Genomic DNA, 57,671 nt, shown 5'->3' with positions numbered 1-57,671 from the left:
CGACCTGTTCCGCGAGCACCACCTGCGCCCGCCGAAGGGCGTGCTGCTGTACGGCCCCCCCGGCTGCGGCAAGACCCTCATCGCCAAGGCGGTCGCCAACTCCCTGGCCAAGCAGGTCGCCGAGAAGACCGGGCAGTCCGGCAAGAGCTTCTTCCTCAACATCAAGGGCCCCGAGCTTCTCAACAAGTACGTCGGCGAGACCGAGCGGCACATCCGCCTGGTCTTCCAGCGGGCGCGCGAGAAGGCCTCCGAGGGCACGCCGGTGATCGTGTTCTTCGACGAGATGGACTCGATCTTCCGCACCCGGGGCTCGGGCGTCTCCTCCGACGTCGAGAACACCATCGTCCCCCAGCTGCTGTCGGAGATCGACGGCGTCGAGGGCCTGGAGAACGTCATCGTCATCGGCGCCTCCAACCGCGAGGACATGATCGACCCGGCGATCCTGCGGCCCGGCCGCCTGGACGTCAAGATCAAGATCGAGCGGCCGGACGCCGAGGCGGCCAAGGACATCTTCTCGAAGTACATCACCGCCGGGCTGCCCCTCCACGGCGATGACGTGACCGAGCACGGCGGCTCCCGTGAGGCCACCGTCGCGGGCATGATCCAGCGGGTCGTCGAGCGCATGTACACCGAGAGCGAGGAGAACCGCTTCCTCGAGGTGACGTACGCCAACGGCGACAAGGAGGTCCTGTACTTCAAGGACTTCAACTCCGGCGCGATGATCCAGAACATCGTCGACCGGGGCAAGAAGATGGCCATCAAGGCGTTCCTGGAGACCGGGCAGAAGGGCCTTCGCATCGCGCACCTGCTCGCCGCGTGCGTGGACGAGTTCAGCGAGAACGAGGACCTTCCCAACACGACCAACCCCGACGACTGGGCCCGCATCTCCGGGAAGAAGGGCGAGCGGATCGTCTACATCCGCACCCTCGTCTCCGGCAAGCAGGGCACGGAGGCCGGGCGGTCCATCGACACGGTCGCCAACACCGGCCAGTACCTCTGATCTGGTTGACAACCGGCATGCGACGGCGTGGTTCCTCAAGGGGCCGCGCCGTCGCCGTTTCCCCGAGGGGCGCGCGGGCGGCGGACCGGAGGGTCCCGCCGGCCGCGCGACGGTCTAGGCTCGTGATTACGGGCCACGCGACGGCGGTGGTCCGGGTGCGAGAGAGCACAGATGAAGGGCTGGGAGCGTGACGGTACGGCGGGTGATGGGCATCGAGACCGAGTACGGAATCTCCGTACCCGGGCAGCCGGGCGCGAACGCGATGGTGACCTCCTCACAGGTGGTCAACGCCTACCTGGCGGCCTCGGCCGCGCGGGCGCGCCGCGCCAGATGGGACTTCGAGGAGGAGAATCCACTTCGTGACGCCCGAGGCTTCGATCTGGCCCGCGAGATCGCCGACCCAACGCAGCTCACCGACGAGGATCTCGGGCTGGCCAACGTCATCCTGACCAACGGGGCGCGGCTGTACGTCGACCACGCCCACCCCGAGTACTCCACGCCCGAGTGCACCAACCCGCGCGCCGCGGTCATCTGGGACAAGGCGGGCGAGCGGGTCATGCACGACGCCGCGGTCCGCGCCTCGGCCATGCCGGGGAACGCTCCCATCCAGCTGTACAAGAACAACACCGACAACAAGGGCGCGTCCTACGGCTGCCACGAGAACTACCTCATGCGCCGGGCCACTCCCTTCGCCGACATCGTCCGCCACCTGACGCCGTTCTTCGTGTCGCGCCAGGTCGTCTGCGGCGCCGGCCGGGTCGGCATCGGGCAGGACTCCCGGGGCGAGGGCTTCCAGATCAGCCAGCGGGCCGACTTCTTCGAGGTCGAGGTAGGCCTGGAGACGACGCTCAAGCGGCCGATCATCAACACGCGCGACGAGCCGCACGCCGACCCCGAGAAGTACCGCCGCCTGCACGTCATCATCGGCGACGCCAACATGTCGGAGATCTCCACTTACCTCAAGCTGGGGTCCACCGCGCTGGTCCTCGCCATGATCGAGGACGGCTTCCTCACCGGCGACCTGTCGGTCGAGAGCCCCGTGGCGGCGCTGCGGGCGGTGTCCCACGACCCGACGTGCAGGTACGAGATCGCGCTGCGCGACGGCCGCAAGATGACCGCCGTGCAGCTCCAGATGGAGTACCTCGAGCAGGCCCGCAAGTACGTCGAGGACCGCTTCGGCTCCGCCGTGGACGACATGACCAAGGACGTCCTCAACCGGTGGGAGTCGGTGCTCACCCGCCTCGCCGAGGATCCGATGCAGCTCTCCCGGGAGCTCGACTGGGTGGCCAAGCTGGAGCTGCTGGAGGGCTACCGCACCCGCGACGGGCTGGCCTGGGCCCACCCGCGCCTCCAGCTCGTCGACCTGCAGTACTCCGACATCCGTCCCGACCGCGGCCTGTACAACCGGCTGGTGGCCCGCGACCGCATGCAGCGCCTGGTGACCGAGGAGGACGTCCAGCGGGCGATCGAGCTGCCGCCGAACGACACCCGCGCCTACTTCCGCGGCCGGTGCCTGCGGCAGTACAGCGAGTCGGTGGCCGCCGCGTCCTGGGACTCGGTGATCTTCGACATCCCCGGGCGCGAGTCGCTCCAGCGCGTGCCCACCTTGGAGCCGCTGCGCGGCACCAAGGCGCACGTCGGCGAGCTGCTCGACCGCTGCCGCACCGCCGCCGAGCTGGTGAGCGCCCTCACGGGCGAGAAGTAGGGTCCGGGGGCCCGCTCAGGGCCCCCGCGATCGTTTCCGTCCCGGCGTGTGTGATCTACATCGTAAAGGCGCCGGGCGGGAACAGGCCGCTGCCGGTCAGGCGCATCGGCGGGACGGCGATGCCCTCCTTGCGCAGGATCTCCGAGAGCAGCAGGGCGGCCTGGTCGCTGGTGAGCCGCTCCACGGGGTCGGCGCGCAGCAGCCCTTCCAGCAGCCCGCGGAGCGCTCCGGCGCGCCGCGAGGGCCGCGCCTCCTCGGGGGAGCGGTCGGCCAGGATGTCCCCGCCCGTGGCCGGTGGGTGACCCTCCACCGAGAAGTACAGCGTCGCCCCGAACGACCACAGGTCGGCCGCCTGGGTCGCCGGATGCCCGAGCAGCCGCTCGGGGGCGATGTAGCCGGGCGAGCCGACGATCGGCATGGGGTTGGTGTGGGTCGACGGCTCTCCCTGGAGCACGGCGATTCCGAAGTCGCTGAGCACCACGCGCTCGCCGGTGAGCAGGACGTTGCCGGGCTTGATGTCCCGGTGGAGCACGCCGGCGGCGTGGGCGTGCCGCAGGCCGCTCAGCAGGTGGAAGCCGATCCACGCCGTCCAGTGCACGGGCAGCCGGCCGAGGTGCCACGCGGTGGCCTGCAGGGTCAGCGCCTCGACCAGCTCCATGACGATCCAGAGCCGGCCGTCCTCCTCCAGCAGGTCGTGGACGGTGACGATCGCGGGGTGGCTGAGCCGCGCCGCCGACCGCGCCTCGCGCAGCGCGTGGCGGCGGGCCGTCCGGACGTCGAACTCCTCGTCGTGCCGGCCGGGCCGCAACTCCTTGATCGCGACGTCGCGCGCGAGCCTGCGGTCGTGCGCCCGCCAGACGATCCCCATTCCCCCTTGGCCCAGCGGCGAGATCAGCCGGTATCGATCTCCGAGCAGCTGCGCGTGGTCCGCTCTCATGTCACCCGTTCACAGTCCGCTTCCTGCCCTGCCCCCACAGCCGCTCTATTTTTCCGTCTCTAACGGCATATCTATGGGCGGATCACCGGAGAATGCCCAAAGGGTCAGGTAACGATCTGGTCTACACGAGCCCGACGCCCAAGGTGAGCGCGGCCGCCGCCAGGGAGACGCCGCCGAGGCCGGTGAGCCAGATCAGCTTGTTCGGCCGCGTGTCTGCCGGCCTGACCACCGACAGGAAGAACCCGAGGGGCATGAGGATCGGCGCGGCGACGAACAGCAGGCGCACGAGCGTCCTGAGCCCGTCGCTCAGGTCGGCCTGGTCGACGTAGAGCATCGCCAGGAGCGCGAACATCACCAGGACGCCCGCGTGGGCGTGCCCCGCCCGCCACAGGCCCCGGCGCACCGGGTTGTCCAGGTAGCCGGGCGTGCGCCGCCCGATGAAGGAGAGCAGGCTCGCGCCGCCGATCGCCACGGTGGGGACGGTGATCAGCAGGATGCCCGCGGTCCTCAGGGAGGCGGGGGACATGGCGGGCAGGGCGGACGACAACTGGACGGCCTCGGCTATTACGGACGCCGCGAAAGCTGCGGGCATGACTTCCTCCTCGTTGGACAGCGACCCTATCTAATCATTGGATAGGGCTACTGTCCAGTGAGGGTGAAATCAGTCCATTTCAGTTGATTTGCCATGGCCCGTACCGGGGAGGTTGTCTGTCAGAACGGCCTCCTCCAGCCGGTCTCGCGTAGATCGCAGGATGATCCGCGCGAATTGTCGTCCGGTTCGGGGAAGATATGAGTCAGATGCGTCCCCCAAGCGGAGGTACCACATGGCGACGAAGGACACCGGCGGTCAGAAGCACACCAGTCGGCAGGAGTCCGAGGTCGAGGAGACCGAGGCACAGGCGTCTTCGGACGTCCAGGAGCGTCAGGAGAAGCTCACCGACGACGTCGACGCGATCCTCGACGAGATCGACGAGGTCCTCGAGGAGAACGCCGAAGAGTTCGTCCGCAGCTACGTGCAGAAGGGCGGCCAGTAGGCGGCCGGTCCACGTCGGGTACGCGGCCGGCACGTGGCGAGCGGCCGGCGCCGCGCTCGGCGAACCGCTCCGCCCCGATGACGCGCGCGGGTCGGCGTACCCGGCCGGCGCGACCCAGGGGCGGAGCGGCAGGTGCCCGCGCCCGGCGGCGAGCCGTGGCGGGGCCTTGACGCATGAGCGGTGAATCGTGACCCACTGAAGTGACCCACTGAGGTACTGACAGAACCGGCGGCCGAACATGTCCGGCCGGACCCGGGTGGCTTGGAGCGCCCGCTCCGCACCGAGCCCGGAGCCTGGCGGACATGCCCCTATGTACCCCTGAATTCAGGGCCGCCACGACCCCGCCGGCGCGCGCCCGTCACCACAGGCGGCGCCCCGCGGCCACCCCCCACGGCCGCCCCCTGCGGCCCTCACGGCGACGCCTCCCGTCCGGAAGGGCGATCCTCCGCGGGCGCGCGCCCGGGGCCGGTCCTCCGCGCGGCGGATCGCCGGCGGACGTGGACCGTCTTCGTCCAGGACGGGTGTTCACGCCCGGTTCACGAGGGGCCTCCCCGATACTGGAGGCGTGGGTGTCGGCATGTCACGACAACCCGACAATCACACGCCCTGCCTGCGGGGTAAAGATTATTTTTGTGGAAGATGAGGCTTGATGGGCGAAAGCGGTTCGCGCTGAGCTGATCGTGGGAAGTGCAACCACGACAGCACCACGAGTAGGGTCGGCGTAGAAGCCTGAAGGTCCTTTGGAGGGAGTCGCGTGGCAGCACAGCCGGGCTGGATGAGCAACCTGTTCCTGGACACTGGGTCGACATCGTTCACCGAGTTCGTCGGGTCGTACGCTCCAGGGCTGCTCCCGGGGCGGCTTGAGGCGGCGGCCGGTGGTGGCGGTGGCGGCGTGGGCGATCGCATCCCGCACGCGACCACCATCGTGGCGGCCACGTTCGCGGGCGGCGTGGTGGTGGCCGGCGACCGGCGGGCCACCGCGGGCAACTACATCTCCCAGAAGGACATCGAGAAGGTCTTCCGCACCGACGACCACTCGTGCATGGGCATCGCGGGCACGGCGAGCATGGGCATCGAGCTGGCCCGGCTCTACTGCGTCGAGCTGGAGCACTACGAGAAGCGCGAGAGCCGCACGCTGTCGGTCGAGGGCAAGGCGAACCGGCTCGCCACCATGATCCGCGGCAACCTGCCGATGGCGATGCAGGGCATGGCGGTGGTGCCGCTGTTCGCCGCCTACGACGAAGACCGCGACGGCGGCCGCATCTTCAGCTACGACGTCGGCGGCGGCCCGTACGAGCAGCAGAGGTACGCCTCCATCGGCTCGGGCTCGCTGTTCGCGCGCGGCGCGCTGAAGAAGCTGTACCGCGAGGGCGCCACGGCCGACGAGACCATCCTCGCGTGCGTCCACGCCCTGTACGACGCCGCCGACGACGACTCGGCGACCGGCGGCCCCGACGTCACCCGCAAGATCTGGCCGCTGGTGGCCGTGATCGACGCCGACGGCTTCCGGCGCCTGCCGGACGAGGAGGTCGAGGGGTACGTCCGCCAGGTCCTCGACGGCCGCTTGGCCGACCCCGACGGTCCCACCGCCCCGCTGCGCTAGTCACAACCCACGGCCACGAGAGGATCACCACCGGTGTCCATGCCCTTTGGATATGTGTCCCCAGAACAGGAGATGCGGGACAAGGCCGATTTCGCGCGGAAGGGCATCGCGCGCGGCCGCAGCGTCGTGGTGCTGCAGTACGAGAACGGCATTCTGTTCGTCGCCCCCAACGCGTCCCGGGCGCTGCACAAGATCAGCGAGATCTACGACCGCATCGGCTTCGCCGCGGTCGGCAAGTACAACGAGTTCGAGGCGCTGCGCCTCGGCGGCATCCGCTACGCCGACATCAACGGCTACACCTACGACCGCGGCGACGTCACCGCCCGGGGGCTGGCGAACCTGTACGCCCAGTCGCTCGGCATGGTGTTCACCGAGTCGCGCAAGCCGTACGAGGTCGAGCTCGTCGTGGCGGAGGTCGGCGACACCCCGGAGGGCGACCAGATCTACCGCCTGACGTTCGACGGCTCGGTCACCGACGAGCACGGCTTCGTGGTCATGGGCGGCGTCGCCGACGCCGTGGCGGCCCGCCTGAAGGACCGCTTCCGCGAGGGCCTGCCGCTGACCGAGGCGCTGGACGCCGCCCTGTCGGCGCTGACCGAGCCGGGCGGCGAGCGCCCGCCGGTCTCCCAGCTCGAGGTCGCCGTGCTCGACCGCTCGCGCGACCACCGCAAGTTCCAGCGGCTGACGGGCCCGCGCCTGGAGCGGCTCCTCGGCGGCGCGCCCGCCGACGGCACCCCGCCGGCCGAGACGCCGAAGGCGGAGGGGGCCGACGACGGTCCCGCGACCGCCCCGGAGGGGGACATCGACACCGGGTCCGGTGGGTGACGCCGCCCTGACGGCCCACCCGTCCGGATTCGGCCGGCGCCGATCCTGACCGAAATTCGTCCCGGTCCCCGCCGCGAGAGGGGGCCGGGACGCGGTGTTTCCGGGGCGACGTTTCGGGAAGCGCGCGTTCTCGGTCGTCGACGCCCAGACCGAGACGGCCGTGCGGACCGAGGCCCTGCGTCACCGTCGAGTACCCGGACGGCGCCACCGAGGAGCACGCCCGCAGGCGCCACCCGCACGCGCTCCGGGGCGGGGCCCTCGGTCAACGGGACGGAGATCTATGCGCCCGAGGGGAGATCCAGTGCCGCCCGGTGGTGCTGGCACGGGGTCCTCACCCCGAAACCCCGGAAAGATCCCTCCCTTCCCGGGCTCGGAGAACATAGTGTGATGTGATGGATCGTCGCATCTTCGGCTTGGAGAACGAGTACGGCGTCACCTGCACGTTCAGGGGCCAGCGCAGGCTGTCCCCGGACGAGGTGGCGCGGTATCTCTTCCGCAGAGTCGTGTCCTGGGGCCGATCGAGCAACGTGTTCCTCCGAAACGGCGCCCGCCTCTACCTCGACGTCGGCAGCCATCCCGAGTACGCCACCCCCGAATGTGACAACGTCGTCGAGCTCGTCACCCACGACAAGGCCGGCGAGCGCATCCTCGAGGGCCTGCTCGTGGACGCCGAGAAGCGGCTTCGCGAGGAGGGCATCGCGGGGGACATCTACCTCTTCAAGAACAACACCGACTCGGCCGGCAACTCCTACGGTTGCCACGAGAACTATTTGGTGGGCCGGCACGGCGAGTTCGGCCGCCTCGCCGACGTCCTGATCCCCTTCCTGGTGACCCGGCAGATCATCTGTGGCGCGGGCAAGGTGCTCCAGACGCCGCGCGGCGCGGTGTACTGCGTCTCGCAGCGCGCCGAGCACATCTGGGAGGGGGTGTCGAGCGCGACCACCCGGTCCCGCCCGATCATCAACACCCGGGACGAGCCCCACGCCGACGCCGAGCGCTTTCGCCGGCTGCACGTCATCGTCGGCGACTCCAACATGAGCGAGACCACCATGCTGCTCAAGGTCGGCGCCACCGACCTGGTGCTGCGCATGGTCGAGGCCGGCACGGTCATGCGCGACCTCAGCCTGGAGAACCCCATCCGGGCGATCCGCGAGGTCTCCCACGACATGACCGGCCGCAGGCGCGTGCGCCTGGCCAACGGCCGCGAGGCGTCCTCGCTGGAGATCCAGCAGGAGTACCTGTCCAAGGCCCGCGACTTCGTCGAGCGGCGGGGTGGTGACGCGACCACGCGCAGGGTGCTGGAGCTGTGGGAGCGCACGCTGCGCGCCGTCGAGACCGGCGACCTGGACCTGGTGTCGCGCGAGATCGACTGGGTCACCAAGTACCAGCTCATCGAGCGCTACCGCAACAAGTACGACCTGCCGCTGTCCTCGCCCAGGGTGGCCCAGCTCGACCTCGCCTACCACGACGTGCACCGCAAGCGGGGGCTGTTCTACCTGCTGCAGCGGCGCGGCGCCGTGGAGCGGGTGGCCTCGGACCTGAAGATCTTCGAGGCCAAGTCGGTGCCGCCGCAGACCACGCGGGCGCGGCTGCGCGGCGAGTTCATCCGCAAGGCGCAGGAGAAGCGGCGCGACTTCACCGTCGACTGGGTGCACCTCAAGCTGAACGACCAGGCCCAGCGCACGGTCCTGTGCAAGGACCCGTTCCGCAGCGTGGACGAGAGGGTCGACAAGCTGATCGCCGGCATGTGAGCCGCACTGCGCCTCTCCCGCTCCGGCCCGCCCTCGCCCCGGCGTCGGCGGGCCGGCGGGGCCGGACGTGAAACTTTCACCCGGACGAAGGCTCGCGGGGCCTGTGCGCGTCCGCCGTCCCCGGCTTTACCCGGGCGTTCCCTGTGGCTGCCCCGCGTATGTCCTGCGTGTGTCCCGAGCGGCCGATGTGTCTCCGCGAGAAGGGTTTACGAAGGTAAGGTCACGCTTCGGCAAGATCGGGCCGTGTGATCCTCATGGTCGTGGCCGTCGGGTAGTGTTACGCGAACGTGACGCCTCTCCGAGGGATACCCATGCGCCGACTGGCCCTTCTCGCCGCCCTTCCGCTGCTGTTCGCCGCCGCCTGCGGCAACGGCGGCGACGTCACCGCCAAGACAGGGGGCTCATCCGGCGCGTCCTCGGGCGTCAAGGTCGCCGGTGAGTTCGGGAAGAAACCGCAGGTCACCTTCCCCTCGGGCAAGCCGCCCGCGACGTCCTCGTCCCAGACGATCACCGCCGGCCAGGGCGCGCAGCTCAAGGACGGCGACGCGGTCGTCGCCAACCTCACCGCCTACAGCTGGGACGGCAAGACCAACGCCCAGTCCGGCTCCACCTACGACGAGGGCGCGCCGCAGCTCATCACCGTCGACAACAAGCTGCCCTCGGTCGTGCACAAGGCGTTCCAGGACAGCAAGCCCGGCGGCCGCTTCCTCGCCGTCGTCGCCAAGGACAGCCTGACCGCCGAGCAGTTGGAGCAGGCCAAGTCGCAGGGCGCCGACACCTCCATCGCCAGCGTCTACATCGTGGACGTGTTGGGCGTCCCCACCGCCAAGGCCGCCCAGGGCACCGCCACCGACCCGGGGGTCAAGGGCGTCACCCTTCAGAACCCCGGCGGCGACCAGGCTCCCAAGCTGACCACCAAGACCGACGCCCCCGCGCCCAAGGAACTCGTCAGCAAGACGGTGATCAAGGGCACCGGGCCGGTGGTCAAGTCGGGGCAGACGATCCTCGTCCACTACACCGGCAAGATCTGGGGCACCGACACCGAGTTCGACAGCAGCTGGGGCCGCGGCCAGCCGATCATGTTCCCGATCGGCGTCGGCAAGGTCATCAAGGGCTGGGACCAGAGTCTGGTCGGCGTCCCGGTGGGCAGCCGCATGCTCGTCTCCATCCCGCCGGACCTCGGCTACGGCAAGGCCGGCCAGGGCGACAAGATCAAGGGCACCGACACCCTGGTCTTCGTGGTGGACGTGCTGGGAGCTTACTGACCCTCAGGGGCGCCGGCCCGCCCAGCGCGGGGGGTCGTGTCGATGGGCTCGTGGGTACGCACGCCTTCGAGCCCACGCATGGGCGAACGAACCAAGGGGAGCCGGCCCCGGTCGAGACAGGCGGCGTCGTGAACTTTCGCCGGCTCCCCGGCTAGGCGAATCCGCTCATGTGCGAAACGTCATGTGAGGTGTGCCAAGCTGCCGGTTCTCGCGTCCCGGGGACGTCTCCCGAGGCCGCCGGTCGCGAGGGTACGAGCTCATCGCGATCGGTGAATCACGGCGGTCAGGCGAGCAGGGAGGCGGTGTGGCGGCCGGCGGCGGCCGAGGCCAGGAAGCCCGCGAGGTCCTCGTCCAGACCGCGGCCCATCGTGGACAGCTTCACCGGGCTTCGCCGGAGCGCCTCCTCCAGGCCGTCCACCGGCACGCGGACCAGCTCGTGGCGGCCGGCCAGCACCGCGGCCTGCTCTCTCACCCGGTCCCCGAACCCGCCCGGAAGCTCCGGAACCACCACCTGCGCGGGCGCCAGCGCCACCCGGCCGTAGGCGGTCAGGGAGTGGTGGGAGACGCCGATGTGGCGCTCGCGCAGGTCGCCCTCGCTCACCCGCAGCGCCGCCACCGGGCGCCCGCCGAGGACGGCCGCCGCGTTGACGGCCTCGCCCGCCGAGACGCCCGAGAAGCCCCAGCGCGTGCCGGTGCCGAGGTTGCCCGGCCCCTGGGTGACGACGGCCACGTCGGCGCCGAGGACGTGCCGGGCCGCGAGCAGGCCGGTGTGGACGGTCACCGTCTCGACGTCCCCGCCGAAGGACTGGCCGGTCGTGACCACGCCGCACAGCCACCCGGCCTCGCGCAGCCGCGCGGCGGACATGGAGAACCAGCCCGGCAGCGCGCCGCCGTCCAGCATCACGTAGGCCACCTTCGGCGCCCCCGCCGGCGGAGAGGCGCCCTCGCCCCCCGGGGGCCGCGAACCGTACAGCCCGCACAGGATGGCGGGCAGGGCCGAGTGCAGGTCGGCCACGACCACCGGCATGCCGTCCACGGAGTCCGCGTCGCGCAGAACGTCGTGGAACGGGGAGTCCTGTTCGTCGGCGCCGAGCACCGTCGCCTGCAGCGGGGTGTACCGTGCCTTGACCAGGTGGCCCGGTCCTTGCGGATCTTCGGGCAAACGATCCGGTACGGCCACTACCATGGCATAGCCTCCAGTACCGAGGCCCATGGCGAGCGCGGTCGTGTTGAGCACCACCGTGTCGCCCGGCTCCGGGCGGCCCACCAGCCGCGGGTAGGCCAGCGCCCGGCATTCCCCCTCGGGAAGGCTCACCTGAAGTTCGATCGCCCCCGGCCACTCGCGCCGGACCGACAGTACCTCGCCCTTGCGCCACCTGATCACCCGGCAAGGGTAGCGTCACCATGAGAAGGGAGGCCCGATGTCCCGGCGGAAGACCGAGCGGCTGCTGAACCTCGTCATCTGCCTGCTCGCCACCCGGCGCCCGCTCAGCGCGGAGCAGATCCGCCATGCCGTGCCCGGTTACGACGCCGGCAACGACGAGGCCTTCCAGCGCATGTTCGAACGCGACAAGACCGAGCTGCGCGAGATCGGCATCCCCGTCCAGGTGCACAAGGACCCATGGGAGGACGAGCCCGGGTACCGCATCGAGCGCGAGGCGTACGAGCTGCCCGAGATCACGCTGGAGGCCGACGAGGCGGCCGTGCTCGGCCTGGCCGCCCAGGTCTGGCAGCGGGCGACCCTCGCCGGGGCCGCGAGCGGCGCGCTGCTCAAGCTCAGGGCCGGGGGAGTGCAGACCGACGAGTCCGCCGCCGGGCCGCTGGAGCTGCGCGTGGACACGCGCGACCCCGCCTTCCCGGCCCTGTGGGAGGCCGTGCGCGACCGCCGGGTCGTCCGCTTCGACTACCGCGCCGCCGGCAGCGAGGTCCTGCTCACCCGCACCGTCGAGCCCTGGGGCGTGGTGAGCCGCCGCGGCCGCTGGTACCTCGTCGGCCACGACCGCGAGCGCCGCGCCCCGCGCGTGTTCCGGCTCAGCAGGATCAGCGGCCCGGTCACGCCGGCCGGGCGCCCGGGCGCGGTCACGGTGCCGGACGACGTGGACATCCGCTCCATGGTCGGCCACCGCGACAGCCTGCTGCCCGAGCGGGCGGCAACCGTCCGCGTCCGCGCGGGCACCTGCCAGTGGCTGCGGCAGTCGGGCACCGTGCGGCCCGGTGACGACGGCTGGGACGTCGTGACGCTCGACTTCGCCGACCCCGAGTGGATCGCCGGGTCGATCGTCGGCTTCGCGTCCGACGTCGAGGTCCTCGACCCCCCGGACCTCCGGGAGGCGGTCATCCGCAGGCTGAAGGGAGCACTGGCGTGAGCAGCGCCGACCGGCTGCCGAGGCTCCTGGCCCTGGTGCCGTACCTCATGTCCCACCCGGGCGCGCAGGTCCCGGAGGTCGCCAAGCTGTTCGGCCTGACCGAGAAGCAGCTCATCGACGACCTGCAGCTCGTCTGGATGTGCGGGCTGCCCGGACACACCCCCGGCGACCTCATCGACGTCTCCTGGGACGGCGGCGAGATCCTCATCGACAACGCCGAGACCATCGCCCGTCCGCTGCGCCTCGGCGTCGACGAGGCCAGCGCGCTGCTGGTCGCGCTGCGCATGCTCGCCGAGCTGCCCGAGTTCGAGGACAGCGAGGCGCTGGCCCGCGTGGTCGCCAAGCTGGAGAGCGCGGCGGGCGAGGGCGCGGCGGCGGTCAGCAGCCAGGTCGCCTTCGAGCTGGACGCCGCCCCCGACGCCATGACCACGGCCACCGACGCCCTGCGCCGGCGGCGCCGGCTGTCCCTGCGCTACTACGTGCCGGGACGCGACGAGATCACGCCCCGCGAGGTCGACCCGACCCGGCTGGTGATGGTCGACGGGCGCTCCTACCTGGAGGGCTGGTGCTACCGCGCCGACGGCATGCGGCTGTTCCGGCTCGACCGCATGATCGGCGTCGAGGTACTGGACGTCCCCGCCGAGCCGCCCGCCGAGGCCGAGCCGATCGACGTCACCGACGGGGTGTTCCGGCCCTCGCCGACCGACGAACTGGTGGAGCTTGAACTGACCCCGGCCGGGCGCTGGGTCGCCGAGTACTACCCGTGCGAGGAGGTCACCGAGCTGGGGGAGGGACGGCTGCGGGTGACGCTGCGCGCCCGCGACCAGGGGCTGGTCGTGCGGCTGGCGCTGCGCCTCGGCGACGGCGGCCGGGTGATCGCGCCGGAGCCGCTGGCGCGGCGGGTGCGTGAGGAGGCGTCGGCGGCGCTGAAGCTGTACGAGTCGGCCCGCTGACGACCGTTCCGGTCCCGCGATGTGATCGAACCCCGATATTTCACCCCGGCCTTGGGTAAAGTGCGACCTCATGATGTGGATCTACGTCACGGTCGGCCTGGCCGTCGCCGGACTGGTCCCGCTCGGGGTCCTGACGGCCCGCGTGCTGGTGGCCGTGCGGGGTCTGACACGTGAAATCGAGCGGACGGCCGGCCGTCTCGAGACCGTCCATGCCGCCTCTACGGCCTCCGCGGGCGTATTGAAAGGCCAGGAGGGGTGAAGTAACCATCCCGCAGAGCGTACGATCGACCTGAGATTGCACGTCTCTCTGCTCTAAGGATGTGACATGGCCGGATTGGGTGTGCCCGAGCTGATCATCATCGGGCTGGTCCTGGTGCTGCTCTTCGGCGCCAAGAAGCTTCCCGACACCGCGCGTGCGCTGGGCCAGTCGCTGCGGTTGTTCAAGAAGGAGACCACCAAGCTCCACGAGGAGGACGACGCCAGGGAGGCCGCCGCGCAGGCCACGGCGCAGCCCATCGTGGTCCAGCCGCAGCCCCTCCAGCCCCCGGCGCCGTCCATCGAGGAACGGCTCCGCCTGCTGGAGGAGGAGAACGCCAAGCTGCGCACCACCTCCCAGGCGCGCGTCGGCGAGGCGACCGTCAGCGGCGCCTCCGCCGCCCAGGGCCCCAAGGACCAGGGCTCCGTCTGAGCGCGGGCCCCGCACGACCCGCATGACCTGACCGCCCGCGAAGACAGGGACGCCGGATGGCACTGCTGAAACGGTCGAGCCCGGCCGATAACGGCCAGGCTGCCGCCCCCGATTCCGAGGGGCGCATGTCGCTCATGGACCACCTCCGTGAGCTGCGCAACCGCCTGGTCAAGGCCATCCTCGGCCTGGCCGTGGGCACCGTGATCGGCTTTGTGTTCTTCGACCGGTTGTGGACGTTCATGACCGGTCCGTACTGTCGCCTGCCCGCCGCGCACAAGCTCAACGACGAGTGCACGCTGGTGATCCAGGGCGTCTTCGAGGGCTTCATGGTGAACCTTCAGGTCGCCCTGATGTTCGGCGCCGTGGTGGCCGCGCCGATCTGGCTGTACCAGGTCTGGGCCTTCGTCACCCCGGGGCTCTACCGCAACGAGCGCCGGTACTCGATCACGTTCCTGGCGCTGGCGGTCCCGCTGTTCGTGGCCGGCGCGGCGCTGGCGTACTTCACGATGGACAAGGGCCTGGCCCTGCTGCTGGGCTTCGCCCCCGGCAACGTGATCCCGCTCATCAGCATGGACCAGTACGTCGGGTTCATGATGGCGATGCTGGTCATCTTCGGGCTCTCGTTCGAACTGCCACTGCTGATGGTGTTCCTCAACCTCATCGGCGTGCTGCCGTTCAAGCTGGTCAGCAAGCACCAGCGCATGGTCATCTTCCTGATGTTCGTGTTCGCCGCCGTGGCGACGCCCAGCCAGGACCCGATCACCATGCTGGCGCTGGCGGTGCCGATGGTCGGCATGTTCCTGATCGCGGAGGTCTTCATGTACTTCAACGATCGCAAGAAGGAACAGCTCGAGGCCCAGCGTCAGCGCGAACTGGCCGAAGAACTGGACGGCCCCGTCGCCGGCCCGCCTCTGGACTAGCCGAACCGACCACCGGCCGGCCGAACCGACCACGCCGCCGCATGTTTCTCCCGTGCGGCGGCTTCGTCGTGTCCAACGGACCGCCTCCGTGAGCCGCGCAACCGCCCGGCGAAGGTCGACATGTTCTTGATGACCCGGGACAGCCGCCGTCACCGGACCGCGCAGCCCTCGAAGTCAGCGGTCGTCGAGCCAGAACTGGAGCTTGAACAGGACCGGACCCCCTACGGGCCGGGGAAAGCCCGTCCGCGGGTCGGTGTCGGGGTACCGTGCCAGTACGCGTGTGTGCCAGGTCGTCTCCTGGCGAGGCAGGACGAATTCGGTGCCGTCGCCACCCTCGTCGGGCGCCGACGCGGTGATCGCGACGATCCGCCCGGAGGCCAGGTAGAGGGGCCCTTCCCAGGTGTGGGTCCAGCCTTCTTCGGCGGGGGGCGGGCCGCTCCAGAGCTGGTACCTGACGTAGGAGAGGGATTCGGCGTCGGTGTCGAACGTGATGCCGTTCGGGCCGATGTCCATCCAGTCGCTACCGGCAGGGCGGCCGGTGTCCCAGATGGTCATGTCGCCGGGGTAGGCGCCCTCCTCCACACCCATGTCGCCGACTCCGAAGATCCGCGTGATTCCCTTGGGCTCGGAGAACTCCTTGACGACTTCCGCCATGCGCGATGCCTTTCCATAATGCGGAGCGTTAAGGTCCCCGAAGAGACGGTCCCGGTTCACCGGCCCGGCCCTGGGCCCGGAAAGCCGCATTTCGCGTGGTGTGCGGGTGAACTTCCTATTCTCAGCTTGTTGTCCCTGGCTTTGCCGGAACTATACCTATAGGTTCCGGCTGTGGCTGGTGAGTTGGTAGTCCTCGTGAACCCCGCGGCCCGTGGCGGCCGCACCCTGCGACTGCTCGACCCGGTCGTGCGCCGGCTGCGCGAGGGCGGTCGGCCGGTGTCGGTCATCGTGGGCTCCTCGGCCGACGACGCGCTCGAACGCGCGTGCACCGCCGTCGCCGAACAGCCGGAGGCGCTGGTCGCGTTCGGCGGCGACGGGCTCGTGCACCTGGCGCTCCAGGCCGTCGCCGGCAGCGACGTCCCGCTCGGCGTCATCCCGGCGGGCACGGGCAACGACATCGCCGCCGCCCTCGGCATCCCCCACAAGGACCCGCTGGCGGCAGCCGGCGTCGTCGCCGCGGGCAGGACGCGGGTGGTCGACGCGGCCAGGACCGGCGACGGCGAGTGGTTCGCCGGGGTGATGGCCTGCGGCTTCGACTCCAAGGTCAACGAGCGGGCCAACCGGCTCACCCGCCCGCCCGGCGCGGCCAAGTACCTGCTGGCGATGCTCCAGGAACTGCGGTCCTTCGCGCCCGTCCCCTTCACGCTCACCCTGGACGGCGAGACCGCCGAACGCGAGGCCATGCTGGTGGCCGTCGCCAACACCGGCTCCTACGGCGCGGGCATGCGGGTGTGCCCCCAGGCCGTCCCCGACGACGGCCTGCTCGACGTGCTCGTGGTCGGCCCGATGCCCACGGCGGCGTTCCTGCGGGTCTTCCCCCGCGTCTACCGGGGCACCCACCTCGGCCACCCCGCCATCACGACCCACCGTGCCCGGCAGGTGACGGTCCAGGCCCCGGACGTCGTCGCCTACGCCGACGGCGAGCGCCTCGGCCCCCTCCCACTCGCCTGCGAGATCGTCCCCGGCGCCCTGCGCGTCCTCGCCCCGGCCTCCTGACGTCCCATCCGACGGCCGGTCCCGCGTGGCTCCGGACCGGCAGGATCAGCAGGACCGGCTGGACGGCCTGAGGCGGTCGCCTCATGTCGCGAGGTCTTCACGTCGTGTTTCCCGGCCGGTACGGCGGCCGGGCGCGTACTCGCGCGGAGAGGATGCTGGTCGCCCGGCTTTCCGCGATGTAAGCGGCGCGTTTCGACGATGCCCCCTAATTCCTGTCGGCATCAACTGACATTTCGTCATATCCGCTATCTTGCGACCCTCCTTGCGGCTCATCTGGCCTTTCCATCCCCCTGACCAGACGCCCAAGAGAGGAATCCCGTGAGAACTTCGCGGTATCGGCTCACGACCGTGAGCCTGCTGTCGTGCGCGGTCGTCGCCTCGGCGGCGCTGCTCGCCACGCCCGCGGCGGCGGCCCCCACCACCATCCACGCGATCCAAGGCACCACGCGCAAGGCGGCGCTACAGAATGTGACCGTCACCGGCATCGTCACGGCGATCCGCTCCACCGGATCGAGCAAGGGCTTCTGGATCCAGGACCCTGCCCCCGACGCCGACCCCCGCACCAGCGAGGGCATCTTCGTCTACACCGGATCGTCGGCGCCCGCCACCGCGGTCGGCAACAAGCTCAGCGTGACCGGCACGGTCAGCGAGTACTACCCCGGCGGTTCCACGGCCGGAGGTCAGTCGCTCACCGAGCTGACCCAGCCATCGTGGTCGACGATCTCCACCGGAAACCCCCTGCCGGCGCCGGTCGTCCTCACCGACGCGCTGATCCCGGCCGCCTACGCCCCCTCGGGCAACCTCGAGACCCTCGCCCTCAACCCGTCCGCCTACGCGCTCGATCTGTTCGAGTCGCTGGAAGGCATGCGGGTGCAGATCGACGACGCGCGCGTGGTAGGCGCGACCAACGCGTACAACGAGATGTTCGTCACCGCCAAACCGGCGCAGAACCCCACCCCGCGCGGCGGTACCGTCTACGGCTCCTACAGCTCGCAGAACTCCGGTCGCGTCAAGGTGATGTCCCTGCTGTCCTCGCCGCTCCCGCAGGCCAACGTCGGCGACGTCCTCACCGGGCCCACCATCGGCCCCCTGGACTACGACCAGTTCGGCGGGTACCTGATCGCCGCCACCACCCTGGGCGCCCGCCGGAACGGCGGTCTCGCCGCCGAGGTCACCACCCCGCAGGCCGCCGACCAGCTCGCGATCGCCACGTACAACGTGGAGAACCTCGACCCGGGCGACCCGCAGGCCAAGTTCGACCGCCTCGCCGCCGGGATCGTCACGAATCTCCGCTCGCCGGACATCCTCGCCGTGGAGGAGATCCAGGACAACAACGGCCCCGTCAACGATTCCGTCGTCGCCGCCGACCAGACCTACGCCAAGCTCATCAACGCGATCACCGCGGCGGGCGGCCCGGCGTACGCCTTCCGGCAGATCAACCCCACGAATGGCGCCGACGGTGGCGAGCCCGGCGGCAACATCCGCGTCGGCTTCCTGTTCAACCCCGCCCGGGTCTCCTTCACCGACCGGCCCGGCGGCACCGCCACCGCCGCGGTCTCGGTGGTCGCGAACGGCGGCGCGGCGCAGCTGTCGTTCTCCCCGGGGCGGATCGACCCGCGCAACGCCAACTGGTCGGCGACCCGCAAGCCTCTGGCCGGCGAGTTCGTGTTCCAGGGCAAGACGGTCATCGTGATCGCCAACCACTTCAGCTCCAAGGGCGGCGACCAGTCGCTCCACGCGCGCACGCAGCCGCCGTCGCGGGGATCGGAGACCAAGCGCGGCCAGCAGGCCTCGATCGTCAACACGTTCGTCAAGCAGATCTTCGCCGTGCAGCCGACGGCCCGGGTCGTGGTCCTGGGCGACATCAACGACTTCGAGTTCTCCGCCACCATGTCCAACCTGCTCACCGGCACCACGATGACCGACCTGATCACCACCCTGCCGGCCGGCGAGCGCTACAGCTACGTGTACGAGGGCAACTCGCAGGTCCTCGACCACATCGTCACCAGCGCGGCCCTCGCCGACCGCGAATACGACGTGGTCCACGTCAACGCCGAGTTCGCCGACCGCGCCAGCGACCACGACCCCCAGGTCGTCCGCGTCCGCCCCTAACCCCCTCCAGGCCCGGGCCCGCGCGTTCACCGCACGGGCCTGGACCCCGATCCAGGCCCCGGACGTCGTCGCCGACGCCGACGGCGAGCGCCTCGGCCCCCTCCCTCGCGACTGAGAGATCGTCCTCGGCGCCCTGCGAATGATCGCCCCGCCGGCGGTCTGATCCGATCACCTCCGGCGCGCGCAGGTCGATGGCATGAGTTCGTCGCACAGCTGAGACATACGAGGTCGTGACGGCGAGGTGACGGCTGTCTTCGGCGCCGCTAACCTGAGCGGTCTGTGTTCGCGGCGGGACAGGGGAGAGCTCAGGGGCATGTACGAGCGCGGGATGCGGGTGCGGCTCCGGGACCGGCTGTGGGAGATCGAGGATGTCCGAGGTGCCGGAGAGGGCGCCTTTCTCGATCTGCGTCGCACCGACGACCGGCCTGGGCCTCGCCGGCTCAAGGTACTGGCCGGAGCCGAGCCGACGTTGGAGGCTCGGGCGGCGACGCGGTTGCGGTTCGAGCCCGGCAATCCCGTGGTGCTGGCCCAGCTCCATGACGCCCTCGCGCTCACCATGGCTCATGGGCGTGGTGACCTGCTGGCCGTCGAGCACGGTCGGATCGACGTCGAGCCGTACCAACTCGTTCCCGTCCTCGCCGGCATCCGGCAGCCGCGGGTCAGGCTGTTGATCGCCGACGATGTCGGTCTCGGCAAGACCATCGAGGCCGGGCTCGTCCTGATGGAGCTGGCGCGGCGCGGTCGCGCCGACCGTGTGCTCATCGCCTGCCCGGCGGGCCTGCAGGACCAGTGGGTCGAGGAGATGCGGTTCAGGTTCAACCTGGAGTTCGCCAAGGTCGACAGCAAGAAGTGGCTGGAGCTGCGCCGCGACAACCCGACCACGGTCAGCCCGTGGACCTCCGTTCCCTATGCGGTCTCCTCGGTCGACTACCTCAAGAACAACCTGTCAGCGATCACGGCGGCCCCTCAGTTCGACGTCGTCATCATCGACGAGGCCCACCATGTGGCACGGGCCTATGCCGGTGAGGGCCGTTCGTCCGGCACCGGCCGCAGCCGTCTGGCGCGCACCCTGGCCGACCACAGCCGTGAGCTGCTGCTGCTCTCCGCGACACCGCACAACGGGTACCAGGAGTCGTTCGCCAGCCTGCTCCAGCTCCTGTCACCGCACCTGGCGGCCGACGACGGCCGGCTCGACACCGAACTCGTCCGTCCCTATCTGGTTCGCCGGTTGAAGGACGACGTCGCCAAGGGAGATCCTCCGCAGCCCATCAGCCGCCGCCACCCTCCGCAGCCGATCGAGGTGTCGCCGACGACCCGGGAGAAGGAGATCCACCAGCGGCTTCGCGGTCACTCCAAGCGCGTGCTCAGGGCCCTGCGCGGCACCGACTCCTACCACGTCCAGGCGTTCGCGCTGGAGGTGCTGCGCAAGCGCGCCCTGTCCAGCCCGCACGCGCTGCTGAAGAGCCTGGAGCGCCGCGCCCAGAGTCTCGGGATGGCACCCGTCGACCATGCCGGACGCAGGCGGATGGACGCACTGCAGCAATACCGCGGGGACGTCGCCCTCCCGGAGGCCGAGTTGCTCACCGTCGAGGAATTGGCCCTGCAAGGGGTCGCGGCGCATCTGCCCGATGAGGACCTTCGCGAGGAGCGGCGCCTGGTCGGCGTGCTCACCGAGCAGGTCGCGGCGCTCGGCCCCGGCGACGACAGCAAGTTGACGCGACTGCGCGGATGGCTGGAAGGCTTTCGCGCCGGACGCCGAGGTGAGCGGATCATCATCTTCACCGAGTACCGCGACACGCTGGACTATCTGGAGGACAACCTCGGCCTCGGCCCCCTGTTCCGGGTCGACGGCTCCGTTCCGCTGGCGAAGCGGAAAACCGTCCTGGAAGGTTTCGCCGGCACACCGGGCGCGATTCTGCTCGCCACAGACGCGGCCGGGGAAGGGCTCAACCTCCAGGAGTCATCGCACGTCATCGTGCACTACGAGTTGCCATGGAACCCCAACCGGCTGGAACAGCGCAACGGCCGTGTCGACCGGTACGGGCAGCCGCACATCGTGGAGATCAGCTACCTCTACCTCGCCGACACCCGTGACGAGGAGATCCTCCAACGGCTCCGTGAGAAACTGGCGGTGATCGCCAGGCAGCTCGGTTCGAGCAGCGACGTGCTCGGCATGGCAGGGCAGAATGACGTGGTGGACGGGCTGCTGGAGGACGTCTCCGAACAGGAGCTGGAGGCCCGCCTGGAACGTGCCGTCCAGCAGGTGCGCGACTACCTCGAACGCACAGGGGCCCTCGTCCTCATGCAGGGCATGCGCGACGAGAAGCAGGCCGAAGCCGACACCGACTCCGCCCGCGAGCGGGCCCGCTGGCTGCTGCCCGACTTCGAGGAGTTCCGCCGCTTGGTGACGGGTGTCGTCATGCAGGGCTCCGGACGGGTGAAAGGCACTGGCGAGGTGATCGAGATCGACCCCGGCCCGTTCCTCGGCCGGTATCCTCAGGTGCCGCAAGAGCCGTTCCAGGCCACCTTCAGCCGGGCCGTCGCCCTCGACCCGTCCAACCGGGGCATCGCGTTCCTGACCCCCGCCCACCCCCTGGTACGGGCTGTGCTGCACCGGGTGCGCACCAGACTGTACGACGAGCAGATCACCGACCGGGTGGCGATACGCCCTGTCGCCGGCGCGCCGGAGGGCTACCTGTTCACCTTCCTGGGCCGGATCCTCTCCGACGACGGCCGGATCCTGGAGGAGCCGCTCATCCCGGTCTTCGTGCCACCAGGCGGACCGGCGAGCCAGGATGAGGACGCTGACCTCAGGCTGCTCCGGCAGCGTGGCACCGCCGGCACCGAGAGCACCGTCGAACGGGCCCGTGTTCGGCTGGCCGACGGATTCGACGATGCCGCCGGGCTCGCCGAACGTGAGGCGGTGCGCAGGCTCGCCGCACACGCGGACCGAGTACGGGACCACCTGGCCACCGAAGTCGAGCGGGTACGGCGCGACCTGGACCGCTGGCACGAGGTCGAACTGGCCGAGACCGAGCGCCGGTTCGCCTCCAGCGTGGGAGACCTCGTCCAGATGGGCCTGTTCGCCGACATGGGGCACGGCGCCTTCCACAGCCCCGAGGAGGCCAAAGCGGTGGTCGACGCCGAGTTCACCAAGCGACGGGACGCGCTGACCCGCGGCTTCGGGGTGGCCGAGGTGAGCGCGGCCGACCCAGTGGGCTGCGTCGTGTGCGTGGAGGCCTGAGCCGTGCTGAACATCACCGTCGCCGGAACCACGCTGTCTTCGTACTACCTGTCCGACCCGGCACTTTTCCTTCGCGAGCAGCGCGGACGGGCCGGAGCCGAGGACGCCGCCGAGGGCGTCAGAGTGGCGCGTCGCGAATTGCGCGCCCTGGTCGCCGACATAGACGAGACCAGCACGGCGGGCCAGACCCGCGGCCGGATGCTGAGCTGGCTGGGGTGCTTCGGCTGGCGGTTCCCCACGAGCCTTCCCGGCGTCGGCGAGGCCGTGTCCGCCCACCCGGCGGACGGCGCGGACGATCTGGTCTGGGTGCTGATCTCCCCGGCCGGGCAGCACTTGGACGCCGCGCCCAGCGGCCGGCGCGCGGGCAGGCTCCGGCCGCAACGCCAGGCGGAGGTCTGCGCCCGGGAGGGCACGTTGCCCGCCGTGCTGCTGAGCAACGGGTCCGAGCTGCGGGTGATCCGCCGCGACCCCGGGCTGGGCGGCGAGGCGAGTTACCTGACCGTGGACCTCGCCGGGCTGGCGGAGCTGGGCGACGATCACGAGTGGCGGGTGCTGTGGGCACTCCTGCGGCCCGAGGCGTTCACCCCCGACGCCGACGGCAAGTCCCTGTGGGACCGGGTCGAGGACGCGAGCACCGACGCCGCGACCGCCGTCAGCGAGAACCTGTCCGGCGGAGTGCGCAGGGCGCTCAGCGCCCTCGCCAACGGCGCGCTCGCCGGCTGGCGGCGGGTGGCAGAGCCGATCCCGGCGCCCCGGGACCTGTTCGCCGACGCACTCAAAATCGCCTATCGGCTGCTGTTCGTCTCCTATGCCGAGGACCGCGGCCTGCTGCCGGTCGGCACGCCCGCCTACGACCAGGGTTACTCGCTGCGCGGCCTGCGCAGGCAGATCGTCGACCCCGCCTCGGTGTGGACACCGGACGGCGGCTTCCTGTGGGCGTCCCTCCGGGCCCAATGGAGGATGCTCCGCGACGGCGTCGACGCCGGCGAGCTGCAGATCACCGCGTTCGACGGGGCACTGTTCGACCCGGACAAGTGTCCCCTCCTCGACGACGAGGATCTCACCATCGGGGACACCTTCGTCAGGGACGTCATCGACGCGCTCTCTTATACAGAGCCGGTCAGGAACGCGAAGGGCAAGGAGGTCGTCGGACGCCGTCCGGTCAACTACCGTGAACTCGGCGTTGAACAGCTCGGCAGCATCTACGAGGGGTTGCTGTCGTTCGAGCCGCAGATCGCCGACGTCCCCAAGGTGCTCGCCCGGGTCGGACGCGGGCAGTCGGCCGTGGTCCAGGTGCTCGACGCCGACCGCGTACCCGAGGGCGCCGAGGTGGTCGAACGGTACGACACCGGCGCGTTCTACCTGTTCGAGGCCACCGGTCAGCGCAAGGGGTCGGGGTCGTACTACACAGCCCGGCCGCTCGCGCACTTCGTCGTCGGGGAGACCCTGCGCCCGCTGACCGAAAACGCCACCTCCGAGCAGATCCTGAGCCTGCGCATCTGTGACCCGGCGATGGGCTCCGGCGCGTTCCTGGTCCCCGCCGTCCACCGGCTGACCGAGGCGTACGGCGAGGCGCTGGCGCGGGAAGGGGAGCTGCTCGACCACAAGCTCGACGACGCGCAGCGTGCCGCCTACCGCCGGCTCATCGTCGAGCGGTGCATCTACGGCGTCGACCTCAACCCGATGGCGGTCGAGCTGGCCAAGGTGTCCCTCTGGCTCGCCACGGCGGCGGCCGGGAAGCCGCTCTCGTTCCTGGACGCCCACCTGCGCTGCGGCAACGCGGTCATCGGCGCGAGCCTCGACAGCTGGCGGGGCGTCCCCGTGCCCGCGCAGAGCAGCAGGAGTGGCAACCGAGTGGCGGCGAAGCAGGACTCCCACCCCACGCTCTTCGAGATCGCGGAACCCGACCTGGCCAACGTCATTCGCGTACGGCAGGCCCTCATTGCCCAGCCGTCGGACGACCGCCTGCAGATCCGCGCCAAGGAGCAGCGGTTCGCCCGCCTGTTGGAGAGCAGCGACTTCACCGGCCTGCGGAAACTCGGCGACTGGTGGGTGGCGCCGTTCTTCCAGCCGGACAGATTCAAGGGCAACAGCGCCCAGTGGCTCAACGGCCGCCAGGACATCATCGAGCACGGCGACCCGATCCCGCCGCACCTTCACGGGGTTACCGACGAGATCCGGGAGCAGGTGCGGCCGTTCCACTGGGAGATCGAGTTCCCCGAGGTCTTCTTCGACGCCCGCGGCGCCCGCCGCCCCGACGCCGGCTTCGACGCCATGATCGGCAACCCGCCCTGGGAGGGCATCACCTTCAAGGCCGCCGAGTTCTACGGCCGCTTCGACCCGTCATACTCCCTGCTGAAGAAGAAGGACGAGAAGCTGGCCCGCCAGGCCGAATTGGACGAGCACCCAGAGGTGACGGCGGCGGCCGAGCGAGCCGACGCCCATCTGGCCGGAGTGAAGAGCTTCATCGGAAAGTCGGGCGTGTACCGGATGCTCTATTCGCACGGGACAACATTCAACTATTACCGAACATTCCTGGAGCGTGAGCTGGCGCTACTTTCCCCTAATGGGCGCATAGGCCTAGTGATCGACTCAGGCATCGTCTCGGACGCGGCTACCGTCGAGCACCGCCGTGAACTGCTTGAACGTTGCGCGGTCGATAAGTTTGTGCTCTGCGATAACGTGAATAAAATCTTCCCTATCGACAGTCGCGAGCAGTTTCTATTGCTTGTTGCTGGAGTTGGCGGCTCGACCGATCCGTTGCCGTTCACCAGCGATGTTTCTCGGCTTGAACATTTGCTAGATTTGGAACGTCGAACACTTCCTATACCACGCATAACGATCGAAGCCTTGGCCCCTGAGACGTTGGCCATTCCTGACACCCGGGATGCGGCTCTGCTGGAGCTCATGTCCGTGATCTACACGGACAAGCCCTACCTTCTGGATGAGATGTCGATCGGCGGCTGGCGGGTTGACTGGGGACGAGAATTCCATCTAGATGACGACAAGTCCCTGTTCGCATCTGATGGAACTGGCGTCCCAATGCGCGAAGGCAAGCACATACACCAATATGTTCACGACTTTGCCATTCCTGTCTATCACTTGAAGGAAGATGTTGGGGATAAGGCTCTTTTGAACAGGGCCAGAAAACGGTCTAAGAGAAAAAACGTGCGCGGGCTTCGCCGAGAGCGGGGGGAAAGGTTTCTCTCCTCTGTGGAGCTCCGGCAAGGTACCCTAGAATTGCCGGTTGATCAGTTTCGCCCATGCTTCCGTGAGACTGCGCGAGGCCGCGATGAACGGACCTTGATCGCCGCCGTGCTACCTCCGGGAACTGCAGTGGCGCATACTGTCCACTACTTCTATCGGTCAAGCTTCGATCTAGCGCACGATGGGTATCGCACAGTGCTGTCGGCTGAGGCGATGGTGTATGTGGTGGCACTAATTAATAGTCTTGTATGGGACTTCCTGGTTCGCCGTAAGGCCAGCCTCCATGTAACAAAGTCCATCATGGCGACGCTGCCGATTGCCGACGTCTCGCTAAAGGTTGCTCCTGGTGTCCAGATCGTGGCGCTTTCTGCAAGGTTGACATGCCGTGCTGTGGAGTTCGATGAACTGGCTGAAGTCCTTGGTGTTGAGTGTGAGCCGTTACCCAAAGACGTGGAGTACGACTTGCGGGCTGAGTTGGATGCTCGGGTTGCCCACCTGTACGGGTTGTCGAAGGATCATCTTGAGCTGATCCTTGCGGACTTCAGACAGAGCGCGGACGCTGAAGGGAGTCCTGTGCGGCCAAACGAGGAATACAAGCAGCTCGTTCGGGATCACTTTGCGCGACTGAGTGACACGTCTAATTAGGTCAGATGGTCCGTCAGTGCTTGAGCAGTCTCTCGGGCGGTGGGGGAGTCGACTGAGGCCAGTGCGTCGCGTACTTCGACCGCACGGCGGCGCACTCGACCGGATGAGACCTCACGGAGTTTGCCGATGGCGGTGACAGCCAGGGCTGCGCCCTCGTCGACTTCGCCCGCTTGAACGAGGCTGCGGGCCAGAGCAAATTGTCTGCCCGCGACATTGCGTCCGTACGATGCTCCGGTGTGGGCAACAGATGCCTGGAAGTACGGGATCGCAGCTTTGTGCTTGCCGGCCTCGGTGAACAGATGGGCTTGAATCACCTCGGCTTCTGATTTGTCATAGAACGCTGTCCAACCCGGAGATGGCCGGCCGGTTCGCGGTCGCTCCATGAGCCGCTGGGACCGGGTCAGGGCGGCGCGGGCGCCAGCGTGATCGCCCAGGAGCGAGAGGGCGTTTGCCTCACGGCTGGCGATGATCGAGAGGAGGACCGGGGATCCGAGGGGCTGGGCGTGATGACCTGCAGCAGCCAGCAGATCGAGAGCATGCTTGGGATGCCTCTCGTAGTTGGCCTGGAGGCCGAGCATCGCCAGTGCCTGGACTTTAAGCTCGGTGTCGTCAATGGTGGTGCCGATGGTCAGGCCCTCGTGCCAGTAGTGGCGGGCCTCGTCCTGATCGCAGGCGTCGAAGTGGAGGTAGGCGCAGCTGTTCGCGGTCTCGCCTGCCAGGAGGCGGAGTTGGCGGCCGATCGAGTCGGAGTAGGTGCTCGTCTCGATGATGCGGCGGATGCGGTTCAGGTGGCGGACGGCCAGGGCGCGGACCTCAGTGCCGCCGTGGGCGTCGCCGAGTGTGCGGAGGGCGCGCAGGCCCGCGCGCAGCTCCTGGACGTGCGGCGTGCCGACCGCCTCGGGAGGGGTGAAGGCGCCGAGGGCGGCACCGGCCGTGGTTCCCATTGCAGCCGTCACGAATGTACGACGGTTCACGTCCGTTTCCTCTGTTTGGTCTGTTATTAGAAACGTACATGGGTTTATTTCACCGTACGGCGCGGGCGGGAAACCCAGGTCGGCCGGGTTGACCCCGAACATGGCGTGCAGCACCCGCCAGGCCTTCTGGCGCGGCCGGGGCGGGTTGGGCAGGCACCAGCGGCGGAACTGGCGGTCGGTCAACTCGACCGGCTCGCCGACCATGTACGCCGCCTGCGCGAACGCGGCCAGGAACGCGGCCGGCCGGTCCCACCCCCGATCGGCGCACGCCTGCTCGAACAGCGTCCCCTGCCGTCCCATGTCCACCTCCGTGTGATCGTCTCAATGCGGAGGGTAATCGAAAGTCCGGGGAAGGAAAGCCCGTTGGCAAAGAAAAGTCGTCCCGTATGACGGGCGGAAGATCGCCGGCGTCCCGCACGTGGCCGGTTGTCTTGAGGGCAGGATTCCCCCTGGAGAAGGACACCCGGACGAATGAGAATCTATTCCTACGATGGGCAGCAGGAAAGCGCCGTTTTCCCCGGCAACGAGGCATCTGTCGGGGAGGCCCGGCGGTGGCTGGGGAAGATCCTCGGCGACCATCCGCGCCGTGACGACGCCGTGCTTTTGCTCTCGGAGATCTTCACCAACGCCGTGGCGTACACGCGGTCGCCGGAGATCCCGGTGACCGTCCTCATCGAGTGGGACAGAACCGTCCAGGTCAAGGTCACCGACCAGGGAGGTTCGACGGTCCCGTGCGTCTGCCGCGCCCCCGCGGACGACCTGGCCGAGCGCGGACGCGGCATCCGCCTGGTCCGGAGCCTGTCCAGGCGCTGGGGCTTCATCAAGGACGCGAGCGGCTGCACGGTCTGGTTCGTCCTCGACCCCCGGGACCCCCTGTATGACGATGAGCCGCCCATGTCACCGGCCAATCGCCGATCGACCTACCAGGAGGTCCATGACGGGTGAGCATGAGGATGCGGCCATGGCGTCCATCGGCAAGTCCGCCGTCTACGGGCGGGGCGGCCCGGGGTCAACCTTCATGACGTTCCGGACTCGCCGCCGGCTTGTCCGGCTCTGGCCATGTCGGCGATCACCGGTCCGAACACCTTGACCGTCCCGCCTCGCCAGGCGGAGCGTTGATCCCGCAAGTCCGTGCACACCTGGACACAAGAGGAGGGCCCCATGGGGCTACGGTTCATCGGAAAGGACCCGGAAAGTGACAGTGACCACTCGCCGACGGTGTGGGTCGATGAGGCGACCGGCGATCTTATCCTGCAAGGCTGGAGGATCACCGACGCCGAGACGCAGGCGGAGATCGGCACTGTCCCCGAGAATGAGACGATCATACGATTCCCCTCGCGGATGATCCCGTTCGTACTGGAGGCAAACGGTGGAGACGGCTCCGGTTCCGTCGTTCGGTGAGCTGATCTCCGGTGCCAGGCGGTCGGCGGTGCATCTGGAGATGCGCGACGTCTACGATCCCGGCTCACGCCGGTTCGCCACGTGGCGGGCCGGCCACCGTGAGAATCCGGCGGACCGAGAGGAGTGGTGGAGCCCCTTCCATCAGGTCGTCGCCGACTCGGTCACCCGGGGCGTCCAGGTGCGCCGCGCTCGGGTCGTGTCCGAACCGCTCAGCGAGTATGTCCGGTTCGAGTACGACGTTACCTTCTCCAACATCGCTGCCGGTGAACAGGTGCGGTGGCTGGCCCGGCGTCGCGCTTCGGACCTGGCACTTCCGGTCAACGACTTCTGGGTGTTCGACGACCGCCTGGTCCGGCTCAGTCATTTCGCGGGCGACGGGACGTTCGTCGAGGACGAGTTGACCGACGACCCGGCGATCGTGAAGTTGTGCCTCGAAGCGTTCGAGCAGGTGTGGGAACGCGCCCTCGACCACCACGACTTCCACCCCGCCTGACCGGCTCGCTGCTCAACAAAGCACACACATCGATGCCCTCGTCGCCGTCGTCCAGCGTCCAGCAGGCCCGGGAGGCACTGGCGGGCCGCCTGCGTGAGATCCGCCTCGATGCGGGGCTGTCGGCCCGGGCGCTGGCCGCGGCCGCCGGGTGGCACGAATCGAAGACCTCGCGGATCGAGAACGCCAAGACTCCGCCGTCCGACGCGGACATCAAGGTCTGGTGCGCGGTGTGCGAGGCCGCCGACCAGGTGGGCGATCTGATCGCCTCTTCGCGGGCCGTCGCCTCGATGTACGTGGAATGGCGGCGAGTCCAGCGCACGGGTCTCGAACGCCTCCAGAAGTCCTCTATCCCGTTGTACGAGCGGACACGACGCTTCCGCTTCTACCACTCGCTCCTGATCCCCGGCCTGTTCCAGACCGCCGGCTACGCGGGCGCGCTCATGGCTGCCATCAGCACGTTCCGCGAGATCCCGGACGACATCGAGCAGGCGGTCGCGGTCCGGATGGAGCGTCAGAAGGTCCTCCACTCTGGCGCACGGTTCGCCGTCCTGGTTGAGCAGTCCGTGCTGTACTACCAGGTCGGTGACGCCGAGGTGATGGCCGGGCAGCTTGATCATCTGATCTCCATGGCCGCTCTGCCCTCGGTAAGCCTGGGCGTCGTCCCGTTCGCCACCGGAGGGCGACCCGTGTGGCCACTGGAGGGCTTCAGCGTCTTCGACGACCATCAGGTGAACGTCGAACTGCTCTCGGCCATGGTGACCGTCACGCAGCCTCGGGAGATCGCTCTGTACGTCAAGGCGTTCGGCCGGCTCGCCGACATGGCCGTGTACGGAGCGGCCGCCCGATCGTTGATCGCAGCGGCGATCGACGATCTCCGGTAGGAACTCGGCCGCAAGTTCGTAGAAGTTCGTAGGCGCAGGGAAGCCCGGCTACCTACCGTCATGGTCTGCGCACACCTGTTCTGAGCCGTCGCGCCCGCCTTGTGAAGCTCCGGCGGCGTCGTGACGCGCGTCCCCGCGCCTTTCAGGAGACCTCATGCGAAGTCTTGACCTTCTCCGGTTCGCCTGGTGGGAGATCACCGGCAAGTGCCAGCTGACGTGCGGCCACTGCTATGCATCCTCAGGCCCGTATGCGACACATGGCACCATGACCACCGCCGACTGGCGGCGTGTCATCACTCAGACCCACCAGGTCGGCGCGAAGATGGGGCAGTTCATCGGGGGTGAGCCGACCCTGCACCCTGATCTCCCCGAGCTCATCTCTCACGCGCTCGGCACCGGCATGGAGGTCGAGGTTTACACCAACCTGGTCCACGTTTCAGCGGCCATGTGGCAGGCCTTCCAGCTCCCGGGCGTGCGGTTGGCCACCTCCTACTACTCCGACCACGCCCAGGAACACCGATCGATCACCGGCCGCCCGACACTCAAGAACACGACGAAGAACATCGCCCGCGCGATGGAACTGGGAATCCCGCTGCGTGCCGGGGTGATCGGGGTCCTGGACCGGCAGCGCACCGGACAGGGCATCGCCGCCTTGGAACGTCTCGGTGTGCGGGAGATCGGCTATGACGACCTCCGGGAGGTCGGCCGTGGCGAACGGGACAAGGGGCCCGGCGTCGATCAGCTGTGCGGCAACTGCGGGGATGGGCAGGTGGCCATCGCACCCACGGGCGAGGTGTGGCCGTGCGTCTTCTCGCGGTGGCTGCCCGCTGGGAACGTCCTGGAGTCGTCTCTCGCGGATATCCTCAGCGGTGAGAAATTCCTTCAGATCTCAGGTCGCCTACGGGATGAGTTCGCCGACCGAGGTCTGGCCAAGCCGTGCAAGCCCGATCCGTGTAGTCCGGACTGCAGCCCGTCGTGCAGGCCGCAGAACAACTGCCGTCCATCGAACAACTGCGCACCGAACTACTCGTGCGGGCCATGCGCCCCAAAGGATCAGAACTGCGACCCGGTAAGGAACTGTGAGCCGAACAAGTGCCGCCCCACCAAGAAAGGCTGACGTGACCAGTCGGCACCGGCGCCTTGAGTCCGGGCAGCGCGCCTTTCTGCGCCGTGTCTTGTCGGACGGCGCGACCCGGCTTGGTGTGTCTCTGATCGGGCAATCGGTGTTCGGCTGGCACGATCGCACCATCGGGTCGGCCGCTCTCCGCGCTGGGGGCGGCCGGTTCTGGTTGCGTGCGACTGCCGAGCATCGCGACTTCGCCGATGGCGACACCTGGACCGGCAACCATGACGCCAACCGGATAACCGGTGTGCCAAGGCCAGAGGTCATGGCCCGCGCCGAATGGGACGAACCGCCGGTCGTCATGTATGCCGAGCTGATGACCTATGTGCCCGATGCCCCTTGCTCATCCACCCCTGAACTCACCGAATGGCTCACGCTTCCCAGCACGTGGTGGATCGAGCTGCGCCAGGCGCTCGACACGCTGGCCGTGCAGCCGACCAGCCGGGGCTGCCACGATCCGCGGTCGTTCGTCCGCCGCGTCGAGGACTACTACGGTCGGCGGCTGGGCCCGCACACGCCCACGTTGCAGACGGAGCACACTGACCTGCACTGGGCCAACCTCACCAAGCCTGGCCTGTGGCTGCTCGATTGGGAGTATTGGGGAGCCGCCCCCGCCGGGTACGGCGCGGCGCTCCTGTACTGTCACAGCCTGCTTGTCCCCGGCATGGCGGCCCGTGTGCACGAGGTGTTCGCCGACCTCCTCGACACACCCACCGGTTTTGTGGCGCAGCTGTCCGCCGCCGCGCACATCCTTGATCGCGCTGAGCGCCTTGGCGACTATCGCGATCTGCGGATCCCGGCCCAGGAGCACGCCCTGCGGCTCCTTTCCGCGGGAGGGGGTGAGCCATGCTGATCAGCCGGCTCGCCGTACCCGCTCGCCTGGCGGCGAAGTGGCCGTTCACCCTTCCCGCCGTCAAGGGGCTTAGCTCTGGGGTCGAGCTGACCACCCCCGTGACCTTCCTCGTCGGAGAGAACGGCTCGGGGAAGTCCACGATCGTTGAGGCGATCGCGGATGCGTGCGGCATCAACTCCGAAGGCGGCAAGGCCGGGACCCGGTACGCCAGCACCGGTCCCGCCACCCCCCTCGGGGAAGTCCTCGAAGCCGAATTGACCGTCGATGGGCTGCGGCTGGTCCGCGGTCCCCGGCTCAAACGGCGGGCGTTCTTCTTCCGTGCCGAGACGCTGTTCAACCTCGGACGGAGCGTGTCCGGCCGGTACGGCTTCTGGGAGGAGGACCTCACCGAGCAGTCCCATGGGGAAGGGTTCTTCACCGTGCTGGACCGGATGGTGTCCGGCCCTGGCCTGTACTTGATGGACGAGCCCGAAGCCGCTCTGTCATTTCACTCGTGCCTGCGCTTGGTCGGGCTTATGGACCGCGTCGCGGGTCAAGGCGGGCAGATCATCTGCGCGACCCATTCGCCGATTCTCGTCGGCCTGCCGGGGGCGCGGATCCTGGAACTCGGTGACCACGGCATTCGCCCCACCGAGTGGGACCGGCTCGAACTGGTCGACCACTGGCGGCGCTTCCTCGTCAAACCGAACTTCTATCTGCATCACGTCCTGGATGAGACATCACCGGGCTCGATTGACTGAGGCTCCCTGCTCCGTTCCTGCAGATCGGTCAGGGAGGCGCGGATGTTCCCACCCCTCTCGTCCCTGCCGGCGACGGCAGGACAGCCCCGGGCCTGCGCTGCCAACGCACCTTCAGGCTTCAGGACAGAGCGACATGACCTTGAGGTTGATGTCGCTTAGCCAGACCGGCGGTTCGGTCGTCGCCTCGCGAGCGGCGAGACGGTAGGTTTTCGGGTTCTTGCCTTCCATACCCCTGCCGTCGGCAATGATCCGCATGATCCGCGAGCTGATCCTCTGTGGCATCTGTTGGACCGGCTCCCGGCCGCCTCACCACGTCGCCGGCTCCTGGAACTTCGATGTTGGAGCGTGACCTGGATAGGCGCTGTCAATACCTGATCCGGAGATATTTTTCATCGTGCCGAGCAAAGCCGGGGTTGCATGTCGGCCCATCCGGGCAGGTCACAGCGTTCAGGATTGAAAAGAGCCTGAGAATAATCAATATGCATGGGAATCATTGTCCGATCGGAACGCCGGGCATACCTAGACTCGTGACTGCCGATACACCCTACTTGCGGCCTCTTCGAGGACCTGTGATCAAGGAGATGAGATGACAACACACGAGTGGACGCCCCGGTACAGCCCGTTCGGCTCAGTTCACAGGGATGGACCTAACGGAGAGCGACGGCGGGATCGACGCGCTGCAATTCGGTACGCCCGTCCTGCTCCCACGGATTCCAACCTGGCCGGTGGCTGGGTCGCGGATCCTGTCGAGCGCTGGATCTTGGATCAGAGGGACAAGTTTCTAGGGGAAGTGCACTACGCTGCTGAGAATTTCGAGGGGAGCGTCGCAGATAATGTGGCGCTGGCTAGATTTGTCAGCCGCGCTCAGCTGGGTATGCCGGGTGGGGTAATCATAGATAATCGCCGGATGCTAGGTGATGAGTTGGCTCAGGCTGTCGTCTTATTTCTATTGCATTTTTACCGCTGTGAGATATTCGAGCGCGTTAATCGGAAGTTCCATCGTGTGGAACGGCGCGAAGTGGATATGCTCAAGAATCGGGCTGGCGATACATTCTACACCGAGGGTGCACGCTTCGCGCGTGCATGCGTGAAAGAGAATGCGCAATATCGTAAAAATGTTCCAGACTGTTCTGTCACTTCGGGAATGCTTGGATCGGGCCCTCTAAGGGATGCGCACCTGGCCCGAACCGTAGCGCAAGCCTTGATGGAGAATCATTGGCCAGCCGTTCGAATTCGTGACTACCTGGAGTTGTATGGGTATATTAACCTGAGTGGTAACGTTGGCCGATGGAACCATGATCAATATACGCGACTGGGACTAGGTGTGGAGAAAGCGGCTCAACGCTGAGAATTTCTTAGTCGGTGAATCGGTGCCGCTGCCAGTGATTCGGGCCTGCGTACTCCGAGGATTGAGACTGGCTTCAGTTCGGCGTCTGTCCGAGATGGTGAGGAACGTCTTGATCTGTTGGATCATGGCGGAAGCCGACGACCTACAGACGGATCCTCTGCCTGATCGGCTTCCGGGCGCGGCGCGGATTGTCGGTGGTGTCCGTTAGGTTGAGCGCTGCATGCGCGTGATAGGCGGGGGCTTTGCCGCGCGCATGGAGAAGACGGCGACGGAAGCGAGGAGTCCGGATGAACCCGTTAGAGCTGGCCGAGCGGCTTCGGGATGACTACCGGCGGTTCACCTGGACCACTTACCCCATCGCCAACGAGGGCCTTCGCGCACAACTGGAACGTATGGTCGACGACGAGGCGTTGCTCTGGCGCGGGCCGTATCTCTCGGTGCAGCCGAGGTTCCGGCTGGATGCCACGCTCGCCGAGCTCGCCTCGCGGATCGGGCTGCCTCCGGAGATCGTGAAGGCGTTCCCGCGGGTCGAACGCCTCTTCACCCACCAGGTCGCCGCCATCACCCGCATCAACGAGGGCCGGAGCACCCTCGTCGCCACCGGTACCGGCTCCGGCAAGACCGAGGCGTTCCTCATCCCCGTCGTCGCGCATGCCTACCGCAATAGGCACCGGCCGGGCGTGAAGGCGATCGCGCTGTATCCGATGAACGCCTTGGTCAACGACCAGCATGACCGGGTGAAGACCGCGTGCGAGGCGCTCGGACTCACCTACGGCGTCTACACGGGCGCGACGGCGCAGAGTGAACGCGCCCGGATGCAGGAGAACCCTCCCGACATCCTGCTCACGAATTACTCCATGCTCGAATACATCTTGACCCGGCGTGACGATCGCCAGCTCTTCGGTTCCGGGGTGCTGCGACATCTCATCCTCGACGAGGTCCACACCTATCAGGGCGCGCTCGGCACGGAGATCGCCGGTCTCATCCGGAGGCTGCGCGGCCACGTCGACGCCGACGGTCTGGTCTGCGTCGGCCTGTCGGCGACCGTGAGCGCTGGCGGCGATCACCAGGCGGATCTGCGGCGCACCGCCGCGTTCGCCGGTCGGCTTTTCGCCTCTGACTTCGATGTGGACGCGATCGTCGAGGAGACCGCGGTTCCCGTGCCGCAGCCGGACATCACCGCCATCGGGTCGGCTCCGGACGGGAACGCCCTGCGTCAGGCGCTCACGGATGGCGGTGAACCCGCCCGGCTGCGCGCCGTACTGGGAGATCCAGAGGCCAGTGCGGTCCTGGACATGTTCCGCACGCACCTGGCGGAGCCGCGTACGATCGACGATCTGGTCGACAGACTCGCGGAGGTACCCCAGCGGGCCGGGGCGGACCGCGAGGCCCTTCACGACGAGGTCGTGGGCTGGCTGCTGCTCGGCGCGGGCACCCACACGGCCGCCGGTCCGCCGGTGCTGGAGGCAAAGGTTCACCTCTTCCTGCGAGGTCTGCCGAGTCCGGTGCGGTGTGCCGCCGAGGCCGGGCATCTTCTCCTCGACGGGGCGACCACCTGTGGCGTCGACGGCTGCGCGGCCGAGTCGACGACCGCCCTGGGGGTCTGCCTGGGCTGCGGTCAGGACTATGACCTGGAGTACGACGAGCCCGGCGGCCCGGTGACACGCTACGTCGTGCGCGACCTGATCGCCGAGCCGCTGGAGGAGCCAAGAGCCCGGGACCGCCAGTGGTACCCGGCCGGCAGATGCGCCGTCTGCGGTAAGGACGTCCACGGGGGCACGTGCCTCGGGTGTGACGCTCCCGCACGGGAGGTCGTCGTCGCCGTCCCGGACCCCGGCAAGCCGCTGACGCGGTGCAAGGTCTGCGGGTACCTGCGTTCCCGTGGGGGAGCGGTGCAGGAATTCACCGCTCGTACGGCAGCCGCCGTGACCGCCGCGGCCTTCAGCCTGCACAGCGGGCTGGCCGAGCAGAGCGACGACGAGATGTTGCGCCGTCTGCTGATCTTCGCCGACTCGCGCCAGGACACCGCCTTCCAGGCGGGTTACCTGAGGGACCGGTCCCGCGCCGTTCAGGTGCGCCGCCTGATCGTGGACAGCGTGAGAGCACGTGCCACCGCCGATGAACCGCCGGCCAGTTTCAACGGCCTGGTGGCGGACGTGTTCCAGCGTGGACAGCGGACAAGGCTGTACGACGACCCGGCGGGCACCGACGCCCGGCAGCGCGCACTGAGGGTCTGCGAGTGGGACGTGCTCGGGGAGATCGCCAGCGACGAACGGCGGCCTCCCACGCTCGAACGGCTCGGCGTCGTGACCGTCGGATATCCAGGCCTCGACGCGTTGAGCGACGAGGATCTCAGACCTCTTCTCTCGCACGTGGGCGGAGAAGTCGCCGCGGCGCGCTGGCTGCTGGCCCGGATCCTCGACCTGGCCAGGACGCGCGGCGCGGTGGGCCATGAGCTGATGCGTGCCCGGCTGGGCGCGAAGGTCGAGCTTGAGCTGGCGGCGGCCGGGGCCACCCTGAGCGGGGGCCAGACGGTGACGGGCATCGGTGACACCACGATCAAGGTCGCCGGAGCGTCCGCGCTCAGCATGGGGGCCAAGGGCTCGATCGCCCGTCTGCTGAAGCTCGCCTTCCCGCTGGTCACCGACAGCGACGCCGTGGAGCGGGGCACGAGGGCCGCCGTCGAACTGCTCTCGAGTCATGGCCTGCTCATCGATACTCAAGTGGGCACCGGCCGGGCGCGGGTGCTGCTGCGCCAGGTGGCACCCCAGGAGATGGAGATCCGTCCGGTCACCGGGCCGTTGCACCGCTGCCGTGCTTGCCGCGCCGTCCAGCCCGAGCGATCGCCCCGCGATCGGTGTGCGACGTTCAACTGCTTCGGCCGCCTCGAACCCTGGAACGGCGACCCGGACGATCACGAGCGGCTGCTGGTGAGCGGTGAGTCGCCCCTGGTCGTTAAGGCGGAGGAGCACTCCGGGCAGATACCGCTGGAAGACAGGGAGAAGATCGAGGACAGGTTCAAGACCGCCGATCTGAACCTGCTCGTCTGCACGATGACGCTGGAGCTGGGCGTTGATCTCGGCCAGCTCCTCGCGGTCATGCTGCGCAACGTGCCGCCGCGTCCCAGCAACTACGCCCAGCGTGCCGGGCGGGCCGGTCGGCGCGAGGAGCGGGTGGCGCTCATCGTCACCTTCGCGGGCGGCATGCCGCACGACAGCTACTACTACGCCCGTCCCGTGGAGATGATCCGCGGGGCGATCCGCCCGCCCGCCTTCTTACTCGACAACGAGCGTGTCATCAAGCGCCACGCCCGCGCCATGGCGCTGGAGCTGTGCGGCCACGATCTTCCCCTGTGGATGCGCGACCTCGTGACGGCCGACCAGGCCGGCACACTCCAGGGCATCGAAGACGTGCAGGTCGCGCTGGCCGAGGACGCCGAGCGGATCGCCGCCCGGATCCACCAGGCGTTCAGACTGGGCTTAGGCACCTCCGACCTGCCCTGGCTCGACGAGATATGGGCCCGCTCGGTGGTCGACGCCTTCATCGCCGATCTCGACGAGGCGGTCGAGACCTATCGCCTCAAGCAGAAGACCCTTCTGGAGGAGTGGCAGCGGGCGGGGGCCGGTCCGCCCAGCGCGGAGTCGGTTCGCGCGGTCAGCAGCATCGTTGCGAGCCTGAGCGCGATGAGCCGTGGTGACCGCAACCGCGCCTACGTGCTGTCCTACTTGGGCAATGTCGGTTTCCTGCCCTCCTATGCCTTCCCGACCGACACCACCGCGCTCACGCTCGAGCGCGAACCGACCGAGCTCTCCCAGGACTCCGTCCAGGCGATCAAGGATTACGCCCCGGGCCAGCTCGTGTACGCGCGAGGAGCCAAGTGGCTGGTCGATCAGGTCGACTACCGCAGGGCCAATCTGATCAACGCCGCTGGGGTCGGGGCGCTGCCGACGGTGAACATCTGCCTTCGATGCGACACCGTCAACCAGCCCACCGACGCGCACTGCGCGTCCTGCAACAGCGACGAGCTGGCCCCGCAGCTCAGCGTTCCCATGCGAGCGATGCTGGCGACGCGGCGCCAGCGCATCGCGGCCGACGAGGAGCACCGTGCCCGCACCCCGTTCGACGTCACCCACCACCTCGGCGCTCCCAACACCGCGGAGACGTGGCTGTTCGAGCGGCCCGGTCTCGTGCTCCACTGGGAGCGCGGGGCGGACCTGACCGTTCTCAACCGGGGCCGCGTCGCGAAGGATCACCGTGATAGCGAGCGGTTCATCGTTTGCACCGGCTGTGGCCTGTGGTTCGACGCGATTCCCGGGCTTAAGCCGACCCAGGCCCAGAAGAACCGGGAGAAGCTTCACGATGCCATATGCAACGACCAACGGCTCGAACCAAGCGTTCTCCAGGTCGACCGCCGGGTCGACTGTCTTCAGATCATGCCCGATCTGGAGGAGCCCGGCATCACACCGGACCATCTCCAGGAGTTCCTCGCCAGCATCCGCGCCGCGCTCGACCTGGGCTGCCGGGTCGTGCTCCAGGCAGGGGAGGACGAGGTCGCGGGGTTCGACTGGCCTCGCCCCGATCCGGAGGGAGAGGACGCCGCACTGCGGCTGGCGGTGCTGTACGAGCAGGTCCCGGGCGGTGCGGGATATCTGAGGCAACTCGCGGAGCGCTTCGGGGAGGTCGCGGCGACCCTGGTTCCTGTACTCGACGGGTGCGCCTGCGAGCGTTCCTGCTACGCCTGCCTTCGGTCCTACGGCAACCAGCTCGAAGAAGATCTGCTCGATCGCCGGATGGCCGCGGATTTCCTGCGCCGCTTCGCCGGCGCGCCGGACGTGGAGGGTCGGCGCGTCCCCACCTATGCCGATGGCTTCGTAGGCCGTCCCCGCTCTGCGATCGAGCGGCGGCTGGCGATCGCGCTTGTGGCTCTTGGGGCGCCGCGCGGTCACGCGCAGTTCCCCTGGGGGGACCGCGGCTCCTCCGACGGCACTCCCCGGCCGGTCACGATCGCCGACTTCGCCTGGCCGGAGCGGAAGGTCGCCGTTTTCTGCGACGGATGGAGACACCACCACACCCCGGAGCGCCAGGCCTCCGATCAGGTCAAGCGCGCCGCGATGCGAGACGCCGGCTGGACGGTGCTCACCTTCTGGGGAGGTGAGATCGTCCGGGACGCTCATGGGTGCGCGGCCAGGATCGCGGCCCTTCTCACGCAGGGGTGATCAAAGCGCCTGGGGAGGCTCGACAGCCCCCGGGCGTGGTCGCCAACAACGACCGCGCCAGCGACCACAACCCGCAGGTCGTGCGCGTGCGCCCCTGACCCCGGCCGTTCGCGGGCCCGCGCTTACTTTGCGCGGACCCGGACCCGGGGGACCTGCGGTGATCGCCTGCACGCCTGGGGGAGAGGCCCGGAGGCGACGGGACCGGAAAGCCGGTATCGGTAGGCTGAAGTGCATGACGACGCCTGCGGAACGCTATGCCGCCTTCCGTGACAAGCATGCCGGCAGCGGGCCCGCCCTCACCTCCTTCCGCGGCCTGTACGACTTCGAGCTGGACGAGTTCCAGCTCGACGCCTGCCGGGCGCTGGAGGCGGGCGACGGCGTGCTGGTGGCGGCCCCCACGGGGTCGGGTAAGACCGTGGTGGGCGAGTTCGCCGTCCACCTCGCCCTGGAGCAGGGCAGCAAGTGCTTCTACACCACGCCGATCAAGGCGCTGTCCAACCAGAAGTACAACGACCTGGTCCGCCGCTACGGGGCGTCCAAGGTCGGGCTGCTCACCGGCGACAACAGCGTGAACGGCGACGCCCCGATCGTGGTCATGACCACCGAGGTTCTGCGCAACATGCTCTACGCGGGCTCCACCACGCTCGCCGGGCTCAGCCATGTGGTCATGGACGAGGTGCACTACCTCGCCGACCGCTTTCGCGGCGCCGTATGGGAAGAGGTGATCATCCACCTTCCCGAGTCGGTGCGGGTGGTGGCGCTGTCGGCGACCGTCAGCAACGCCGAGGAGTTCGGCGAGTGGCTCGGCGAGGTGCGCGGCGACACCACGGTGATCGTGGACGAGCACCGTCCCGTGCCGCTCTGGCAGCACATGCTGGTCGGCGACCGCCTGTACGACCTGTTCGTGGACGAGGACAACCGGCCGCGCATCAACCCCAGCCTCATGCGCATCTCCCGTGACGAGCAGCGCCTGGCCCAGGCGCGCGGCCGCCGCGGCTACAGCCGGCCGCGCCGCTCGGCCAACGGCGTCAGCCGGTCCGACGCGATCGAGAAGCTCGACTCCGAGGGCCTGCTGCCCGCGATCACGTTCATCTTCAGCCGCGCCGGGTGCGACGCCGCCGTCCTGCAGTGCCTGCACGCCGGAATCCGGCTCACCACCGAGCGCGAGCGCCACGAGATCCGCCAGATCGTGGACGAGCGCACCGCCCACCTGCCCGACGAGGACCTGTCGGTGCTCGGGTACCTGGAGTGGCGCGACTGCCTGGAGCGGGGCCTCGCCGCCCACCACGCCGGAATGCTCCCCGCCTTCAAGGAGGTCGTCGAGGAGCTGTTCACCCGCGGCCTGGTCAAGGCGGTGTTCGCCACCGAGACCCTGGCCCTCGGCATCAACATGCCGGCCCGCTCGGTGGTGATCGAGAAGCTCGACAAGTGGAACGGCGAGACGCACGCCGACCTGACACCCGGGGAGTACACGCAGCTCACCGGGCGGGCCGGGCGGCGGGGCATCGACGTCGAGGGGCACGCGGTGGTGGCCTGGCAGCCGGGCACCGACCCGGTGGCCGTCGCCGGCCTGGCCAGCACCCGCACCTACCCGCTGCGTTCCAGCTTCCGCCCGTCGTACAACATGGCGGTCAACCTGGTCGGCCAGGTCGGCAGGGAGCGCGCCCGCACCCTGCTGGAGGCGTCCTTCGCCCAGTTCCAGGCCGATCGCGCGGTCGTCGGCATCGCCAAGCAGCTCCGGCGGGCCGAGGAGGCCCTCGACGGCTACGCCGAGGCGATGACCTGCCACCTCGGCGACTTCCAGGAGTACGCCGGGATGCGCAGGGAGCTGTCGGACCGCGAGTCCGACCTGTCGCGTCAGCGCGGCACGGCCCGGCGCGCGCAGGCGGTGCGGTCGCTGGAGGCATTGAAGCCCGGCGACGTGATCCGCGTCCCCGGTGGGCGCCGGGCGGGTCTCGCCGTCATCCTCGACCCCGGCCTCACCATGCGCACCGAGGGCCCTTCGCCGCTCGTGCTGACCATCGGCAAGCAGGTCAAGCGGCTGTCGGCGGCCGACTTCCCGGTGCCGGTCGAGCCGGTCGAGCGGCTGCGCATCCCCAAGGGCTTCAACCCGCGCGCGCCGAAGGACCGTGCCAACCTCGTCGCCACCCTGCACGCCAAGATCGGCGACCGTGACCTCGGCCGTCCGGTCCGGGCCCGCGACCACGACGCCGACCCGACCCGCGGCTCCACCCCCGGCAGCCCCGAGTGGGAGATCGCCGAGCTGCGCCGCAAGCTGCGCGCCCACCCATGCCATGGGTGCGACGAGCGTGAGGACCACGCCCGCTGGGCCGAGCGCTACCACAAGCTGCTGCGCGAGACCGATGGCCTGCGCCGGCGGGTCGAGAGCAGGTCGCACGTCATCGCGCGCACCTTCGACCGGGTGTGCGGGGTGCTCGACCAGCTCGGCTACCTGGACGGCGAGACGGTCACGCCCGAGGGCCGCCGCCTGTCCCAGCTCTACACCGAGCTGGACCTGCTCACCTCCGAGTGCCTGCGCGCGGGCATCTGGGAGAACCTCGACGCGGCCGAGCTGGCCGCGTGCGTGTCCTCGCTGGTGTTCGAGTCGCGGCAGGCCGACGACGCCCGCCCGCCGAAGATCCCCGCGGGGGCCGCGAAGGAGTCGCTGGCCGCCATGGTGCGCATCTTCGCCGAGCTGGAGGACATCGAGCGCGACCACGGCCTGTCGTTCATCCGCGAGCCGGACTTCGGGTTCGCCTGGGCCGCGTTCCGCTGGGCCAAGGGTCACAGCCTGGACGCGGTGCTCACCGACGGCGACCTGGCGGCGGGCGACTTCGTCCGCTGGGTCAAGCAGCTGCTCGACCTGCTCGACCAGATCGGCAAGGCGGCTCCGCGCGGCGGGAAGGTGAAGCAGAACGCCGCCAAGGCCCTCGAAGCCCTACGCCGCGGCGTCGTCGCCTACTCCTCCGTCGCCTGACGCCTGCCCTGGCCCCGCCCGCCCGCTCAGGGTGGGCGGGATCAGGCGACGGTGAAGCGGACCTCGCGGGTGAGGAGGTCGGCGCGGGTGAGGCGCACGTCGGTCTTCTCGCCGAGGCGCAGCCCGTCGCCGTCGCAGCGGGCGACCACGGCGGGCTCGGCGATCTGCACGAGCCCGCCGGGCCTGCCGTCCTCGGTGTCGATCACGACGGCGCCGAACGTCTGCCCGACCCGGTCGCGCAGCACGAACGCCTCCACCAGGTCGACGCAGGCGCGGTCGACGGCGGCGGCGCGGCGCCCGCCGCCCGCCATGAGCGCGGGCAGCCCGGCCAGCGCCTCCTGGACGGGCTCGGGCACCGGCACGCCCTCGGCCACCGCCAGGCACACCTCCCCGGCGTAGCGGTCCACGAGGCGGCGCAGCGGCGCGGTCACGTGGGCGTACGGCGCGGCGACGGCGGCGTGCCCGGCGTCCCGGGGCGGCTCGCCGTTGAACGCGGTGTACCCGGCGCCGCGCAGCAGCGCCGTGGCCTCGTGCAGGAAGGCCGCGTTGCCCGGAACGGACGGGTCCAGCGTGTGCACGACCTTCCCGAAGGGCGTGCCGGCGGGCCAGGGGACGCCCAGGGCGGCCGCGATCCGGCGCACCCGCTCGACGGTGTCCGGCGCGGCGGGCGGCAGCGTCCGCAGCACGCCCATCTCGGCGTCGAGCATCATCGCCGCGGCCGCCATGCCCGTCATGAGGGATATCTGCGCGTTCCACCCCTCGGCGGGCAGCGGGGTGCGGAACTCCACGCGGTAGCCGTCCCCGTGCGGCACGATCTCCTGCTCGGGCGTCGGCAGCGTCACCCCGCCGCGCGCCCGCTCCAGTTCCTGGCGCAGGGCGCCGACGACGGGCAGCAGGCGCAGCGTGCCGTCGGCGGTGCCGGTGTCGACCGCGGCCTGCACGTAGTCGTAGTCGAGCCGCTCGCGGCTGCGCACCAGCGCGCGGGTGACGTCGGCCCCGACGGTGACGCCGTCGGAGTCCAGGTCCAGGCACCACAGGGCGGCGGGCCGGACCACGCCCGGCAGCAGGCTCGCCGCGCCCTCCGACAGCACGGCCGGGTGCAGGGGGACGCGTCCGTCCGGCATGTACACGGTCTCGCCGCGCTTCCTGGCCTCGGTGTCGATCGCGCCGCCCGGGCGGACGAACGCGGCGACGTCGGCGATGGCGTACCACACGCGGTAGCCCCGGGCGCGCTGCTCGATGCACAGCGCCTGGTCCAGGTCCATCGACCCCTGCGGGTCGACGGTCAGCAGCGGCAGGTCGGTGCGGTCCGGCAGGGAGGGCAGGCCGGTCAGGCCGGGCAGCGCGGACGGATCGGACGCCGCCGTCTCCGCGACGCGGCGGGCCTCCTCCAGCACGGGCTCGGGGAACGCGTCCGGGAGCTCCAGCTCGCCGCGGATGCGGTCGAAGCCCTCGGCGAGCTTCGGCGCGCCGGACACGTGGATCGCTTTGGGAAGCACAACCCGGATCTTAGGGGTGATACGCCCGATACGCCCGTTCAGCCGGCCAGCGTGGCGAGCAGGCGGTTGAGCGGGCCGTCCAGGTCGTAACGGTCGGCGAGGGCGACCAGCGCCTCCGGGTCGCGCGGCTTGACCGGCCGGGCCATGTCGAGATCGGGGAGGGGCGCGTCGTGGGCGACCCTGACCACGGCGGGGGCGACCGCGAGGTAGTCGCGGGCCTTGATGATCTTCGTGCGGCTGCCGGCGGGGAAGCCGTCCGTGACGCCCTCGTCCAGCGCCGCCAGCATGGCCTCCAGCGAGCCGAACCGCGTGATCAGCGCCGCCGCCGTCTTGTCCCCGACGCCGGGCACGCCGGGCAGCCCGTCGCTCGGGTCGCCGCGCAGGGTGGCGTAGTCGGCGTACGCGCGGCCGGGGATACCGTACTTGGCGGTGACCTCGGCCTCGTCGATCGTCTGCAGGTTGCGGATGCCCTTCACCGTGTACAGCACCCGGCACGGCCGCGCGTCGTCCACGAGCTGGAACAGGTCGCGGTCGCCGGTGACGATGTCGACCGCCCCCGTGGCCCGGGCCGCGCACGTGCCGATGACGTCGTCGGCCTCGTACCCGGGCACGCCGACGCGGGCGACTCCGACGGCGTCCAGCACCGCCTCGATCACCGGGACCTGCGGCACCAGGGTGTCCGGCACCTGCTCCTGGTCGCCCTCCGCGACCCGGTGCGCCTTGTAGGACGGGATGGCCGCGACCCGGAACGCGGGCCGCCAGTCGGCGTCCATGCAGGCCACGAGCTCGTCGGGGGCGTGGCCGCGCACGAGCGTGCCGATCATGTCGATCAGCCCGCGCACGGCGTTGACCGGCATCCCGTCCGGAGCGGTCATCGACTCGGGGATCCCGTAGAACGCCCGGAAGTACAACGAAGGGGTGTCGAGAAGCATCAGCCCTGGCATGCCCCCATCCTGGCAGCCCCGGCGCCCGTCCGGGACGTCGTGCCGCACCCGCGCGCCCGGGCGGCCGACACACGCGCCGACCTTCCTGGGGCGGTCGGCGGCTTCCGGGAGGGAATCGCGGGCCCGTCCGCGCCGATCCCGCTGGGGGTGACAAATGGGACAAGATGCTCGGAGGCTCGTGATCGGGGGGCGGCAGGTGGGCAGACGGGGGGAATCGGGGTGGAATACATTGGGCGATGTGACAACGACGTCGTCTGATCTTTACCCCGTGACCCGCGTCGCGGCCGTGCGCGAGGCCGCCGCAGCCGTGGGCATCGACGCCCTGCTGCTGACGCCCGGCCCCGACCTGCGCTACGTCAGCGGGTACGACGCGCTGGCCACGGAACGGCTCACCTGCCTGGTGGTGCCCGCCGAGGGCGAGGCGTTCCTGGTCGTGCCCAGGCTGGAGCTGCCCGCCGCCGAGCACTCCCCGGCCGCGCGGCTCGGGCTGGAGTTCGTCGCCTGGGACGAGACCGACGACCCGTACGCCCTGGTCGCCTCGAGGATCGGCTCCCCGGCCACCGTCGGGCTGGCCGACCGCATGTGGGCGATGCAGTCGCTGCGCTTCCGCTCCGCGCTGCCCGGCGCCGAGCAGGTGCTCGCCGGGTCGGTCCTCGGTGGGCTGCGCATGCGCAAGAGCCCGGCGGAGGTCGCGGCGCTGCGCGAGGCGGGCGCGGCCATCGACGCCGTCCACGCCCAGGTCCCCGGACTGCTGAAGGCCGGCCGCACCGAGCGCGAGGTGGGCAGGGACATCGCCGAGGCGATCCTCGCCGCCGGGCACGTCACGGTCGACTTCGTGATCGTGGCCTCGGGCCCCAACGGCGCAAGCCCGCACCACGACCTGTCCGACCGCGTCATCCAGGCCGGTGAGCCCGTCGTCGTCGACATCGGCGGCCAGATGCCGAGCGGGTACTGCTCGGACTCCACCCGCGTCTACAGCGTCGGCGAGCCGCCGGCCGACTTCGCCGCCTACTACGAGGTGCTGCGCCAGGCCCAGGAGGCCGCGTGCGCCGCCGTGCGCCCCGGGGTCTCGTGCGAGTCGATCGACGCCGCCGCCCGGCGGATCATCGCCGACGCCGGCCACGGCGACCTGTTCATCCACCGCACCGGCCACGGCATCGGCCTGGAGACCCACGAGGAGCCCTACATCGTCTCGGGGAACGCCGAGCCACTGGCGCCGGGCTTCGCCTTCTCCGTCGAGCCGGGCATCTACCTGCCGGGCCGGCACGGCGCCCGCATCGAGGACATCGTCGTGTGCACCGAGACCGGCGCCGAGCGCCTCAACGACCGGCCCCGCGACCTGATCGTCGTGTGATCTCCGGCCGTGACGACCCGATCCCCGTCACGGCCGCTCGGGCCGGCCACCCGGCCCCGCCCGCGATCATCCGGACGTGCGTCCGTCACGGGGTGAGGAGCTTCTCCAGACGGCGCACGACCGGGCTCCAGGTCGGGGGCAGGGTGTATCGGACGACGCTCCTGCCCTGGTAGGTGAGGGTGTACTTGTACATGTCCGCGCCGGGCGGCTCGGGCTGTGAGCGTCCCAGGCGCAGCCGCCCGAGGTCGCCGCGCAGCGCGCGGATGTCGCGCGCGGACAGGCACGGCTCGCTCGCCGGCCCGGTGCGGTGCTTCACGACGGCGCACCCGTCGGTGTAGAGCGTCACGCGGTCGTCGGCGCCCACGAAGCCGCCCTGACGGCGCAATTTGACCAGGGAAGTCCTTTTCTTTTGGACGGCCGGTCGCTGTCCCGCGGCCTCCAGGACGACCGCCCGCGTGACCGGCGGCGCCTGCCTCGCCTGGGGGGACGTGGCCTGGGCGGTGGGCGGCGCGCAGCCGGTGACCAGTGCGGGCACGAGCGCGGTGAGTAACGCGGTACGCCAGGTCCTCATGTCCTTTAGACGTACCCGGCGCCCGGGCGGCTCACCGGCCCGCGCTCATATGGCCGGCTCCAGGCTGAGAACCTCCCGGCTGAGAACGGTGAAATAACCCGCACGGCCCGCCGTGTTCCAGCCCAAGCAGACGCATACGGCGAAGACCAGCTGAGGAGAGATGACGATGGCGGACAAGCCGGTGCTGACCCCGGGACCCGATCACCCCATCACGGTCGAACGCAACTCCGCCCGCGTGGTGGTCACCGCCGGTGGGCGGGTGATCGCCGACACCACGGACGCGCTGACGCTGCGCGAGGCGAACTACCCGCCCGTCCAGTACGTCCCGCGCAAGGACGTCGACATGGCGCGACTGGAACGCACCGAGCACGCGACGTACTGCCCCTACAAGGGTGACGCGTCCTACTACAGCATCCCGGACGGCGGCGGGCGGTCGGTCAACGCGATCTGGACCTACGAGACGCCCTACGCCGCGGTCGCCGAGATCGAGGGTCACCTGGCCTTCTACCCCGACCGCGTCGACGCGATCGAGGAGCGCCCCGCCCAGGGCTGAGCGGACGGCGTCACGCCCGGGCGAGCCCGGGGTAGAGCGCGTCCACCTCGCCCGACAGCTTCGCCTTGACGCCACGGCTGACCTCGTCGGCGAGGATCTCCGGCCTGCCCTCCTCGACCCCGTCCAGAGCCCGGGCCGAGACGTTCGGAACGGAATCGTTGATCCTTACCGGACACTCTCCAGGATGGTCGCGTTGGCGAGGCCCCCCGCCTCGCACATGGTCTGCAGGCCGTACCGCGCGCCGCGGCGGCCCATGGCGTGGACCAGAGTGGTCATGATGCGGGCGCCGCTCGCCCCGAGCGGATGCCCGAGCGCGATGGCGCCCCCGTCGGCATTGACCTTCGCGGGGTCGGCGCCGGTTTCCTGGAGCCAGGCGAGCACGACCGAGGCGAAGGCCTCGTTCACTTCGAACAGGTCGATGTCGGCGAGCGTCAGCCCGGACCGGCGCAGCACCTTCTCGGTGGCCGGGATCACGCCGGTGAGCATGAGCAGCGGGTCCGAGCCCGTGACGGCGAAGGAGTGCAGCCTCGCCAGGGGACGCAGCCCGAGCCGGGCGGCCGTCTCACTGGTCGTGATGAGCAGCGCGGCGGCGCCGTCGTTGATCGGGCTGCTGTTGCCCGCGGTGACCGACCAGTCGATCTGCGGGAACCGCTCGGCGTAGGCCGGGTCGGCGAACGCGGGCCTGAGCCCGGCGAGGGCCTCCATGCTGGTGCGCGGGCGCACGGACTCGTCCGCGCCGGTCCCGCCGATCGGCGCGATCTCCGCCTCGAACGCCCCGGCGGCGTGCGCGGCGGCGGCCCTGTGGTGGGACGTGAGCGCGAACTCGTCCATCCGCTCGCGGCCCAGCGACCATTTCGCGGCGATCAGCTCGGCGCTGATGCCCTGCGGCACCAGCCCCTCGGGGAAGCGGGCGGCCACGCCGGGGCCGAACGGGTCGGCGCCCGGCGGGACGTTCGACCACATCGGGACCCGGCTCATGGACTCCACCCCGCAGGCCACGACCAGGTCGTAGGCGCCCGCGATCACGCCCTGCGCGGCGAAGTGGACGGCCTGCTGGGAGGACCCGCACTGCCGGTCGACGGTGACCGCCGGGACGGTGTCGGGGAAGCCGGCCGACAGCCAGGCGTACCGGGTGGTGTTCATGGCCTGCTCGCCGACCTGGTCGACGCAGCCGCCGATCACGTCGTCGACCAGCGCGGGGTCCACGCCGGCACGGTCGATCAGGGCTTTGAGCGTGTGCGCGAGCAGCTCCACCGGGTGGATCGAGGCGAGCGCGCCTCCGGGCTTCCCCTTGCCGATGGGAGTACGCACGGCCTGCACGATCACGGCGTCACGCATGACGTCCTCCAGTGGGTTGGAAAACTGGATTTACTCTAGCCGCAGTCAGTTGGATAATCCAACGCAGCCTCTAAAATGTGACCATGTCCACGCCGCCCGCACCATCCACGCCGCCGACACAACCGCCGCCGCCGGCACAGGGGGCGTTCACAGAGACACACCCGGAACCGGCTGAAACCCGCGCGCCCCGGCCGGAACGGGACCGGACCCGTGCGTCGGCGGAACCGGACGCGGCGAAGCCCACCCGATCGGAAGCGGGGCCCGCTCGCGCGGGTTCCCGGCCGGCCGCGCGCCCCTGCTCCGTCGCCGACGCCCTCAGCGTGATCGGCGAGAAGTACTCCCTGCTCGTGCTGCGCGAGATCTTCCTCGGCGTGCGCCGCTTCGACGCCATCGCCCGCAACACCGGCGCCCCGCGCGACATCCTGGCCGCCCGCCTGCGGCGCCTCACCGAGGGCGGCGTCCTGGAGAAGACCCTCTACAGCACCCGCCCGGCCCGCCACGAGTACCGCCTGACCGACGCCGGCCGCGAGTTGGAGCCCGTCCTGCACCTGCTGCGCCAGTGGGGCGACCGCCACCTCACCGATCGCCCGCCGATCGTCGTGGAACACTCCTGCGGCACCGACCTCGACCCGGTGCTGGTGTGCCGCACCTGCGGCGAACCCGTCACCGGCGGCTCCTGCCGCGTCCACTTCCAAATCCCCGGCTGGACCCACACCGGCGCCGTCCCCGTCCAGGACTCCCCGGACGACCGGCCTGCGGAGGCGTAACCCTCTGACCCACGCGTCCGATCCCGTGAGGAGACCTCGGCGAGGCCGCTGCCGGGGGACATGCCGACCGGGGCGAGCGCGGTCGGCGGTAAGCCCGAATTGGGCTGTTAGTTCATGGTGCGTCCCGCCCCCGAGGCCGTTACCCTGGCGATGGACGATCGGGCGGAACCCATGGCCGCCGGACAGGACGCATAGTGTCGGCGCAGCAGGGTTCCGCTGCACGCCCGCCGCCGGAACCAGGAGGCGAACGTGCGGGACGAAGCCGACGCCGGAAGCGGCAAGCCGGTCCACCCGCCGCACGCGGGGAAGAGACGGGGAAGGCTCCTGGTGGTGGCCGCGGTCGTGGTGGCGCTGGCCCTAGGCGGCGGCGCCGCGTACCGGCTCTGGCCCAAGCCCGCCCTGACGGTCCTGGCGCCGCCGAGCGGGCCGTGGCCGGTCGAGGGGTTCACCGTGACGCTGTGCGCCGGCACGCCGCCGCGTCCCGAAGGCTGCGCCCAGGCGGTCACCGAGCAGGGCAGGCGCGCCGTCGAAGCGGCCATTCGCGCGGTGCCGGGCGTCGGGAAGGTCTCCTTTGTCCCCGCGAAGGAGTTCGCGGGGGAACTGAACCAGATGACCGGCGAGGACGAGCCGGGAGGATCCGTCTTCATGAAAGACGACACGGTCCCCAGGTTCGTGGGCGAGTTGCGCGTCCGGGGTGACGCGGCCGCGACGCATCCCGCGGAGGACCAACTGCGGGCCGCGGTCGAAAAGCTCCCCGCGGTCGCCGAGGTCCTCTTCGAACCGGGCCTCTTCTGGGCGGGCAAGGCCGACCTCGCCGTCCGGCTGTGCGGGGCCTCCGCGGACCAGGAACCCCCGTGCGCGGGCAGAAGCCGCCCGACCCCGGACGAGCGCCGCGCCATCGAGAACATGCTGTCCTCGATCGAAGGAATCGGCACGGTCTACTTCGAACCCGCCGAGCACGCCCGCAAGGTAGCCGAATCCGCGCTTGGCGTGCTCCCGGCCCTGGAGGAGATGGGAGAGGCCTACCACGTCAAACTGGCCGACCCCCGAGCGGCGAACACCATCAAATCCACCCTCAAGCCCCTCCCGGGCGTCGCGGGCATAACTCCGCATCTCGCGCCCTAGGAGCCGTCACCGCCTGATCGTATCGAGGTCGTTGTCCTCATCGCCTTCGGCTCGGGCCGGTGGCCTGGTGTTGCCGGAGAGTTCGATCGCTCTTCACCGGCGGAGGGACGCGCCGGCTGTACGCTCCGTGACGCGCCTGGATGAGGCGCTTTTTTATCTACATAGCGGCTTCTGACCGGATAAAGGTGACTATGGAGCAGGCTGGCCACCAGGATTCGTCGGTCTATCCCTGGCAGCAGCCGTATCCGGGCGCCGCGCCTCCGTACCCGCCGTCGACGACCTCGGCGGCACCCGCGCGGCCGCGTAAGGGGGTTGCGGGGTGCCTGTTGATGACGGTCAGCCTGGTCGTCGGTGCCGTCGCCGTGGTGGCCTTCTTCTTCACGGTCCCGAACGGGCAGCCGGGCTCGGACGGCTTCGGGGTCACCGGCGGGATCGTCGCGGAGAACTCGCCGGACCCGGTGCGGGCCCAGAAGGAGCAGGAAGGCCCGCCCGACTCCTCGCTGACGGCCGAGGGGCAGCCGGTAGACCCGCCCGACTCCTCGCAGACGGCCGAGGAGGAGCCGGTAGACCCGCCCGACTCGTTCCAGCTGGCCGAGGACGCTCTGAGGCAGGCGGCCGAGGCCCACACCAAGGCGTTCCAGGCGGGGGACCTCGACGGTTACCTGAAGATCTTCGACCACGGCAACGCCGGACTGCTGAGAAAGCAGACGAACACCTTCAACAACCTCCGCAAGCTTCCCCTGGGGAAGGCCGCCTTCGAGGTGCAGGATGGGAAGGGCCTGACCAAGGACAGCTTCGGGAACTGGATCACCTTCTCCTTCGAGGTGACCCTGGAGCACCAGTTCGAGGGCATCGACCTGCGGCCGGTCGATGAGTGGTACCGCTGGACCGTGGTGAAGGCGGACGAGAACGCCCCGCCGACGGTGACCAAGGTCGCCGGAATCACCGGGACGTACGCCGGCTCCTATCCCGCCCCATGGGACAGCTGGGCGGACATGTCGGCCGTCACGACCGAGCACACGGTGGTCCTCACCCATTCCGACCAGGCCGACCTCGGCGCCAGGGTGGCCCCGCTCGCCGAGGAGGCCGCCGTCGCCGATCTGGACTTCTGGGCGCGGAACGGCGACCCCGGCACTCCGGTCCCGGCCCGCTTCATGATCGTGCTCGCGAAGAGGAGGGACGAGCAGGGACACCTGTTCCGCCATGAGACGCCCAAGTTCTATGAGGCCGGTGTCTCCATATCTATGCCCTCCTCCTCCGCGGCGGACGGGTACTTCGGCGGCTCGCGGATCGTCGTGGACAGCACGCCCTGGCATTTCGGCGACGCGGACGAGGGGGTGGACGCGGTACGGGAGATCTTCCGGCACGAGATCGCGCACTCGCTGCTGGCACCGCTGGCGAGCGAAGCGTTCGCGGAGTCGGGGGAGAAGTGGGTGATCGAGGGCTTCGCCGAGTACATCGAGCACCACGGCCAGAGCCTCGGTGACAACGGTCGGACCCCGGAGACGCGCGCGTACGTCCGGGGCGAGGGCGACCGGCCGTTCGAGGGACGGATCCCGGACAACGACTCCTGGGAGCTCAACGGTCTCGTCGGGGAGAACTACCAGCTCAGCGGGCTGGCGATCCAGATGATCGCGGAGCGGTACGGCGAGCGGAAGGCGGTCGAGTTCGTGCTCGCCCACTACCGGGGCGCGGGGTCCGACCAAGCGCTCACGGAGGTGCTCGGGATCGGAAGGCAGGACTTCGAGCGCCAATGGGCCGAGTACGTCCGTGCCGCGTTCGCCTGAACCGGTCCGGCACTGCGGTCAGGCGACCGCGGCGGGGGCCGTGCGGTCAGGCGTCGTCGTCGCAGGCCTGCCGTGGATGGGTTCCCATGCCGTTGTAATACGGGGATCGTGGGGACGAGGTGCGGGGATCTCCAGGTGTGCTCCGGGGGCGGAATATCGGGCCCTATCGCGCCCCGGATCGGGGTTTCGGGCGGGGGCGCGCGGAACGCCGGGCGGAGCCGGGGAGTCCGGCATGTGACCGGGAAGTGTCGGTTGCGGCCATGCCGTGACCGCTAAGCGTGACGAAACGGGTTCAGAGGGCGCTACCGTTTACGGAGTGGAGGACATCGATCGCCGTATCGTGACGCTGCTCGCCGCAGACGGGCGGATGAGCTTCACCGATCTGGCCAGGGAGACCGGACTGTCGGTCTCCGCCGTGCACCAGCGGGTGCGCAGGCTGGAGAAGCGCGGCGTCATCAGGAGCTACGCCGCGCTGATCGACCACGAGGCGGTCGGCCTTCCCCTCACGGCGTTCGTGTCGATCAAGCCCATCGACCCCTCCGCCCCCGACGACGCGCCCGAGAAGCTGGAACACCTCACCGAGATCGAGGCCTGCCACAGCGTCGCGGGGGACGAGAGTTACATCCTGAAGGTGCGCGTGCGCTCGCCGAACGCGCTGGAACTGCTGCTGCAGCAGATCCGGGCGGTGGCGAACGTCGCCACCCGCACGACGATCGTGCTGAGCACGCCGTACGAGTACCGCACCCCGGACCTCACCGGGGGCGCCTCCTGAGCGGAGGCGCCCCCGACGGCCCGGCGGTCAGGGGACCGGTGCCGGGATCGGCTCGCTGAAGCTCTCCCGCAGCCGGCGCGCCGCCTCCGGGCTCGCGCCGAGCCGGTCGAGGCCGAGCAGCGCCGCACCGACGATCGGCGGGACGTCCGCGACCAGCAGCGTCGCCGACGGCGCCTGGGCGGCGTACCTCCGCTCGATCAGCCCCATCAGCAGGGGGTGGCGCGCGGTGAGCACGCCGCCGCCGAGGACGACCTCGCACGGCCGCTCCAGCAGGCCGAGGCGGCGCATCGCCACCACGCCCATGACCGTCACCTCGTCGGCCTGGCGTTCCACGACCCCGCGGGCGACGGCGTCCCCCTCGGCCGCCGCCGCCAGCAACAGGGGCACGAGCCCGTGCAGCACGTCGGACGGCAGCTCGCCGAAGTGGATCCCGAGGACGACCTCCTCGACCAGCCGGGTGCCGAAGTGGCCGCGGACCACGTCGAGCAGCAGCGTCGCCGGGCCCCGGCCGTCCTCGGCGCGGACGGCGTGCCACAGGGCCTCCTCGCCGAGGCCGTAGCCGCCGCCCCAGTCGCCGCTGAGCCTGCCGAGGGCGGGAAAGCGGGCGACCTCGCCGGTGGGCGAGACCCCGACCGCGTTGATCCCCGCGCCGCACACCACCGCCACGCCCCACGGCCGGGACGCGCCCGCGCGCAGCAGCGCGAAGGTGTCGTTGCCGACCACGACGTCCGCGCCGTAGCCCCGCGCGGAGATCTCCTCGCCGAGCAGCCGCTCCTCCACGGGCAGGTCGGCGCCGGCGACGTACGCGGACACCAGGTCGGCGTACGGCGTGGCGGCGGCGTCGCCCAGCATGCGCCGGACGGTCTCGCCGATGACGTCGATGGCGGCGGGGACGCCCGAGCTCTGCGGCGTGAAGCCGGGGCCCCGCTCGCGCGCGAGGAGCGTCCCGTCCTCGGCCACCAGCGCGACGTCGGTCTTGCTGTTGCCTCCGTCGACCGCCAGGACGGTCTTCACGCGGCTCCGCCTTCCTGGGTCTCCCCGATTCCGGGCGTCGGCGCGCCGTCCCGCCCGGCCTGTGGCATGGTCGTCACGCCCGCACCGCCCACGGAAGGTGGGCGCGGTTGGCCGCGATCAGGCGCTCGGCGAGGTCCGCCGACACCGACGCCTGCCCGATCAGCGGGTGGGCGAGCAGCGCGTCGGTCACGCGGCCGGCGCCGCCGTGCAGCGCGGCCTCCAGCGCGAGGTTCTCGTACGCGGTGACGTGGGCGATCAGCCCGGCGTACAGCGGCTCGACCGGGTCGACGGGCAGCGGCGTGGCCCCGGTGGCGCCGATCCGCGCGGGGACCTCGATCACCGCGTCGCCGGGCAGGAACGGCAGCGTGCCGTCGTTGCGCAGGTTGACGATCTGCGTGTCGCCCCGGTCGTTGACCAGCGAGGAGATGAGCGCGACCGCGGACTCGGAGTAGAACGCGCCGCCGCGCTTCTCCAGCAGCGCGGGCTTGGTGTCGACGGCCGGGTCGGCGTACATGGCGAGCAGCCTCTCCTCCATCGCGGCGACCTCGGCGGCCCGCGACGGCTTGGAGCGCTGCTCGGCGACCACCGCGTCGTGCTCGTAGAAGTACCGCAGATAGTACGACGGCACGACGCCGAGCCTGCGGATCAGCGCCGGTGGCAGGCCGATGTCGCCGGCGATCTGCTCGCCGTGGTCGGCGAGCAGCTTGGGCAGCACGTCCACGCCGTCCAGGTACACGGACCGTTCCCACGTCAGGTGGTTGAGGCCCACGTGCCCGAGCGAGACGCGCTCGGGGGCGACGCCGAGGTTGGCGGCGAAGCGCCGTTGGAAGCCGATCGCCACGTTGCACAGGCCGATCGCCCGGTGCCCGGCCTGGAGCAGGGCCCGGGTGACGATGCCGACGGGGTTGGTGAAGTCGACGATCCACGCGCCGGGCGCGGCCTTGGCGACCCGCTCGGCGATGTCCAGTACCACGGGAACGGTCCGCAGGGCCTTGGCGAGGCCCCCGGCGCCGGTGGTCTCCTGCCCGACGCAGCCGCACTCCAGCGGGAGCGTCTCGTCGACGTCGCGCGCCGCCTGCCCGCCGACACGCAGCTGGATGAGGACGGCCTGCGCGCCGGCGGCGCCGTCCTCGATGGTGGTGGCCGTGCTCACCGTGGCCGGGTGCCCGGCCCGCGCGAGCATCCGCGACGCCATGCCCGACACCAGCGACAGCCGCCGCTCGTCGGGGTCGATCAGCGTGATCTCCGACAGCGGCAGTTCCTCCCGCAGGCGGGCGAAACCGTCGATCAGTTCAGGCGTGTAGGTGGAGCCGCCCCCGACAACGGCCAGTTTCATCATTTGACTCCCGTCAGCTTGACGCCCTCGATGAACGCCTTCTGGGCGAAGAAGAACACTATGATCACCGGTGCCATGGCGAGCAGGGTGGCCGCCATGGTCAGGTTCCACTGGACGCGGTGCACGGCTCTGAAGGAGGCCAGGCCCACCGACAGCGTCCAGTGGGAGGTGTCGGTCCCCGCGTACAGCAGGGGCCCGTAGTAGTCGTTCCAGCAGTAGAAGAACTGGAACAGGGCGACGGCCGCGATCGCGGGTTTGGCCATCGGCAGGATGACCCGCACCAGCGTCCCGAACTCGCCGTAGCCGTCGACGCGGGCGGCGTCGGAGTACTCCTTCGGGATCGTCGCCAGGAACTGCCGCAGCAGGAAGATCGAGAATGCGTCGCCGAGCAGCATCGGCAGGATCAGCGGCCACAGCGTGCCCGTGAGGTGGAAGCGCGCCCACAGGATGTAGATGGGCACGGCGACGACCTGCGGCGGCAGCATCATCGTGGTGATGACCAGCAGGGTCGCCACCTTGCGCCCCGGGAAGCGGAGCCGCGCCAGCGCGTACGCCACCGGGATCGACGAGATCAGCATGAACACGGTGGCCAGCACCGCGTACATGAGCGTGTTGAGGATCCAGGTGAGCAGCGGCGCCTTCTGGAAGATCTCGGCGAAGTTGCCCCACTCCCAGTCCTTCGGCCACAGCTGCGAGGTGAGGGCCTGGTGATCGGTCATGACGGCGGTCAGCGCGATGAACACCAGCGGGCCGAGGAACATGATCGACAGGGCGACCGCGATGGCGTGGGTGGCGATCCAGTTCAGCGTGGCCCGCCGGCGCGGGACGCGCGTACGGCCGGCAGCGTTGCGCGCCCGGGAGGCGGGCGCGAGGGTGAGCGTCATGCGTCCTCCTCGCCGAGGCCGCGGAACTGCCGCAGCAGGAACAGGGTGAACACCATCGACACCGCGAACAGGATGAGCGCCAGAACGCAGGCGTAACCCATGGCGAAGTCGCGGAACCCCTGGTGGAAGAGCCACTCGGGGAAGGTCAGGGTGGACTGGCCGGGGTAGCCGGGGGTGAACACCGACCCGGCGGAGTCGGTGGAGCCCGAGGCCACGCGGGCGGCCACCATGGCCTGGGTGAAGTACTGCAGCGTCTGGATGACGCCGGTGACGGCGGCGAACATCAGCACCGGCCGGATCACCGGCAGGGTCACCCGGAAGAACTGCTGCCAGGGCCCGGCCCCGTCCAGCGCGGCGGCCTCGTAGAGCTGCTTGGGCACGTCCAGCAGCGCGGCCAGGAAGATGACCATCAGGTCGCCGACCGACCACAGCGCGAGCAGGGTCAGCCCCGGCTTGGCCCAGGCCGGGTCGCCGAACCAGTCCGGGGACGGGATGCCGATCGCCGAAAGGATCGTCGGGACCGGGCCGGTGCCCGGGTTGAGCAGGAAGACGAACCCCAGCGTCCCGGCGACCAGCGGCACCAGGGACGGCAGGTAGAAGATGGTCCGGAACACTCCGACGCCCGACTTCAGCTTGGTGACGAGCTGGGCGACGCCGAGGCCGAACAGCACCCGCGCCGGCACCATCACCACGACCAGCCACAGCGTGTTGCGGATCGAGGTCCACGCGGCCTCGTCCCGCAGGAAGTACTCGTAGTTGAGCAGGCCGACCGGCTCCAGGGTGAACAGGTCGTAGCGCTGGAACGAGAAGTAGACGGTGGCGATCAGCGGATAGGCGAAGAAGACCCCGAATCCGACCAGCCACGGGGACAGGTAGAGCAGCGCCCGCAGGGTGGGGCGGTGCCGGCCGCCGACCGGCACCGCCTTCCTTCGACGCCCGAGCGTCGTCGCGGCCATGATCAGCCGCCCGCCGTCAGCTTGAGCTTGTCGTTGATCTTCTTGTCGACGTCCGCGAGCAGGGCGTCCAGGTCCTTGGCGCGTCCGGACTCCCAGTTGTTCTGGGCCTCCTGCAGCGTCTGCTGGTTGAACGCCGAGTTGATGTGCGCGGGCAGGGTGCTGCTGTTGGGGTTGGCGAAGATGTCGAGGAACGTCTGGAAGTTGGCGTCCTTGTCCAGCTTCGGCGACTGCAGGGCGGGCAGGGTGCTCGGCACGTTGCGCAGCGCGTTGGACAGCGTCACCAGCGCGTCGGTGTCGGTGGTGAGGTACTTCACCAGGTCCCACGCCGCCTCGGGGTGCTTGGCGCCGCGCGGGATGCCGACGACCGTTCCGGCGATGAAGCCGCTGCCGTAGAGCTGGGGCTTGTCGTCGGCCACGGGCAGCGGGGCGGTGCCGTAGTCGAGGTCCGGCGCGTCGGCGGCGATCATGGCGTTGCGCCACTCGCCGTCGATGGCCATGGCGACCTTGCCCTTCATGAAGGGGTTGTCGGCCGAGAACTCGTCGCCGAAGGTCTTGCGGAACTTCTCCAGCTGGTCGTACCCGAACCAGTCGACCAGGCCCTTCTGCCAGGTCATGAGCTGCTTCCACGCCGGGTCGGCGCCGATGGCCGAGGTGCCGTCGGGGTTGGTCCACTTGGCGCCGACCATCGGGCCGGTGTGGATCGGGACGTTCTCGTACATCTGGGCGCTGGGGTTGAAGCCGGCGACCTTGATGGTCCCGTCCGCGTCGCGCACGGTGAGCTTCTTGGCCAGGTCGGCCAG

47 protein-coding genes (2 of these 47 only partly in view) are annotated in these 57,671 nt (G+C 69.7%); 32 read left to right on the top strand and 15 right to left on the bottom strand.

The genetic code is table 11. The features are described 5' to 3' along the window. Both arc and dop read left to right on the top strand, forming a co-directional pair. Positions 1-1,000: the 3' portion of a proteasome ATPase gene (gene arc / locus AB0H21_RS26790; protein WP_358521602.1), read on the top strand. The gene continues 764 nt to the left of window position 1, outside the view; the window shows 1,000 of its 1,764 coding nt (coding positions 765-1,764); the start codon falls outside the window, past its left edge; it ends in the stop codon at positions 998-1,000. Between the two features lie 187 nt (positions 1,001-1,187). Further along, complete coding sequence (gene dop / locus AB0H21_RS26785) at positions 1,188-2,705, top strand: depupylase/deamidase Dop (RefSeq protein WP_358521600.1); 1,518 nt, start codon at positions 1,188-1,190, stop codon at positions 2,703-2,705. A gap of 55 nt (positions 2,706-2,760) precedes the next feature. On the opposite strand, the gene AB0H21_RS26780 is transcribed toward dop, so the two are convergent. Both AB0H21_RS26780 and AB0H21_RS26775 read right to left on the bottom strand, forming a co-directional pair. Next, positions 2,761-3,642, bottom strand: coding sequence for a serine/threonine-protein kinase (locus tag AB0H21_RS26780; RefSeq protein ID WP_358521598.1), 882 nt, complete (start codon positions 3,640-3,642; stop codon positions 2,761-2,763). A 121-nt stretch (positions 3,643-3,763) separates the two neighbouring features. Further along, positions 3,764-4,234: a hypothetical protein gene (locus AB0H21_RS26775; RefSeq protein WP_358521596.1), complete on the bottom strand. Its 471-nt coding sequence runs from the start codon at positions 4,232-4,234 to the stop codon at positions 3,764-3,766. Between the two features lie 232 nt (positions 4,235-4,466). Here AB0H21_RS26775 and AB0H21_RS26770 point away from each other — a divergent pair, with 232 nt between their 5' ends. From AB0H21_RS26770 to AB0H21_RS26750, 5 genes are all read left to right on the top strand, one after another. Then, a complete protein-coding gene (locus AB0H21_RS26770; protein WP_358521594.1) occupies positions 4,467-4,676 on the top strand; it encodes a ubiquitin-like protein Pup in 210 nt (69 codons plus the stop codon). A 775-nt stretch (positions 4,677-5,451) separates the two neighbouring features. After that, positions 5,452-6,279: a proteasome subunit beta gene (gene prcB / locus AB0H21_RS26765; protein ID WP_358522024.1), complete on the top strand. Its 828-nt coding sequence runs from the start codon at positions 5,452-5,454 to the stop codon at positions 6,277-6,279. Positions 6,280-6,318: 39 nt separating this feature from the next. Continuing rightward, complete coding sequence (prcA, locus tag AB0H21_RS26760) at positions 6,319-7,104, top strand: proteasome subunit alpha (RefSeq protein WP_358522022.1); 786 nt, start codon at positions 6,319-6,321, stop codon at positions 7,102-7,104. A gap of 392 nt (positions 7,105-7,496) precedes the next feature. After that, the gene (pafA, locus tag AB0H21_RS26755) at positions 7,497-8,855 is read left to right on the top strand and encodes a Pup--protein ligase (protein ID WP_358521592.1); all 1,359 of its coding nucleotides are present in this window, start codon (positions 7,497-7,499) and stop codon (positions 8,853-8,855) included. 311 nt (positions 8,856-9,166) lie between these two features. Continuing rightward, positions 9,167-10,120, top strand: coding sequence for an FKBP-type peptidyl-prolyl cis-trans isomerase (locus AB0H21_RS26750; protein ID WP_358521589.1), 954 nt, complete (start codon positions 9,167-9,169; stop codon positions 10,118-10,120). Between the two features lie 283 nt (positions 10,121-10,403). Here AB0H21_RS26750 and AB0H21_RS26745 read toward each other — a convergent pair whose 3' ends face one another. Then, on the bottom strand, positions 10,404-11,504 hold the full coding sequence (locus AB0H21_RS26745; protein WP_358521587.1) for a DUF3866 family protein: 1,101 nt from the start codon (positions 11,502-11,504) through the stop codon (positions 10,404-10,406). A gap of 37 nt (positions 11,505-11,541) precedes the next feature. Between AB0H21_RS26745 and AB0H21_RS26740 the strand changes: the two genes are divergently transcribed. From AB0H21_RS26740 to tatC, 5 genes are all read left to right on the top strand, one after another. Beyond that, complete coding sequence (locus AB0H21_RS26740; protein WP_358521586.1) at positions 11,542-12,486, top strand: WYL domain-containing protein; 945 nt, start codon at positions 11,542-11,544, stop codon at positions 12,484-12,486. Next, on the top strand, positions 12,483-13,439 hold the full coding sequence (locus AB0H21_RS26735; RefSeq protein WP_358521584.1) for a WYL domain-containing protein: 957 nt from the start codon (positions 12,483-12,485) through the stop codon (positions 13,437-13,439). The genes AB0H21_RS26740 and AB0H21_RS26735 overlap by 4 nt, the downstream gene beginning before the upstream one ends. A gap of 70 nt (positions 13,440-13,509) precedes the next feature. Beyond that, on the top strand, positions 13,510-13,698 hold the full coding sequence (locus tag AB0H21_RS26730) for a hypothetical protein (RefSeq protein WP_358521582.1): 189 nt from the start codon (positions 13,510-13,512) through the stop codon (positions 13,696-13,698). A gap of 66 nt (positions 13,699-13,764) precedes the next feature. Next, entirely contained in the window at positions 13,765-14,127 is a 363-nt protein-coding gene (gene tatA / locus AB0H21_RS26725; protein WP_358521580.1) for a Sec-independent protein translocase subunit TatA, read from the top strand. 56 nt (positions 14,128-14,183) lie between these two features. Continuing rightward, entirely contained in the window at positions 14,184-15,047 is an 864-nt protein-coding gene (gene tatC / locus AB0H21_RS26720; protein ID WP_358521578.1) for a twin-arginine translocase subunit TatC, read from the top strand. A gap of 174 nt (positions 15,048-15,221) precedes the next feature. On the opposite strand, the gene AB0H21_RS26715 is transcribed toward tatC, so the two are convergent. Further along, a complete protein-coding gene (locus AB0H21_RS26715; RefSeq protein WP_358521576.1) occupies positions 15,222-15,701 on the bottom strand; it encodes a hypothetical protein in 480 nt (159 codons plus the stop codon). A gap of 171 nt (positions 15,702-15,872) precedes the next feature. On the opposite strand from AB0H21_RS26715, the gene AB0H21_RS26710 reads away from it, so the two are divergent. From AB0H21_RS26710 to AB0H21_RS26695, 4 genes are all read left to right on the top strand, one after another. Then, positions 15,873-16,757 (top strand): YegS/Rv2252/BmrU family lipid kinase, encoded by an 885-nt coding sequence (locus tag AB0H21_RS26710; RefSeq protein WP_358521575.1) that lies wholly within the window; start codon positions 15,873-15,875, stop codon positions 16,755-16,757. A gap of 318 nt (positions 16,758-17,075) precedes the next feature. Then, positions 17,076-18,869, top strand: coding sequence for an endonuclease/exonuclease/phosphatase family protein (locus AB0H21_RS26705; protein ID WP_358521573.1), 1,794 nt, complete (start codon positions 17,076-17,078; stop codon positions 18,867-18,869). 313 nt (positions 18,870-19,182) lie between these two features. After that, complete coding sequence (locus AB0H21_RS26700; RefSeq protein ID WP_358521571.1) at positions 19,183-22,113, top strand: helicase-related protein; 2,931 nt, start codon at positions 19,183-19,185, stop codon at positions 22,111-22,113. Positions 22,114-22,116: 3 nt separating this feature from the next. Continuing rightward, a complete protein-coding gene (locus tag AB0H21_RS26695; protein WP_358521568.1) occupies positions 22,117-25,965 on the top strand; it encodes an N-6 DNA methylase in 3,849 nt (1,282 codons plus the stop codon). Here AB0H21_RS26695 and AB0H21_RS26690 read toward each other — a convergent pair. Continuing rightward, positions 25,962-27,239 (bottom strand): hypothetical protein, encoded by a 1,278-nt coding sequence (locus AB0H21_RS26690; RefSeq protein WP_358521565.1) that lies wholly within the window; start codon positions 27,237-27,239, stop codon positions 25,962-25,964. The genes AB0H21_RS26695 and AB0H21_RS26690 overlap by 4 nt on opposite strands. 171 nt (positions 27,240-27,410) lie before the next feature. On the opposite strand from AB0H21_RS26690, the gene AB0H21_RS26685 reads away from it, so the two are divergent. The 7 genes from AB0H21_RS26685 (at position 27,411) to AB0H21_RS26655 (ending at position 32,430) form a co-directional block, all read left to right on the top strand. Continuing rightward, on the top strand, positions 27,411-27,884 hold the full coding sequence (locus AB0H21_RS26685) for an ATP-binding protein (protein WP_358521562.1): 474 nt from the start codon (positions 27,411-27,413) through the stop codon (positions 27,882-27,884). Between the two features lie 216 nt (positions 27,885-28,100). Continuing rightward, a complete protein-coding gene (locus tag AB0H21_RS26680) occupies positions 28,101-28,340 on the top strand; it encodes a hypothetical protein (RefSeq protein ID WP_358521560.1) in 240 nt (79 codons plus the stop codon). Further along, the gene (locus AB0H21_RS26675) at positions 28,309-28,833 is read left to right on the top strand and encodes a DUF6879 family protein (RefSeq protein WP_358521557.1); all 525 of its coding nucleotides are present in this window, start codon (positions 28,309-28,311) and stop codon (positions 28,831-28,833) included. Before AB0H21_RS26680 ends, AB0H21_RS26675 begins: the two co-directional genes overlap by 32 nt. Before the next feature lie 32 nt (positions 28,834-28,865). After that, positions 28,866-29,714 carry a DUF5753 domain-containing protein gene (locus AB0H21_RS26670; protein WP_358521554.1) on the top strand — a complete coding sequence of 283 codons (849 nt, stop codon included), beginning with the start codon at positions 28,866-28,868 and terminating at the stop codon, positions 29,712-29,714. A gap of 154 nt (positions 29,715-29,868) precedes the next feature. Further along, positions 29,869-30,831, top strand: a complete 963-nt coding sequence (locus AB0H21_RS26665) for a radical SAM protein (RefSeq protein ID WP_358521552.1) — start codon at positions 29,869-29,871, stop codon at positions 30,829-30,831. Position 30,832: 1 nt separating this feature from the next. Then, a complete protein-coding gene (locus AB0H21_RS26660) occupies positions 30,833-31,690 on the top strand; it encodes an aminoglycoside phosphotransferase (RefSeq protein ID WP_358521549.1) in 858 nt (285 codons plus the stop codon). Then, on the top strand, positions 31,684-32,430 hold the full coding sequence (locus tag AB0H21_RS26655) for an AAA family ATPase (RefSeq protein WP_358521548.1): 747 nt from the start codon (positions 31,684-31,686) through the stop codon (positions 32,428-32,430). Before AB0H21_RS26660 ends, AB0H21_RS26655 begins: the two co-directional genes overlap by 7 nt. A 111-nt stretch (positions 32,431-32,541) precedes the next feature. On the opposite strand, the gene AB0H21_RS26650 is transcribed toward AB0H21_RS26655, so the two are convergent. After that, positions 32,542-32,685: a hypothetical protein gene (locus AB0H21_RS26650; protein WP_358521546.1), complete on the bottom strand. Its 144-nt coding sequence runs from the start codon at positions 32,683-32,685 to the stop codon at positions 32,542-32,544. A 505-nt stretch (positions 32,686-33,190) separates the two neighbouring features. On the opposite strand from AB0H21_RS26650, the gene AB0H21_RS26645 reads away from it, so the two are divergent. The 3 genes from AB0H21_RS26645 to AB0H21_RS26635 all read left to right on the top strand — a co-directional run bounded on the left by AB0H21_RS26645 (position 33,191) and on the right by AB0H21_RS26635 (position 41,971). Beyond that, entirely contained in the window at positions 33,191-33,778 is a 588-nt protein-coding gene (locus AB0H21_RS26645; RefSeq protein WP_358521544.1) for a hypothetical protein, read from the top strand. A 287-nt stretch (positions 33,779-34,065) separates the two neighbouring features. Beyond that, the gene (locus AB0H21_RS26640; protein ID WP_358521541.1) at positions 34,066-38,994 is read left to right on the top strand and encodes a DEAD/DEAH box helicase; all 4,929 of its coding nucleotides are present in this window, start codon (positions 34,066-34,068) and stop codon (positions 38,992-38,994) included. Between the two features lie 232 nt (positions 38,995-39,226). Beyond that, entirely contained in the window at positions 39,227-41,971 is a 2,745-nt protein-coding gene (locus AB0H21_RS26635; protein WP_358521539.1) for a DEAD/DEAH box helicase, read from the top strand. 41 nt (positions 41,972-42,012) lie between these two features. On the opposite strand, the gene AB0H21_RS26630 is transcribed toward AB0H21_RS26635, so the two are convergent. Both AB0H21_RS26630 and AB0H21_RS26625 read right to left on the bottom strand, forming a co-directional pair. Beyond that, complete coding sequence (locus AB0H21_RS26630) at positions 42,013-43,470, bottom strand: RNB domain-containing ribonuclease (protein WP_358521536.1); 1,458 nt, start codon at positions 43,468-43,470, stop codon at positions 42,013-42,015. 38 nt (positions 43,471-43,508) lie between these two features. Beyond that, a complete protein-coding gene (locus AB0H21_RS26625) occupies positions 43,509-44,414 on the bottom strand; it encodes a 5'-3' exonuclease (RefSeq protein ID WP_358521534.1) in 906 nt (301 codons plus the stop codon). A gap of 268 nt (positions 44,415-44,682) precedes the next feature. On the opposite strand from AB0H21_RS26625, the gene AB0H21_RS26620 reads away from it, so the two are divergent. Then, a complete protein-coding gene (locus AB0H21_RS26620) occupies positions 44,683-45,768 on the top strand; it encodes a Xaa-Pro peptidase family protein (protein ID WP_358521532.1) in 1,086 nt (361 codons plus the stop codon). An 85-nt stretch (positions 45,769-45,853) separates the two neighbouring features. Here AB0H21_RS26620 and AB0H21_RS26615 read toward each other — a convergent pair whose 3' ends face one another. Beyond that, positions 45,854-46,339 (bottom strand): hypothetical protein, encoded by a 486-nt coding sequence (locus AB0H21_RS26615; protein ID WP_358521529.1) that lies wholly within the window; start codon positions 46,337-46,339, stop codon positions 45,854-45,856. 166 nt (positions 46,340-46,505) lie between these two features. On the opposite strand from AB0H21_RS26615, the gene AB0H21_RS26610 reads away from it, so the two are divergent. Next, complete coding sequence (locus tag AB0H21_RS26610) at positions 46,506-46,892, top strand: DUF427 domain-containing protein (protein ID WP_358521526.1); 387 nt, start codon at positions 46,506-46,508, stop codon at positions 46,890-46,892. Positions 46,893-47,057: 165 nt separating this feature from the next. Here AB0H21_RS26610 and AB0H21_RS26605 read toward each other — a convergent pair whose 3' ends face one another. Then, the gene (locus AB0H21_RS26605) at positions 47,058-48,230 is read right to left on the bottom strand and encodes a thiolase family protein (protein WP_358521523.1); all 1,173 of its coding nucleotides are present in this window, start codon (positions 48,228-48,230) and stop codon (positions 47,058-47,060) included. Positions 48,231-48,550: 320 nt separating this feature from the next. Here AB0H21_RS26605 and AB0H21_RS26600 point away from each other — a divergent pair, with 320 nt between their 5' ends. The 4 genes from AB0H21_RS26600 (at position 48,551) to AB0H21_RS26585 (ending at position 52,681) form a co-directional block, all read left to right on the top strand. Further along, entirely contained in the window at positions 48,551-48,997 is a 447-nt protein-coding gene (locus AB0H21_RS26600) for a helix-turn-helix domain-containing protein (RefSeq protein ID WP_358521521.1), read from the top strand. Positions 48,998-49,246: 249 nt separating this feature from the next. Continuing rightward, positions 49,247-50,122, top strand: a complete 876-nt coding sequence (locus AB0H21_RS26595; protein ID WP_358521518.1) for a permease-like cell division protein FtsX — start codon at positions 49,247-49,249, stop codon at positions 50,120-50,122. Between the two features lie 329 nt (positions 50,123-50,451). After that, positions 50,452-51,909, top strand: coding sequence for a hypothetical protein (locus AB0H21_RS26590; RefSeq protein WP_358521515.1), 1,458 nt, complete (start codon positions 50,452-50,454; stop codon positions 51,907-51,909). 316 nt (positions 51,910-52,225) lie between these two features. Next, positions 52,226-52,681 carry an Lrp/AsnC family transcriptional regulator gene (locus AB0H21_RS26585; protein ID WP_114033716.1) on the top strand — a complete coding sequence of 152 codons (456 nt, stop codon included), beginning with the start codon at positions 52,226-52,228 and terminating at the stop codon, positions 52,679-52,681. 27 nt (positions 52,682-52,708) lie between these two features. On the opposite strand, the gene AB0H21_RS26580 is transcribed toward AB0H21_RS26585, so the two are convergent. From AB0H21_RS26580 to AB0H21_RS26560, 5 genes are all read right to left on the bottom strand, one after another. Beyond that, on the bottom strand, positions 52,709-53,695 hold the full coding sequence (locus AB0H21_RS26580) for a BadF/BadG/BcrA/BcrD ATPase family protein (protein ID WP_358521513.1): 987 nt from the start codon (positions 53,693-53,695) through the stop codon (positions 52,709-52,711). A 73-nt stretch (positions 53,696-53,768) separates the two neighbouring features. Further along, a complete protein-coding gene (locus AB0H21_RS26575) occupies positions 53,769-55,031 on the bottom strand; it encodes a 6-phospho-beta-glucosidase (RefSeq protein ID WP_358521511.1) in 1,263 nt (420 codons plus the stop codon). Beyond that, the gene (locus tag AB0H21_RS26570) at positions 55,031-55,915 is read right to left on the bottom strand and encodes a carbohydrate ABC transporter permease (protein ID WP_358521509.1); all 885 of its coding nucleotides are present in this window, start codon (positions 55,913-55,915) and stop codon (positions 55,031-55,033) included. The genes AB0H21_RS26575 and AB0H21_RS26570 overlap by 1 nt, the downstream gene beginning before the upstream one ends. Further along, complete coding sequence (locus AB0H21_RS26565; RefSeq protein ID WP_358521507.1) at positions 55,912-56,871, bottom strand: sugar ABC transporter permease; 960 nt, start codon at positions 56,869-56,871, stop codon at positions 55,912-55,914. Before AB0H21_RS26565 ends, AB0H21_RS26570 begins: the two co-directional genes overlap by 4 nt. Positions 56,872-56,873: 2 nt before the next feature. Further along, positions 56,874-57,671, bottom strand: partial view of an extracellular solute-binding protein gene (locus AB0H21_RS26560; RefSeq protein WP_358521506.1) — the 3' portion only. Its footprint extends 534 nt past the window's final position; only the last 798 of its 1,332 coding nucleotides appear in the window; its start codon lies beyond the right edge, outside the window; its stop codon occupies positions 56,874-56,876.

Origin of the sequence: Sphaerisporangium sp. NPDC051011 (genome assembly GCF_040653595.1) — a bacterium.
Classification (GTDB): domain Bacteria; phylum Actinomycetota; class Actinomycetes; order Streptosporangiales; family Streptosporangiaceae; genus Sphaerisporangium.
The sequence above is the reverse complement of the archived record's forward strand: the minus strand, read 5'-3'. Positions and strand labels throughout refer to the sequence as shown.

What these genes read in the sequence shown, in the direction of transcription:
- AB0H21_RS26780 (WP_358521598.1), bottom strand. Translation starts at nt 3,642, where the DNA reads ATGAGAGCGGACCACGCGCAGCTGCTCGGAGATCGATACCGGCTGATC.
- AB0H21_RS26775 (WP_358521596.1), bottom strand. Translation starts at nt 4,234, where the DNA reads ATGCCCGCAGCTTTCGCGGCGTCCGTAATAGCCGAGGCCGTCCAGTTG.
- AB0H21_RS26770 (WP_358521594.1), top strand. Translation starts at nt 4,467, where the DNA reads ATGGCGACGAAGGACACCGGCGGTCAGAAGCACACCAGTCGGCAGGAG.
- prcB (WP_358522024.1), top strand. Translation starts at nt 5,452, where the DNA reads ATGAGCAACCTGTTCCTGGACACTGGGTCGACATCGTTCACCGAGTTC.
- prcA (WP_358522022.1), top strand. Translation starts at nt 6,319, where the DNA reads ATGCCCTTTGGATATGTGTCCCCAGAACAGGAGATGCGGGACAAGGCC.
- pafA (WP_358521592.1), top strand. Translation starts at nt 7,497, where the DNA reads ATGGATCGTCGCATCTTCGGCTTGGAGAACGAGTACGGCGTCACCTGC.
- AB0H21_RS26750 (WP_358521589.1), top strand. Translation starts at nt 9,167, where the DNA reads ATGCGCCGACTGGCCCTTCTCGCCGCCCTTCCGCTGCTGTTCGCCGCC.
- AB0H21_RS26740 (WP_358521586.1), top strand. Translation starts at nt 11,542, where the DNA reads ATGTCCCGGCGGAAGACCGAGCGGCTGCTGAACCTCGTCATCTGCCTG.
- AB0H21_RS26730 (WP_358521582.1), top strand. Translation starts at nt 13,510, where the DNA reads ATGATGTGGATCTACGTCACGGTCGGCCTGGCCGTCGCCGGACTGGTC.
- tatA (WP_358521580.1), top strand. Translation starts at nt 13,765, where the DNA reads ATGGCCGGATTGGGTGTGCCCGAGCTGATCATCATCGGGCTGGTCCTG.
- tatC (WP_358521578.1), top strand. Translation starts at nt 14,184, where the DNA reads ATGGCACTGCTGAAACGGTCGAGCCCGGCCGATAACGGCCAGGCTGCC.
- AB0H21_RS26715 (WP_358521576.1), bottom strand. Translation starts at nt 15,701, where the DNA reads ATGGCGGAAGTCGTCAAGGAGTTCTCCGAGCCCAAGGGAATCACGCGG.
- AB0H21_RS26700 (WP_358521571.1), top strand. Translation starts at nt 19,183, where the DNA reads ATGTACGAGCGCGGGATGCGGGTGCGGCTCCGGGACCGGCTGTGGGAG.
- AB0H21_RS26690 (WP_358521565.1), bottom strand. Translation starts at nt 27,239, where the DNA reads ATGGGACGGCAGGGGACGCTGTTCGAGCAGGCGTGCGCCGATCGGGGG.
- AB0H21_RS26685 (WP_358521562.1), top strand. Translation starts at nt 27,411, where the DNA reads ATGAGAATCTATTCCTACGATGGGCAGCAGGAAAGCGCCGTTTTCCCC.
- AB0H21_RS26680 (WP_358521560.1), top strand. Translation starts at nt 28,101, where the DNA reads ATGGGGCTACGGTTCATCGGAAAGGACCCGGAAAGTGACAGTGACCAC.
- AB0H21_RS26670 (WP_358521554.1), top strand. Translation starts at nt 28,866, where the DNA reads ATGCCCTCGTCGCCGTCGTCCAGCGTCCAGCAGGCCCGGGAGGCACTG.
- AB0H21_RS26665 (WP_358521552.1), top strand. Translation starts at nt 29,869, where the DNA reads ATGCGAAGTCTTGACCTTCTCCGGTTCGCCTGGTGGGAGATCACCGGC.
- AB0H21_RS26655 (WP_358521548.1), top strand. Translation starts at nt 31,684, where the DNA reads ATGCTGATCAGCCGGCTCGCCGTACCCGCTCGCCTGGCGGCGAAGTGG.
- AB0H21_RS26650 (WP_358521546.1), bottom strand. Translation starts at nt 32,685, where the DNA reads ATGCGGATCATTGCCGACGGCAGGGGTATGGAAGGCAAGAACCCGAAA.
- AB0H21_RS26640 (WP_358521541.1), top strand. Translation starts at nt 34,066, where the DNA reads ATGAACCCGTTAGAGCTGGCCGAGCGGCTTCGGGATGACTACCGGCGG.
- AB0H21_RS26635 (WP_358521539.1), top strand. Translation starts at nt 39,227, where the DNA reads ATGACGACGCCTGCGGAACGCTATGCCGCCTTCCGTGACAAGCATGCC.
- AB0H21_RS26625 (WP_358521534.1), bottom strand. Translation starts at nt 44,414, where the DNA reads ATGCCAGGGCTGATGCTTCTCGACACCCCTTCGTTGTACTTCCGGGCG.
- AB0H21_RS26615 (WP_358521529.1), bottom strand. Translation starts at nt 46,339, where the DNA reads ATGAGGACCTGGCGTACCGCGTTACTCACCGCGCTCGTGCCCGCACTG.
- AB0H21_RS26610 (WP_358521526.1), top strand. Translation starts at nt 46,506, where the DNA reads ATGGCGGACAAGCCGGTGCTGACCCCGGGACCCGATCACCCCATCACG.
- AB0H21_RS26605 (WP_358521523.1), bottom strand. Translation starts at nt 48,230, where the DNA reads ATGCGTGACGCCGTGATCGTGCAGGCCGTGCGTACTCCCATCGGCAAG.
- AB0H21_RS26590 (WP_358521515.1), top strand. Translation starts at nt 50,452, where the DNA reads ATGACGGTCAGCCTGGTCGTCGGTGCCGTCGCCGTGGTGGCCTTCTTC.
- AB0H21_RS26575 (WP_358521511.1), bottom strand. Translation starts at nt 55,031, where the DNA reads ATGAAACTGGCCGTTGTCGGGGGCGGCTCCACCTACACGCCTGAACTG.
- AB0H21_RS26570 (WP_358521509.1), bottom strand. Translation starts at nt 55,915, where the DNA reads ATGACGCTCACCCTCGCGCCCGCCTCCCGGGCGCGCAACGCTGCCGGC.
- AB0H21_RS26565 (WP_358521507.1), bottom strand. Translation starts at nt 56,871, where the DNA reads ATGGCCGCGACGACGCTCGGGCGTCGAAGGAAGGCGGTGCCGGTCGGC.